This window comes from Butyrivibrio sp. FCS006 (assembly GCF_000424525.1).
GTDB lineage: Bacteria > Bacillota > Clostridia > Lachnospirales > Lachnospiraceae > Butyrivibrio.
This window is the reverse complement of the sequence record NZ_KE384205.1, coordinates 209,235-266,905: the sequence shown is the minus strand read 5'-3', so window position 1 is coordinate 266,905 and position 57,671 is coordinate 209,235. Positions and strand designations below refer to the sequence as shown.

The window sequence follows — 57,671 nt, the reverse complement described above, 5'->3', positions numbered from 1 at the left end:
GAGCCTCTGCTTAGCAGAGACTCCCATTTTAGAGGGTTGTATTATGTGGAGTGGTGTTTGGCTAATTAAAGTGCGTCATCAAGCATCTTTGCAAGATTAGCCTGTGACATTGCTCCTGTGGAGCTGTTAAGTACTTCGCCATTCTTGAATACGATGAAACTGGGGATAGACATTACGCCATATTTAGCCGCTATAGCGTTGTTTTCATCGACGTTGAGTTTGCCGACCTTAACCTTGCCTTCGTATGTTTCTGCCATCTTCTCGACAACAGGCATCATCATCTTGCAAGGTCCGCACCAGTCAGCGTAAAAATCTACAAGAACGGGTGTATCACTACCGAGTACTTCTGCATCAAAATTTTCTTCTGTGAATCTGTATTCCATATGTTTGACCTCCAATTTGTAATTTATTTATCGTTAGTTGTTAGTGGTTTTCGTTTGCTGTGATCTTAATTTAACATATCACAATTAAATTGTCAACAATTAAATTGTAAATATTTTTATAAATGTTATAATGAGCTTGTAACTACTGATAGAATCAGGAGGTAAGCAAAATGATAAGAGTATATCACTCAGGATATGAAGAAATAAGAGAGCCTAATGTTCACAGAGGCCGTAAGAACGCAGATCTGGGCCAGGGCTTTTATACAACAGATAAAAGAGAATTTGCATGCCGTTGGGCCAGAGAAAAGACAGGATCTGATATTTACGTTAATACTTATGAACTTGAACTGGATGGTCTTAATATAAAGAAATTCGAGAGAAATGAAGAGTGGTTTAGATATGTCTTTTCCAATAGAAGATCTCTGCCTGACTATCTCTCTGAATATGATGTGATAATGGGCCCCATTGCCAACGATACAATATTTGATACTCTGGGAATCATGACTAGCGGGTATTTGTCGGATGATGAGGCCATGAAGCTTTTGTGCGTTGGACCCTGCTATCAGCAGATCACTTTAAAGACTTTGAAGGCAGCAGAGCATCTTAGGTTTGTGTCTTCGGAAATCCTTTCCGGAGATGATATTGAAGCAAATAAAAAAATAGCAGAAGCGGATGGAGAGCAGTATCTGAGCGAGTTCGCAAGGGTAATGGAGGAATTAAACTAGTATAATTCGCCAATTTAGTTGTTCTAATGGTACAAAAGTCCTGTATAATCATATTTGTATAAAAAAACTTTATGGTTTGAAAGGGGAAAAATTATGGACGAATATGCAGTACTTGCAGCACTTGGAGGATTTGTTGTAGTTCTTTTTATTATCGGTGTTGCTGTTTATCTTGTTGATGCGATCGGAAGATACAAGTACCTCAAGGTTCGCAATTATCAGAATGCATGGATGGGCTTTATTCCATTCGCAAATATCTATGCATGTGTAGAAGCTACTTACGGACCTTGCAACTTTATCAACCTTTACGGATGGAGAGCTCCTGCTTCAATTATTAAGCTTTGGGCAGTTGCTGTAACAGTTCTGTCATATGTAGTTAGTTATATACCTTATGTCGGAGACATCCTTACCCTTGTATTAACAGTTCTCAACATTGCCTTTTTGGTACAGCTGTTCAAAGATATGCTCGAGAGACTTGATGATCCTCAGACAACAGGATTTGCAATTTTAGCTAATATCATTACTATCATTGCATCAATCAAACTCCTAGCTTCTTCAAGCGCTCATGCACCGGCATCTCAGGACTGGATGACAGACGCAAGAGTTCTTACTTCACAGCAGGCTCTTGACGGACCACTCAGCTTCCTGAACGGTTCAAACAACAATCAGGGCCAGCAGTAAATTGAATTTTTAAAGAGCGTGACACCAATCGGTGCCACGCTCTTTTTGTGTGTGCCAAGCGGTTGTGAAGTGCCGAAGGACAAACATGTGAAGCATGTAATGGGCTGCATCGGCCCGCTGATCGCTCATTGTAGTTCGGAAATATGCCTGAGCCAAGGGCTGCCCGGGCGCCAAAGGGCGGCGCCCAGCGTACTGTCCCTTGACTCAGGCATATTTCCGAACTGCTTGGTCACTAAGCGGGCGCCGAGATTAGGGGAATCCTCGTCTGCCGGCATTTTATGGCAGAAGAGGGGATTTCGGACTCGTTGACATGTAAAAGGCTTGCGCGCAATCTGGAACCTGAGCAGAATTTATGGCAGAAGAGGGTATTTCGGCCTCATTGACATGTAAATGACTTGCGCGCAATCTAGATTCTGAGCAGATATTATGGCAGAGGAGGACATTTCGGCCTCATTGACATGTAAAAGGCTTGTGCGCAATCTGAATTCTGAGCTGAATTTATGGCAGAGGAGAGCATTTGGGGCTCATTGACATGTAAAAGGCTTGCGTGCAATTTAGATTCCGGGCTGAATTTATGGCAGAGAAGGGGATTTCAGCTTCATTGACATGTAAAAGGCTTGCGCGCAATCTGGATTCCAGGCAGACTTTGTGGCAAATAGCTGTATTTCAGCAGCTGGGACATGACAAATGAGCCGTAGAAGAGAAGTCCCTAGCTGAAATCTGTGGCAGAAGCGCAGGATATAGGCCTCGGGACATGAAAAAAGCTTGCACAAGGAGTAGTCTCTAGCCGGAATCTGTGGCAAATAGCTGCATCTCTGCATCTGGGACATGAAATCGCAAGCAAGACACCCGACTTCATGGCCCGCTTAGCTGCTCAATATGCCTTAGCGAATGAATGTCAATGGCACCGTGGAATACCGCAGCGTGCTTTTCGCGAGGATATGCCGCGAAAGGCCATTGATATTCATTAGCCAGGGCATACAATCTTCGGCTGCGGGCAATGAAGTCTCTTCTGAGTATGCTTCATCAATTATTTATGTATTGTCAGCCGTTAAGTTTGCTATAATATATCTGTCAGCACAGTGGGGAGGCGACAGTAATGGATCAAGAAACAAAACAAGATACAAAACAGGATGTAAAGAAGATTACCAACCAATTAGCCTTTGTAGGTATTTTAGGAAATGTTTTCCTGGCAGTATTTAAACTGATAGCAGGTATTGTGGGACATTCCACAGCAATGCTCTCAGACTCGATACATACGTTATCTGATGTAATCGCCACATTTATCGCATATTTAGGAGTAGTCCTATCAAGGAAGAAGGCTGATGACAAGCACCCATACGGACATGAGAGACTGGAGTGCGTTGCATCGCTCATATTGTCTTTTATCCTGTTTACGACAGGTGTAGAAATCGGAAAAAAGTGCATTACAGCAATAGTCGACGGAAGCTACAAGCAGCTGGCAATTCCCGGGATGCTTGCGGTTATCGCAGCTCTGGTTTCCATAATAACCAAAGAAGCCATGTTCTGGTACACCATGCGCTATGCAAAGCTCCTTAAATCAAGCGCCTTTAAGGCTGACGCATGGCACCACAGGTCAGATGCGCTTTCTTCAATAGGAGCTTTAATAGGTATCGTGGGAGCCCGTCACGGATTTCCTGTTCTGGATCAGGTGGCAGGTATCCTTATCTGCCTGATGATCATGTGGGTGGCAATTGAAATCTTCAGAGGCGCAGTTGACAAGATGCTTGATACATCCGCAGACAGAGAGGTAGAGACCAGGATAAAAGACCTAGTGTACAACTTCTCAAGAGATGAGAATCTCGGGGTAGGAGTTGACCTTCTAAGGACCAGGACCTTCGGAGAGAGGGTATATGTGGAGATGGAGATAAATGCCGACGGAAACCTTACGCTTCAGCAGTCTCACGATATAGCCGAGAGAGTTCATGACAAAATAGAAAAAGAATTCCCTGAAGTCAAACACGTTATGATCCATGTAAATCCAACAGGTTACAAGCATCACGAGGAAGAAAAGCTTTAAAGGAGCAGCATATATGCCAAGAAAGTACAACAATGACGATCTGTTCATATCGGATTCCGGAGTTACAACCTCCAAGAAAAAAATCCATATTACGTTCTTTGTCTTTTTGTGCAGAGCGGTGAGCATAATACTGGCAATCTTGGGGTTTTTATGCTTTTGGGAAGGAACTTTTTAACCACGACTTTTAATTCCTGATATCGGAGGCTTATGGATAAATATAAAAGAAGAATATATGAAGTAATTGAAGTATCCAGCATAGGCGATGCATCCAGCAGGGCTTACGATGTGCTGATGACAACCACGGTTATCGTCGGTCTTGTTCCGCTGACTTTAAAGACGGATAACTTCTATACATTCGTTATTGAGATAATCACTGCCTTGATCCTGTTTGTAGACTACTGTGCAAGAGTTTATACAGCTGATTACAAGATGGGATTTATGAATATCAAGGCTTATATCGCTTATATCTTTACACCGCTGGCTATCTTTGACCTTCTGTCCATATTGCCGGTTATATATCTTTTATTCCCGATACCATCCTTGCGACTATTGAAGCTAATCAGAATTTTCCGTGTGCTGAAGCTTGTCAGATATTCAAAGACTATGATCGTCATAGCCAATGTCGTAAGAAAAGTAAAAACACAGCTCATCGCTGTGCTTATACTGATAACCATCTATATTTTTGTTTCTGCAATGCTGATATTCCAGCTGGAACCAAATCTCTTTGACAGCTTTTTTGATGCTCTGTACTGGGCTACCATTTCCATAACCACCATCGGCTATGGAGATATCTACCCCACGACTGATATCGGTCGTTTTATAACTATGATATCAGCACTGATGGGAGTAGCCGTTATAGCCCTCCCATCAGGTATGATCACTGCAGCTTATATGAATGAAATTAGTAAAAAGAAATCTAAGTATGAGCTCTGATCTGTCAAATATCTGATTTATCAAAGAAGCTTGTTAGCTACTCTGTGCTCTGCCTTACCTGTCTGGTAGAAGTGTGTAAAGAGTGCGTCGCTGTTTGTTCCAAATGCATTCTGAAGATCAGGATAGTTCATGTAGTAGTCGTATGCATTGAACTCTGAGTTGTTGTTTGCGTACCACTTAAGAGGAGCTGCCATATCTGCCTTCTGTGCATAGGATGTATCGATGTTCTGTACGTAAACTTCGATGCCGTCGTAAAGTCCCTTGTCTGATACTTTGTCATCATCTACGTAGAAGTAGAACATTACGTTCTTTGTCTGCTCATCGGGACCGATGTGAAGAACTACTTGCTGTGTTCCGGATTTCTCAGAGCATTCTATGTAGGTCTTGTTGCTGGTGTGCTCTCCTACATATGCATCGTAATTGTAGTTTGCTGTAATCCAGAGAACTCTTGTTGATCCTGCGTCCATTGATACACAGCACTGTTCAAAATCGAAGTAATCAGGAATCTCACTGTATGCAAATGACTTGAAGTTAAATGCTGTGATGGTAAGAACGATAATAAATGCTGTTGCGATAATCTTTTCAATCTGTTTTCTCATAATGAACACCTCCATATTTTCTTAATCTGTTGTTTACTAAAGCCTCTGTTTTATTAGTCTTTAGTTATCTCTCTTGTTTGATTCTGATTACACTATACTCTCCCGTTTGTCACAGATTTATCACACCCTTTTTTGTTGCCACACAGGCCAAGATTTGTTATTATGTTCGTGTTTGTGAGCAGTTTTTTCTTATAAGAAAAAAGAGGAGAAAAATGAAAGATCTAAACAGGACTGAAAGCTACAAGCACCTTGGGGAAGAGTGCGGTGTATTTGGCATGTATGACTTTGACGGAGGGGATGTTGCAGACTCCATCTATTACGGATTGGTCTCCCTTCAGCACAGAGGCCAGGAGAGCTGTGGTATCGCTGTCAGTGATACAAAGGGCCCTAAGGGCAAGATACTCAGCTACAAGGATATGGGCCTTGTAAATGAGGCTTTTACTCACGAAGATATTGATAAACTTAAAGGGGATATCGGCGTCGGCCATGTGCGCTATTCCACTGCAGGAAGCAGCACAAGAGAAAATGCCCAGCCCCTTGTTCTTAATTATGTAAAGGGAGCCCTGGCGATGGCGCACAACGGCAACCTTATTAACGCACCGGAGCTTCGGCATGAACTTGCTTATACCGGTGCTATTTTTCAAACTACCATTGATTCAGAGGTCATTGCTTACCACATCGCAAGGGAGAGGCTCCTTTGCCACTCCGTCGAGGAAGCGGTTGGAAGAGCAATGCTCAAGATAAAAGGCGCATACAGCCTGGTCATCATGTCTCCCAGAAAGCTCATCGGAGCAAGAGACCCATACGGCTTTAAGCCTTTGGTAATAGGAAGAAGAGAGAATACTTATGTCCTTGCTTCCGAGACCTGCGCCCTTGATACTATCGGCGCAACCTTCATAAGAGATGTTGAGCCCGGAGAGATAGTTACCATATCTCCTGAGTACGGGATTAAATCAGATAAGAGCCTGTGCATAGATCATGACAAGCAGGCCAGATGCATATTTGAGTTTATTTACTTTGCAAGGCCGGACAGCACCATAGACGGAATCAGCGTTTACGATGCCAGGATCGCAGCAGGAAGATTTCTTGCCAAGGATTCACCGGTAGATGCCGACATGGTCGTAGGTGTTCCGGAGTCAGGAAACGTGGCAGCATTAGGATACGCCCTTGAGTCAGGAATTCCGTACGGACAGGCCTTTGTAAAGAATTCTTATATCGGAAGAACCTTTATTAAACCCAAACAAAAGAACCGTGAATCCAGCGTTCAGGTTAAGCTTAACGCCCTTAAGAGCGCAGTAAGCGGTAAGAGGATCATCATGATAGATGACTCCATCGTCCGCGGAACAACCTCAGACAGGATTGTGAGAATGCTTAGAGATGCCGGGGCAAAAGAGGTGCACATGAGAGTAAGCTCTCCGCCGTTCCTCTGGCCATGCTACTTTGGAACGGACGTACCGGCAAGAGACCAGCTCATTGCCTATAACAGAAATGTTGACGATATCTGCAAGATCATCGGAGCAGATTCCCTGGCTTACCTTGAGCTTGAAAGGCTTGAGGAAATGGTTGGAGGTAAGCTCTCAATCTGCAAGGGATGTTTTACAGGTAAGTATCCGATGGATCCGCCAACAGAAGATATCAGAGGAAGCTACGAAAAATAATCAATAATAGAGGAAATGTCAGGAGGAGAATTATGAGTACAGATCGTTACACCAGTCCATTGTCAGAGCGTTATGCAAGCAGTGATATGCAGTATATCTTTTCACAGGATATGAAGTTTAAGACCTGGAGAAAGCTGTGGATCGCCCTTGCTGAGATTGAAAAAGACCTTGGCCTTAACATTACTCAGGAGCAGATCGACGAGCTCAAAGAGCACGCTGAGGATATCAACTACGACGTTGCAAAAGCCCGTGAGAAGGAAGTCCGTCACGACGTAATGAGCCACGTATATGCCTACGGTCAGCAGTGCCCTAAGGCAAAGGGTATCATCCACCTCGGCGCAACCAGCTGCTACGTTGGCGATAACACTGACATCATCATCATGACTGATGCACTCAGACTTGTTCGCAAGAAGCTCATCAACGTCATCGATAAGCTCTCTGTATTTGCTGACAAGTACAAGGATCAGCCTACCCTTGGCTTTACTCATTTCCAGCCTGCACAGCCTACAACAGTAGGTAAAAGAGCTTGTCTCTGGCTTCAGGATTTCACCATCGATCTTGAGGACCTTGACTATGTACTTGATAACATGAAGCTCCTTGGATCAAAGGGTACAACAGGAACTCAGGCATCATTCCTCGAGCTCTTTGACGGAGACCTTTCTAAGGTTGATCAGCTTGATCCCATGCTTGCCAAGAAGATGGGCTTTAAGGGATGCATGGCAGTTTCAGGACAGACCTACAGCCGTAAGATTGATATGAAGGTTATAAACGTTCTTTCCGGAATCTGCGCATCAGCAACCAAGATGGCTCAGGATATCAGACTTCTTCAGCACCTTAAAGAGGTTGAAGAGCCATTTGAGAAGAGCCAGATCGGTTCATCAGCTATGGCTTACAAGAGAAATCCCATGAGAAGTGAGAGAATCTGCTCACTCTCAAGATATGTTATGATAGATGCTTTAAACCCTGCAATCACCGAGGTTTCACAGTGGTTTGAGAGAACCCTTGATGATTCAGCCAATAAGAGAATTTCGATTCCTGAAGGATTCCTTGCAACAGATGGAGTTCTTGACTTGTGTATTAATGTAGTAGATGGTCTTGTGGTCTATCCGAAGGTTATCGAGAAGCACATGCTCGCTGAGCTTCCATTCATGGCAACAGAGAATATCATGATGGATGCTGTTAAGGCAGGTGGTGACAGACAGGAGCTCCACGAGAAGATCAGAGAGCTCTCAATGGAAGCCGGCAAGACTGTCAAGGTAGAGGGTAAGGACAATAACCTCCTTGAGCTCATCGCAGCAGATCCTGCATTCCACTTAAGCCTTGAAGAGCTTCAGGCTTCAATGGATCCCAAGAAATACGTTGGCTGCAGTGCTCATCAGGTTGAGAAATTCCTTGATGAAGTAGTTAAGCCAATCCTTAAGGCCAACGAGAAAGAGCTTGGAGTAACAGCTGAGATAAATGTTTGATAACGGGGAGAATGTGTATGAAGATAAGTCAGTTATTTAAGGAAAAAGATGTAACCCTCTCCTTTGAGGTTTTCCCGCCCAAGACAGATGCGGGGTTTGAGGCTGTAGAAAAAGCTGCCTCTGAGATAGCAGCTCTTTCACCTGACTTTATGAGCGTTACCTACGGAGCAGGCGGCGGAACCAGCAAGAATACCGCCAAGATCGCAGGTGACCTTCAGGACAGATTTTCAGTCCCTGTACTTGCGCACCTTACCTGCGTCTCATCTACCAAGGATCTGGTTAAGAGCGTTGTAAACGAGTACAAAGAGAGAGGCATTGAAAACATCATGGCCCTCAGGGGCGATATTCCCAAGGAGGGAAGAATCTCTTTTGACTACGACCATGCAACTGAGCTGATCTACGACATCAAATCGATAGACGATTCCTTCTGCATCGGCGGAGCATGCTATCCCGAGGGACATGTTGAGTGTGCAAGGCAGTCAGAGGATATCCAGCATCTCAAGGAAAAGGTTGATGCCGGATGCGACTTCCTGACAACCCAGATGTTTTTTGACAACGGGGCTCTCTATCAGTTCCTCTACAGAATAAGAGAGAAGGGCATAGAAGTACCGGTAGTTCCCGGAATCATGCCTATTACCAATGCTAAGCAGGTGGCCAGAAGCGTTGCGCTTTCAGGTTCAACCATTCCACAGAAGATGAAGATCATGGTGGACAGATTTGCAGACGAGCCCGACAAGATGAAGGAAGCCGGCATCATTTATGCCTGTGACCAGATCATAGATCTTATCAGCAACGGCGTTAGCCACATACATGTATATTCAATGAATAAGCCTGATATAGCAGAAGGGATCATGAACAACTTAAGATCCATTATCAGGTAAAGAAACGGAGAAATAAAATGGAAGTACAAAGCAGCAATATAACAATTACAGAAGAGGAGTTTGGCTATTCACAGGAAGTAATAAGAAAGCTTTCAGATTACTTTGACGCCAAGGTTGTAGGCCAGCAGCAGCTTAAGTTTTCGCTGATCGGATCAATCCTTGCAGACGGACATATCCTTATTGAGTCTGTTCCCGGTCTTGCCAAGACCACAGCTGCCAAGGCAATTTCAGATGCCGTTGACGGTAAGTTTGCAAGAATCCAGTGTACACCTGACCTCCTTCCGGGCGATATCATCGGAACCCAGATCTACAACCAGGCAACCGGTAAGTTTGAGAATATCTTAGGACCTGTATTTGCTAATTTCGTTCTTCTTGATGAGGTAAACCGTTCCAGCGCCAAGACTCAGTCTGCCATGCTTGAAGCCATGCAGGAGAAGCAGGTAACCATCGGTGGAAAGAGCTATCACATGCCTGAGGATATCTTTATTGTTATCGCGACTCAGAACCCCATCGAGCAGGAAGGAACCTATCCTTTGTCTGAGGCCCAGACTGACAGATTCCTGATAAAAGAGGTTATCACATACCCTACAGCTGCTGAAGAAGTTGAGATCTTAAGCCGTATGGAGACAGGTGCTATATCACGTGTTGATCCGCCTGTTCTTACAATCTCAGACGTTGATAAGGTTCAGGAGATTGTAGATAAGGTTTATGTTGATAATGCTATTAAGTGGTACATCTCAAGCATAGTTGTTGCCTCCAGACGCGCAGGACAGATCCAGGGTCTTGAACTTGGAAGATATGTCCGCATCGGAGCAAGCCCACGTGCTTCCATCGCATTCCTTAAGATGGCCAAGGCAACAGCACTTATTCAGGGCAGAACCTATGTTACACCTGAGGATGTAAAGCAGGTGAGCCACCAGGTTCTTCGCCACAGAATCGGACTTAACTATTCAGCAGTAGCAGATAACGTGCCTGTTGAGGCAGTTATCGACGGACTGGTTAATTCAGTAAAGGCACCGTGATGAAGATTGATTATGAGTATTTATCCAAGATAAGGAGAGCAGTAGCTCTTTATACAAAGAGAAAGACCTCCAATATTCTTGACGGTGACTTCCATTCGATTCACAGAGGAAGGAGCCTGGAGTTCGATGATCTCAAGGAATATGCCATCGGAGATGACGTCCATGATATTGACTGGAAGTCTTCATCCCGCATGGGTTCTATTCTTGTGCGCAGATATATGACCGACAGAAGGCACAATGTCATGTTCATCTGTGACAGGGGAAGCAAGCTCCTTGGTGACACCACGGGAGGTGAATCCAAGAAAGAGCTCATGCTCATGACTTTCGGGACCCTTGCCTACATCGTAGGAAGAAACGGTGCGGATTATGCCCTTGCATATCCGGAGGATCAAAACACCAGCATCAGCTACTTTAAGTCAGGTACTGATCACCTGGAGAGCCTTCTCTATGATTATGAGAAAAAGGCCGAGACAGACTCTGTGCGATCCATTCCGGATACTATTACTGAGATTTTAAATACGGTACATAAGAGGATGATCATATTTCTTTTGACCGATATGGAAGGCCTTGCGCAGCTAAGCGATGGACTTGTCAGGAGCATAACCAAAGAGCATGATCTTCTTGTTATTAATATTGATGACGCGTTCCTTACAGGCGATACGGTATTTGACAGTGATCTGAGCCGCTACGAGAGGTTTTTCCTCTCTCACAGCAAGGCTCTTCACGAGGAAGAATTACGGCAGAGAGAAGAAATCTACGGTATGGCGTCAGAAATCTGCAAGCGCAACAAGGCATGCCTTACTACAATTGCAAGACAGGAGCAGATAATAGACAGCACGATTGCGCTTCTTGAAAGGTATAGAAATGGTTACTACGGTTAAATTGCAACATCCATTTGAATATAGCTGGTGGGTGACTTTAATTGCAGTGGTTTTAGGGGCAATTGCCCTTACGGCCATTGTCTTTTTCCTTATTAAGGTTTTTAATGCTCTTCGGAAAAAGAAGGAAGTCCCAAGGCCTGCAGCAAGGAAGATAGCAATGTCTCCCGATATGATCTACAGGGTCAAGAATCAGTATATTGGCAGGGTTCAGGCTCTTTTGAACAACTATACACAGAATAAGGTAGATAAAAGAGAAGGATACCAGCAGCTCAGTGCACTGATAAGGGAGTTTGTGCATGAGGTGACCGGTATCAATGTTGAGAATTTTACCATTAAGGAAGTAAAGGCATTTGGGATCAAGAAGCTGGACGTCCTTATGGAGGAGTATTACGTGCCCGAGTTTGCCGAGGATGAGAAGGCAAAGGACAAGGACTTTGCAGAGTCCTGTAACAAGGCAGTGGGAGTGATCAAAGCATGGAGTTAATGTATCTAAACGTTGTCATCATCGGCATGGTAGTCCTGGTGGCAGCGCTTCTTGTTATTTACTTAATATACAGGCGGCAAAAGACAAGCTACAGCACCGGTATCAAGGCGGCTAACACGGGAAGGATCAGAAATTCCAAGCTCTACAGAAGCCTTAACATAAGGTACAGGGTTTTGACTGTCATTATGCTTGTCGGAATGATCCTTAGTATTGTTGCATCTCTTTTCCTGGCAGCAAGGCCCTACAGGACCGACGATGTTGTGAGCGGTGTTAAGAAAAGAGATATCATCCTGTGTTTGGACGTTTCCTATTCGCTATATGACCTTAACTCAGAGATCACGGATTATCTTAAGAACGTGGTAGCCGGTCTTGAGGGCGACAGGTTTGGAATCAGTATTTTCAATACTTCCTCGGTTACTTATGTTCCGCTGACGGATGATTATGACTATGTAATTGACAGGCTGGATGCCCTTCACGAGTACTTCATGATGCAAAAAGAGTATGAGGAAGAATATCTTCAGCTATACGAGACCTTAGGTGAAATCCCGGATGATAAGCGTCAGAGATTTGATGAGCTTCAGGATAAGCTTGACTACTTTGAGGCGGGAACTTTATACGACAACTACTACAGAGGATCCTCTCTTATCGGAGAAGGCCTTGGCACAGCGTTATACTCTTTTCCCTACCTTGGTAATTCAGAGAGGACCAGAGTTATCATCATGTGCACGGACAATGAGCTGAATGTCTATGGCAGAGAGGTTCTTAATTTAAAAGAGGCGTCGGAGTATTGCAAGAAGAACAAGGTTACCGTGTTTGGAATCTTCCCTTCAGAGGAGAAGTTCTATATGCCTGAGGAGTATGATTATTCCTCATGCTTAAACGGCTTTAAGAGCGCTGTGGAGACCACGGGAGGTAAGTTCTACATAAGAACCAAGTCCCAATCTGTATCCGAGATTGTGCAGGATATTCAGAAACAGGAAGCAATGCTGGTCAAGATCGTAATGACCAGACAGACAGTGGACCTTCCCAGAGTTCCGTTTATCATCATGTTTATTTGCCTTGCGATTGGCTGCATGGCAGGATTGGTATTACAGAAATGAGCATACAACCTATTTTTCCGCTGGGAACAATGCTGGCAGTATTTGCTGTATTGTTCGGAGTAACAGCGTATCTTGTAATTAAAAATAAAGCAAAGACAGGAGACAGGATTGGTACCCTTGCGCGTTTGACGATCATCTATGTTCTTGCGCTTATCATTGGCATGAGACCTGTCATGGTCGAGACCAAGTACGAGTTTGCAACCAAGAACCTGGACGTTTTATTCATCATTGATAACACCATCAGCATGTGGGCTCAGGACTACAACGGCAAGAAAGAGAGAATGACAGGCGTCACCAAGGATGTGAACTATATCATTGATGAGCTTGCAGGTAGTAACTTTGGCCTTGTGACCTTCGATGATACTGCGCATGTTCTTGCGCCTTTTACACAGGACCTTCAGTATATCAGGGATCTGCTGGATACCTTTGAGAGTCCTGACAGTTACTATGCCAAGGGAAGTGACCTTTCAATTGCCTATCAGGACATAGAGAGCCTTCTTTTGTCCTCCAACAGGAAAGAGAACAGGAAGACAATTGTCTTTTTCATAAGCGACGGTGAGATCACTAACGGAAAAGAGCTTAAGGACTACAGCGAACTTGCTCAGTACGTGGACGCAGGTGCTGTTCTTGGCTATGGTTCTGAGAGTGGCGGTAAGATGAAAAACAACTACGGAAATCACTATATCTATGATTACAGCACCCATAAGGATGCTGTATCAAAGATTGACGAGACTAATCTTAAGAAGATCGCAGAGGGTCTCGGCGTTGAATACATGAACATGAATAACGGTAACTCATCACTTATGGGAAGTGTTGAGCTTATCAAGGAGAGCAGCAAGACCATCATTGAAAGCGGAGATGGTGCAGAGGTCAAGAAGGATATCTACTTCATCTTTGCATATCCGCTTATGCTTATGGTGCTTATCGAGATAATACTGGTAGCAAGAAGGGGGAGGTTGTGATCATGAGAAGAATTCCTCTAAAGTATTATTTTATCGCGCTTGTTGGAATAATAATCCTTATCGTTGCAATTATGCTTGGATCAAGGCTTATTACCAATCATTTGTTTGTACAGGCTTATAACAATGAAGAATATGATACCGAAGCCGAGGAGAAGCTCCTTAAGATGAACTTCCCCGAGAGCTATGTTCCTTACTATAATCTGGGCAATGCAGCGTACAAAAAGGGCGATTATAATTCGGCGATTGCTTATTACACCAAGGCTTTGGAGAACTATCCGCCTGAGGATAAAGACTGCCTTATCAGAATCAATATGGCGCTGTCACTGTGCAATACCATCGATTTCTATAACCTTGATTCACAGGAAAAGATTGATACAGCTCTTTTCATCCTGTACAAGGCAAGAGATCTGCTTCTGGAAAAAGGCTGCGCCAGTGACGAGGGCGAGGGACATAATGCCGATGCCCAGCAGCTCAAAGAAGACATCGATGCCATGATCGAGAAGCTCAAAAACCCCGACAGTGGTAACAACTCCGATCAGCCACAAGAGGACCCTCCACAGGAGAATAATGACGGCGACTCTTCAAACAGTGGCAAGAGCGGAAACGACATGGAAAAGAGGATTCAGAAAGAGCTTGAGGAGAACAAGAAGGACGCCTTAGAGGACAGGAAGGACCAGCAGGATGATCTGGAAAAGTGGTCTGACTACATCGGCGGCGACGAGGACGGCTCCGGAGCCGGCGGTGATGAAGACGGCGAGGGCTCAGGCACAGGTGGACAGAATAACCCGTGGTAAGAGCACGAATAATCCAAAGCGATTGAAGAAACAGATGAGTAAAAAGATTATTATGAAGGCGTGATCTCTGACTTCACAACATACCACAATATGATGTATAATTAAGCTGTAAATTGGTAATATATTGTGTGTGAATGTTGTGAAGGGGGATTGTCTATGAAGAAGATAAATGCAATATATCTCAGTGTGATTTTGTTGCTGTCTTGTGTTGTTTTAGGATTGGGACGTTTCCCTGCAAGAGCCGTTGCCTCTGAAACAACCTATTCCGGAACGGTTTCTGACAAGACTACAGCAGATAAGCTTTATCTCTCAACCAGTGGAGGTACGGTTGAGATTAAGCTCGATGGTAACACAGAGATAGTTAATGCGAGATTTCTTTTACCCGGTAATTCAGTTACAGCTAACTGCTATACAGGCAGTGATGGGTACTGGCACGCATCTAAGATAACCGGAAATTCTTCCGTTGGAAAAGTTGCTATAGATAATTCAACCAAGGCGACTGTAAAGGGTACAATTGCCAAGGGAACTACTGAGGAGATGCTTTATCTGGTGGTTGATAACGGAACCATGCAGATCAAGATAGATGAGAGCACAGATGTAAGCGGTGTTAAGTTCCTCATCATCGGCAAGACAATTCAGGTTGTGGTTGCCAGAGGGTCAGATGCATATATGCATGCCCTTTCAATTTCTGATGTGGCAGGAGCTTCTACTTCATCAGGATCGTCGACAGGTGTTGCTGCTTCTGGATCAGGTATAAGCGGAACAGTTGAGAAAGGCACAACTACTTCGCTTCTTTACTTAAATACATCCGGTGGAACAATGCAGATAGTACTTGATCTTGCAACAGATGTAAGTGCTTCAAGAGTTCTTTTACCCGGACAGAAAGTTACCGTTAATTTCTACAGAGGGTCGGATGCCTGGAACCATGCTTCAAGGATTGTGAACAACAGCGCAACAGCAGCGCCTGAGGTTTCACTTGATTCAGGGGCTAGAGTTACCATTTCAGGTAGGGTTACAGGTGATACAACTGAGAACACATTATTCCTGAGTACAAGCGGAGGCGTAATGCAGATTAAGCTCGATGCAGCCACCAACTTCTCGAGATGCCCTGTTCTTCTTCTTGATAAGAATGTTCAGGTGACCTGCGATCGTGGCAGTGATGAGTATTACCACGCTGTATCAATAATTGCAAATTAAAAGGAGAATCAGAATTAAATGGCACAGAATCCAGTAGTTACAATCACAATGGAAAACGGAGATGTGATGAAGGCGGAGCTCTATCCTGAGATCGCGCCTAATACGGTTAACAACTTCATCTCTCTTATCAACAAGAAGTTCTATGACGGACTGATCTTCCACAGAGTTATCAAGGGCTTTATGCTTCAGGGCGGAGATCCTGAAGGAATCGGAATCGGTGGCCCCGGATACGGAATTAAGGGTGAGTTTTCATCAAACGGATTTAAGAATGATCTTAAGCATACCGAGGGCGTGCTTTCTATGGCAAGATCCATGATGCCTGATTCAGCTGGCTCACAGTTCTTTATCATGCACAAGACTTCTCCTCACTTAGATGGCGATTACGCAGCATTCGGTAAGGTGATTGAGGGAATGGATGTTGTAAACAAGATCGCTGAGACCGATACTGACTGGAACGACAAGCCTGTTAACGAGCAGAAGATGAAGAGCGTTACTGTTGAGACATTTGGAGTAGAATACCCGGAGCCTGAGAAAGTATGATGAATCAAGATAATGAAAACCTAATCGACTTTGATTTTGAAATGCACCAGCAGGCTATTGATGAGGAAAACGAAAAGGCTAATCCGTTATGCCTTATAGCTATTGCTCTTGGAATCATGGGGCTATTGGGCGGCGTTTCCGGGAAAATTTCAGTATTTGTCATGTTCATGGTTGCCGGATGTTTGATGGCTGTTATAACGTGGGGGATATATCCTAAGAGTGATTTCGCAAAAAGGGTAGGCATTATATATATTTGCGGAGTGATACTCGGAATAATATGGATTGTTGCGACTATTATGGATGTGCTTAGTATCTTTAGGGATGGAATGCCTTTTTAAAAAGCAAGTGGAACACTTGCTTGAGCCGATTTGTGACTGGTGAGTGGTAAATAGGAGCCACGGCTTTGGGAATCTTTGGGAATTTCCGGTGCCGTGGCTTTTTTGTGGCAGGGGGGGAGGGTTCTGGTGGATTGACAGGTAAAAGAATTGCACAAAAGCTTTCTTCAAGCCTTGATTTATGGCAAGGAGGAGGGTTTTGGCAGATTTGACAGGTAAAAGAATTGCGCAAAAGTCTTTTTCAAGCTCTATTTTATGGCAGGGAGGAAGGCTTTTGGCAGATTGACAGGTAAAAGAATTGCACAAAAGCCTTTTTCAAGCTTTATTTTATGGCTGGGAGGGAGTTATCTGGCGGATTGACAGGTAAAAGAATTGCACAAAAGCCTTTTCCAAGCCTTGATTTATGGCAGGGAAGAAAGATTTTGGCGGATTGACTGGTAAAAGAATTGCACAAAAGTCTTTTCCGAGTTTTAATTTATGGCTGGAAGAGAGACTTTTAGCGGATTGACAGGTAAAGCATCAGAGGAAGAATTTCTTTATGATTTCTTCAACTAAGACGAAGTCCAGTGGATGCTTGCTGTCCTCATAGGTTGTGATGAAATTCACGCCTGGAAGATATCCGTCGCGGATGTAACGATACATTTTGAAATCCACGGTACTCTGATAACCGGGATCATCGCAGCGACCGAAGTGCTCCCAAAGAATTATCTGACCTGTCTTAGGATTCATGACTGTAAAGTCTGTTGCCATTGGATAACCATAGATATCATGTATTTCTTCATAACGATATGGTATGCCGTGAGAATATAAGATCTGTGCAATATTTGATTCTGATTTCGAACGAACGAATTCGCCTTTTGGCGCGGGCACTGTTAGATGCTCGGGATGGTCTGTACTTTTGTTATAGGGAAGATACTCCCAATTGGCCAGTACAGCATCATTGTTTACCAATAGCTTTCGGTATGGTGAACCTAATGAGAGGAGTGCTGATGGGTCAGTGACAACTCGATTCTTAATATAGTAATTTATGCAACTTAGCTCATTTTTCATGTCTGCTATTTGTTGTGAATAATAAAGCTTACGTGCAAGCAGCTTGGCTTCAGCAATATTCTTGTGCGAGAGATATTGACGTTGAGGATGCCCATTTTTCATGACTTGTTTGTAAAACTGTGGATACTTTTTATCTCCAATTTTGTGCTTGTAGCATACAAGCGTTTCTTTTGGCATTGAAGCTAGTTTGCTTTCTAGTTTCTTGATGGATGCTTCCAGTTCAAGCTTTCGCTCGATATAGATTTCTGTGTGATTCAATTTGTTGATTTCCTTTCTGGTGTCTTTTCTGACAAATGATTTATATAATGCATAACCCTTTAACAAAAAAGTTGAAATGTTCCTGCGAATGCAGGCGGACATTTGGCATGTGAGGCTGAGTGCCACACAAAGATTCGCCGAAAGACAATATAGCAAATGCAGATGCGGATGTAAACAACATTAAGGAAATCTTAAGAAATTTACGGAATAGCGGAATTTATAGAAAATTTACTATGTTTTCTGACGAATTTGGGCGATAATATATGTGTGTAATTCCGACTATTATTACTTTCAAATATACTTACTGGCATGAAAGGAGAATCAGCATGGAAGGCATGAGCACTCAGGATATTCTTAATGGACAGGATCTTTCGACTGCGAATGTGGATGATCTTTTGGCAGCTATGGGAGCAAATGAGGCTGCGCAGGCAGCACCTGTTGAGGAGGCACCTAAGCCTAAGCGCGGACGTAAGAAAGCGGCTGAGCCGGCACCAATAGAGGATATTCCTAGCCTTGATGCTATTATGGCCGGCGGTGCTGATGCTCCAAGTCCTGCGGAAACAGCAGAAGCTGATGCAATGGCAGCAGCTATGGCAGCGATGGCAGATGCCGGAATGGCGCCTGCAGAGGAGGCTCCGGCAGAGGAAGCTCCTGCAGCACCTGTTGATGTAGATGCAATGATGGCAGCAATGGCAAACGCTGAGACTGCAACCGATGTAGATGCAATGATGGCAGCAATGGCGGCAGCAGAAGAAGCGCCTGCAGAGGCTCCGGCACCAGAAGCAGCGCCGGTAGAAGAGGTTCCGGCTGATATAGATCCTGTAATGGCAGCCATGATGGCTGATGCAGCTGCAGCTGAAGCAGCCGCAGCGGCGGAGGCAACACCGGTAGAAATACCCGCAGATATACCTGCAGAAGCTCCAGCTGAAGAAGCCCCTGTGGATATGGATGCAATGATGGCAGCAATGGCGGCAGCGGAGGCAGCACCGGTAGAAATGCCCGCAGATATACCTGCAGAAGCACCGGCAGAAGAAGCCTCTGTGGATATGGATGCAATGATGGCAGCAATGGCAGCGGCGGAGGCAGCACCGGTAGAAATGCCCGCAGATATACCTGCAGAAGCACCGGCAGAAGAAGCCTCTGTGGATATGGATGCAATGATGGCAGCGATGGCCGCAGCAGAGGCTGCACCGGCAGAAGAAGCGCCTGCAGATATGGAAGCAATGATGGCTGCAGCGGAAGCAGCTCCGGCAGAACTTCCTGCAGATGCGCCTACAGTTGATACATCTTCAGATATGGAAGCAATGATGGCTGCAATGGCAGCAGCAACACCTGCAGCAGAAATGCCTGCAGAAGCGATGGCAGCAGATACGCCACCTATAGAAGCGGCACCTGCAGCAGAGGCGCCTGTAGATATGGATGCAATGATGGCAGCGATGGCAGCAGCAGAAGCTGAAGCACCTGTAGAGATGCCAGCTGATATACCTGCAGCAGAAGCACCTGCAGAGATGCCAGCAGACATCCCAGCAGACATCCCGGTAGAAGCACCAGCAGACATCCCGGCAGAAGCACCGGCAGACATTCCTACAGATGAAGCACCATCTGACATGGATGCAGTTATGGCAGCGATGATGGCAGCAGAAGCAGCACCTACAGAAATTCCTGCAGAGGCACTTGCAGAAGAAGTACCTTCAGAAGCAGATGCAATAATGGCAGCGATGGCCGCAGCAGAGACAGCTCCTGCAGAACTTCCGGCAGATGCTCCTACAGAGGACACATCTTCCGACATGGACGCAGTTATGGCAGCAATGGCAGCAGCAACACCTGCTACAGAAATGCCTGCAGAAGCAATGGCAGCAGATACACCGCCTATAGAGGAAGCACCTGCTGAGATGGATGCAGTTATGGCAGCGATGATGGCAGCAGAGGCAGCTCCTGCAGTTGAGATTCCGGCAGAAATGCCAACCGAGGAAATTCCTGCAGATATCCCCGCAGAAACTCCTGCAGAGAACCTCGACGCAATTCTTAACGCAGAAGTAGATGCCCTCATCGAAACACCTGCAGCAGAATCTCCGGCAGAGGAAGCTCCTGCACCTGAAACAGCAGACCTTGATCCCGTAGCAGCAGCTATGCTCGCAGCAGAACAGGCAGCAGCCGAGTCAGCACCAGACGAAGGAACCATTGCACCAGAAGAAGCCCCTGTGCCTGATGCAATTCCTGTACCCGAAGAAGCACCGGCAGCAGAAGAAGCAGCTGCCATCGACATAGATACCGAGGAAATCCCTCAGACTCCTGTTCCCATGGATATGGATGCAGCATCTGATGCTATGGAAGGCGCAGTAGAAGATATTGAGAGCTTCCTGGATTACGAGGACTACGAATACTTAACAGTAAAGAGTGATGGCAATACACTCTTCCTGATGAAGACAGCAGATAACAATGCAATGGCTATAGCATACGAAGGCAATGACTTTGACAGCCTTGAAACCGCTTATAACAAAGATGGCAAGACTACTTACAAAGATATCATGAATGCATTTGTAAAAGAGACCATAAGGAACGGCGGAAACAGTACAATCGTAAGGCATAAAGGATCAAAAGTTGTAGCCAGATAATGACGCTGAAAAATGAGAAAAACGACACAGATAATAAGGTATTTAATAACCTCATTTTTAATTCTGATTCTTGCTTTATCCTGCGCGCAGACATCCTGTGCGCAGGATAATTTCGAGCGTCAATTTCGAATTCTCTTTATTTCCTCTTACAGCTATTCTAACGCCACAGTTCCCGACCAGCTCGATGGTTTCGAAAAGGGGCTTGAAGGCATCAATGCAGAGATCACCTACGAATTCATGGACTCCGATGTGTATTACGGAGCCGTAGATATTATGAATTTCGACAAATACCTTAAGTACAAGGTCTTTTCGGCACGTAATTTCGACCTTGTGGTTGTGGCAGATGATCTTGCTCTCAGATATGCCATCAATAACAGAAACGTCATGTTCCCTGATCTTCCGATCGTATTCATGGGAATCAACAACAAAACCGAGGCTGTCACAGCCGCTGCAATGAAGAATTCCACCGGAATCGCCGAGAGTCCGGATTTTGAGGGAAACTATGCCCTTATGAAAGCTCTTTTCCCGGAGAGAGATCATCTTGTAGTTGTAGTGGATTCCTCCGTTGCCGGACAGGGCGATTATGTGGAGTTCATGAAGTTTAGCGAGAATCACCCCGAGCTTGAGTACAATATCGTGAACACTTCTTACTACACGGCAAACGGTCTTGAAGATGTCTTTCATGATCTTGGGGCAAAAGACATTATCCTGTTTTTGGACTTTTCTACGGACGGTGAGAGAAAGAGCTATTCCCTTAAAAACGCTGCTGATTTCATCAGTGAAACAGCACCCAGTGTTCCTATCTTCAGGCTTGCGTCTGCGGACATCGGACATGGGGTTCTTGGCGGAATTTCCTATTCCTTCTATGAGGCGGGCAGAACAGCAGGAGAGGCGGCTGCCAGCATACTTAGAGGTGAATCTGCAGATAACATACCTCTGCAGTCAAATACCATAACTGCCACATTCTTTGAACAGAAGGCCATGGATAGGTTTGGCCTGAAAAACTCTCAGTTGCCGGCAGGGTCTGTGATAATAAACGAGAGATGGAACTTTGCCAAGTTCTACCGCGACAACAAGATAATCAGTAATCTTGCAATTGTCATAGCACTGCTGCTCATAGTCATTATCACAATTCTCTATTCAACCAACAATCGCAGAAAGAATATGCTAAGGACAGACTTCCTGACGAAGATGCCTAATAGGATGAAGATCATTGAAGATATGAACCAGGCAATAAGCCAGTCGGAATCCTATGGTCTTATCATGCTGGACGTTGACCACTTTAAGAACATCAACGACACCTACGGGCATAATGTAGGCGATGAGGTAATTGTGGGAGTTGGTCAGAGACTAAAGAAACTTGCAGACAGGAATCTGACTTTTGCAAGGCTCGGCGGAGACGAATTCTGCGGACTATTCAAAGATCCCAGCCACGACAGAGCAGGGAAGATCTGCGAGGACATATTAAAGGCAACAAAAACGCCCTTCAAAACTTCGAAGGGCGATCTTGAGCTGACCGTAAGTATCGGATGTGCAATGTATCCGCTGGATACCAAGGATTCCGGAACGCTTATGGAATGCGCTGATAAAGCTCTTTATGTGACAAAAGAGAAAGGTCGAAACGGCTATACTTTATTCAACAGCGTAAATTAGACCTGAGGCATTTCGTGCATAGTACCCGGTATCAAAAAGTTCATCTTCAAGGTTATCTTTTGTGATGGTAATGGGGCTGAGCAGGAATGAAGTAACGACCTTACTTCCGTTGTCATAATCCGTGGTGTTATAGGAACAGTCAAAATCCCAGCCTGAGGACATTATCAGTTTTCCGTCGGGCTCTTCATCTTCGAGTATGGAAAGACCCAGGGCAACGGCCACAACCGATTCATCCCTGAGGGCTTTGAATACTGTCATGCTCTGCTTTCCCTCGATAATACTATAAATGTTTGCGACATCGGCATCCTGACCGGTGACTACAACGCTGTTTGTGCCGACATAATCGGATTCAATAGCTCTTGTGGCACCAAGGGCAGTTGAGTCGTTGGCACAAAGAACAGCATCCAGCTTAACACCCTCCGGATAGTAGGAGTTTAAGATGATCTGGAGTCTTTGCTGGGCAATATCAGTGGACCACTGAGCTGTAGAGGTTTCATAGAACCCCTGCTGGTTGGAAGGCACTGTAAGCTTACCGCTTTCAATGTAAGGCATCAGAGTATCAACAGCACCTCTGTAAAAGAACCTTGCGTTATTATCTACAGGATCTCCCGTTACAAACTCTATATTTTTGCTATCTTTTGAATTCTTAAGTCCAAGGGCTGCAATGATATATTCGGCCTGCAAAACCCCGACTTTGTAGTTATCATAGGAAACATAATAATCAACCGCATCCGAGTTCATCAAAAGCCTGTCATAGGCTATTATTTTGATGCCCTGAGACTTGGCCTTATCAAGGATTGATGAAAGGGCAGCGCCGTCAACAGCGGTTATTACCAAAAGATCGGCTCCGCCGTCTATCATGGAGCGGATGTCGCTGATCTGGGTATCTATCAGGTTGTTTGCATATTTTAATATTACTTCGCAGCCTTTATCTTCAAAATGCTCTTTTAAAAAGGTTCCGTCGTGATTCCAGCGCTCAAGGAGTCTGTCGGGCATGGAAATACCGACAACTGTTCTGCCGTCGTCTTGGCGAACATTTGCCGCACTGCCATCGTAGTCCGCACTCCCTGTAGGAGCTTCCCCGGCAGCAGGTTTCTGGACTGCCGGCTCGGTACCTATTTCCCCTGCAACAGGTGTGGAGCTGCAGGCTGAGAGTATCAGAGCAGATACAATTGTAATTATGATAAGTTTTGTCTTTTTCATAGTAATAATTATACCATCATAAATATTCAGTTTCCTTAATTTATAGATATTTTATGGACAAAAGCTCCCCAAAGCCATATAGTAGAACTATGCTTGGAAAACGCTTTCCAAGCCTACATAAAAACAATCCGTCAGGTGGGGGATACTATGGTATCAATTAAAGACGTGGCTAAGGAGGCAGGTGTTGCCATATCAACAGTCTCCAAGGTCTTAAATAATTATCCGAATGTCAGTGAGAACACCAGAAGCAAAGTAATGGAAGTGGTGGACAGACTCGGCTTTGTGCCAAATGCTGTGGCTGCCAGCCTCTCTTCCAAGAAAATGGGACGTGTGGCGCTGCTTATCAAATTAAATCTTGAAACGGAGGCCAGCGACGAGATCAGCATGCAGTATATCTCAGGTGCCGTGCACAGGGCAAAAGAGTTGCAGCTGGATATCATCACTGTCTTTGCCTCCATGATCGAGGATATGACGGTGGAAGAAGTCACCAACTACTTTGAGTCCCAGGGCATTAAGGGCATCATAGTATATGGTCTTACCACCAAGGACAAAGTGGTCCACAAGCTGATTAAGAGTGAACATTTTAAAATGGTTGTCATCGACGCACCCATGACAGGGGACAGCACCTCCTGCGTCAGCGTTGATAACGTACAAGCCCAGTACGACGTGGCCAAGAAGACCATTACCGAGAACAAGTGTAAGAAGGTCCTTTACATCTCCGGAGATGAGAACGGCTACGTTACAGCCCAGAGACTTGAGGGCATCAAGAAACTCTGTGCGGAAAAGAAACTTAAGCTCACGGTACGCAGCGGCAAATTCTCAGAGCTCAAAGCCCGCGAGATCACAATGAAGTATGCAAAGAACCACCACTGCGTGGTCTGCGCATCGGACCTGATGGCCATCGGCGCCATGAAGGCACTTATCGATATGGATATATTCCGCCCTGTTTGCGGATTTGACGGCATAATACTTATGGGGTATGTGGGGAAACAGATGAATACGGTCAAACAGGACTTTGTAAAAATTTCCGAAGAAGCCCTGGATGAACTAAACCGCCTGATGCAGGGCGAGCCGGGAAGAGAAGTTATTCTTCCACATACTCTGGTAAGAATGAAATATGAGGACATAATTAAATGAAGCTGATAAAGAAATTCATCCCTTACTATAAGCCATACATCGGCGTGTTTTTAATGGATCTTTTGTGTGCATCCATTTTATCTGTCATAGACCTGACTTTTCCGCAGTTCCTCAGGATCCTGCGGAGCACTCTTTTCCTTGAAGAGAGCAGCGTGATACTAAGCAGGCTCGGACTCATAGCATTTCTCCTTATTGCCATGTACGTTGTCAGGCTCCTGTGCAGGTACTATGTAACTTATCAGGGACACATGATGGGTGCCAGGATTGAGTCTGGCATGAGAGGCGAGCTTTTTGAGAGGTTTGAGGCTTTCTCTTTTTCCTACTATGACACGCACAACACCGGCGAGATGATGAGTAAACTGGTTTCCGACCTCTTCGATATCTCGGAGCTTGCGCACCATGGTCCGGAGAACATCTTCATCTCCATAATCAAGATAATCGGTTCATTTATCCTGCTGATGCGCATAAATGTGCCCATGACTCTGTGCCTTGTTTTTGTTGTGGTCTGCATGGCCGTATTTGCCGTAAGTCAGAACAAGCGCATGAGAGCGACATTTTCCGACAACCGCAAGAAGATAGCGGGAATAAACTCATCCCTTCAGGACACCCTCGGAGGCATAAGAGTCGTTAAGTCCTTTACGGGTGAGGATATTGAGAAAAAGAAATTTGACAAATCCAACTTGGCATTCCTTGATTCAAAGAAGGCCAACTACAGGCAGATGGCGCTGTTTTTCTCCGGCAACAATTTCTTTGAGGGACTGATGTTTGTAACGGTACTGGTGGCCGGCGGATTCTTTATCGCCAAGGGCAGCATGACCGGCGAGGACCTTGCAATCTACGCCCTCTACATCAACATTTTTATAAATCCGGTAAATGTTCTTGTAGAATTTACTGAGCAGCTTCAGAAGGGGATGGCCGGTTTTGAGAGATTCTGCGAGGTAATGGATACCATGCCCACTATAGTTGATAAACCTGATGCAAAAGAGCTTTCGGACGTCACGGGAGTTATCGACTACTGCGATGTGTCTTTTTCCTATGAGAAAGAAGAAACCGTGCTTAACCACATAGACCTGCACGTGGATGCCGGCAAAAACGTGGCTATTGTTGGTCCTTCCGGCGGAGGAAAGACAACGCTGTGTTCGCTTCTTCCCAGATTTTATGAGGTTACAGGCGGAAGTGTTAAGATCGACGGCACCGACATAAGAGATGTCACCCAGAAGTCACTTAGGTCCTACATCGGTATCGTTCAGCAGGATGTATATCTTTTCAATGGTACGGTAAAAGAGAATATTGCCTACGGAAAAGAAAACGCGACCATGGAAGAAATAGTTGAGGCGGCAAAGAATGCCGATCTTCTGGACTTTATCGAAACTCTTCCTAATGGCTTTGACACCGAGGTGGGCGAGAGGGGAGCAAGGCTTTCAGGAGGTCAGAAACAAAGGATCGCCATAGCCAGAGTTTTCCTTAAGAACCCGCCGATACTGATCCTTGATGAGGCAACCAGTGCTCTTGATAATGAGAGCGAGAGATATATTCAGGAAAGTCTTGAGAAACTATCTGTGGGAAGAACCACAATTACCATCGCCCACAGGCTTTCTACCATCCTTGGAGCCGATGAGATCATTGTTCTCGATGGCGATGGAATAAAGGAAAGAGGTAAGCACAAAGAGCTCATCAAGCAGGGAGGGCTCTACGAGAAGTACTATCGTATGCAGCTGGGCGCTGTATAAGATTGGTTTAAATAATACTTGCGGAAAACGTTTTCCTGTGGTAATCTAAGAACATGAATTCAAGAAAACGTTTTCCAGAGTAATATTTAAAATAGTATCACAATGGATTAGCAATGAGAGGAGATACGCAATGGCTAAGCACACAAATATGCAAAGGGATGTACTTGTTACTAACCTGGAGGGACAGCTTGAGGAGATCGCCGATGAGAAGTTCGGCAAGAAACTTAAAGAGCTTTCCGATCAGGAGACCTACTATGTACTTCTCGAGATGACAACACGCCTTATGGATGTGGCAGAGGTTTCTAACGGAGAGAAGAAGGTTTACTACATTTCAATGGAGTTCCTTATCGGTAAGCTTCTTTCCAACAACCTTATCAATTTAAGAGTTTATGACAGGGTTAAGGAGATCCTTGAGAAGAACGGCAAGAACCTTGCTGCTATTGAGGAGTGCGAGCCTGAGCCATCTCTTGGTAACGGCGGACTTGGAAGACTTGCAGCTTGCTTCCTTGATTCAATTGCGACTCTCGGCCTAGCAGGCGAGGGAATAGGCCTTAATTATCACTTCGGACTCTTTAAGCAGGTGTTCAAGGATCACCTTCAGTGCGCAGAGAAGAACGACTGGATCGAGGATCAGTCCTGGCTTGAGAAGACCGACACTACCTTCGAAGTGTCTTTTGGCAAAGAGAAGGTAACATCACGCCTCTACAACATGAACGTTGTTGGCTATGACACAGGAGTAAACAAGCTCCGTCTCTTCGATATTGAGACAATCGATGAGAGCCTTGTCAAGAAGGGTATCGACTTCGACAAGACCAAGACTGACAAGAACCTTACTCTGTTCCTGTATCCCGATGATTCAGACGAGAGCGGAAATCTTCTTCGTATCTACCAGGAGTATTTCCTTGTATCAAACGCAGCTCAGCTCATCTTAAGAGAGCAGAAGGAGCGCCAGTATGACCTTCACGAGCTTCATAACCACGCAGTGATCCAGATCAACGACACTCACCCTACAATGATCATTCCTGAGCTCATCAGGATCCTTGTAGAGGAGAAGGCATTCTCAATGGATGAAGCCATCAATGTCGTAAGCAAGACCTGCGCTTATACAAACCACACAATCCTTGCTGAGGCTCTTGAGACATGGCCTCTTGAGTACCTTGAGAAGGTTGTTCCTCAGCTTGTACCTTATATCAAGGAGCTTGATAAGAGAATCCGCGAGAAATATAAGAGAAGACCTAAGATCCAGATCATCGACAAGGACAAGAGAGTACACATGGCCTTCATCGATATCCACTACGGCTTCTCAATCAACGGTGTAGCAGCTATCCACACGGATATTCTTAAGAACTCTGAGCTTCATGAGTTCTACAAGATCTATCCTGAGAAGTTCAACAATAAGACCAATGGTATCACCTTCAGAAGATGGCTCCTTTCCTGCAACCATCCTCTGGCTGACTTCCTTTCACAGACCATAGGCGATGGCTTTAAGAAGGACGCAAACAAGCTTGAGAAGCTCCTTGATCATATCGATGATGCAGAAGTTCTTGATAAGCTTGAAGAGATCAAGATGGGCAAGAAGAAAGAGCTTGCAGCTTACCTTAAGGAGCACGAGGGAGTAGAGGTTGATCCTGATTCTATCTTTGATATTCAGGTAAAGAGACTTCACGAGTACAAGAGACAGCAGATGAATGCCCTTTACATCATTCATAAGTACCTTGAGATCAAGGGTGGCAAGAAGCCTGCAAGACCTATCACCTTTATCTTCGGTGCTAAGGCAGCTCCTGCGTATGTTATTGCAAGAGACATTATTCACCTGATCCTTGTTCTTCAGGAGATCATCAACAACGATCCTGATGTTAATAAGTACATGAAGGTTGTTATGGTAGAGAACTACAACGTAAGCTACGCAGAGAAACTTATTCCTGCCTGCGATGTATCAGAGCAGATTTCCCTTGCTTCCAAGGAGGCATCAGGAACAGGTAACATGAAGTTCATGCTTAACGGTGCTGTAACTCTCGGAACAGATGACGGCGCTAACGTAGAGATTCACGAGCTTGTAGGTGATGATAACATCTATATCTTCGGCGCAAGTGCAGACGAAGTAATCGAGCACTACAAGAAGGCTGACTATGTTTCCAAGGATTACTACAAGAAGAGCAAGGTAGTAAAACAGGCTGTAGACTTCATCACAAGCAAAGAGGCCCTTAAGGTAGGTCACAAGGAGAACTTAAAGAGACTCCACGATGAGCTCCTCAACAAGGACTGGTTCATGACACTTCTCGACCTTGAGAGCTACATCGCCAAGAAGGATGAGATCTTTGCAGATTATGAGAACCGCGATAAGTGGAAGAAGATGATGCTCACCAATATCGCCAAGGCCGGATACTTCTCATCTGACAGAACAATTAACGAATATAACAGAGATATCTGGCACCTTAACTGAATAGCAGGCAATTTGTGAGTTTAGACAAACCGGAACGCAGTGACAAGCTGCGTTCCGGTTTTAATATTTTCTTGCATCTACGCTTATTTAATCATAAAATTTTAGTGTACCGTTTTTATTGATTTCTTGTTTCTTTTTGTCCTTTTTGAGTGAGGTGTTAGTATGGGAAAAAAGTTTCACGATGCAGGTATTAGTGGTATTGTTCCGACAGGTCTTCCGGGAGGGGTCTTTATCTATGAGAACAACGACATCGAGAATGTCCTGTATGCCGGACCCAATGTCCTTGAGATGTATGGGTGTGAGAACATGGGCGAATTCATTGAGCTGACCGGCGGAACTTTTAAGGGTATGGTTCATCCCGATGACTACAAGCGGATTGAGAATCAGATCCAGGCTCAGACTATTTTTGGTGAAAAGAAACATGACTATGTCCGCTATCGTATCGTGACCAAGGACGGAATTGAGCGCTATGTGGAGGATTTTGGACATCTTCTTCACAGGGACGATGGCAAGAGCTATTACTATGTCTATATCGTAGATGTAGATCAGAACGAGTACTTTAATAAAAATCGTAATTCCTTCGCCGAGGCAGAGATCCTCTCCGCCAATCAGGAGACTGATGATCTGACGGGACTTCTTAATATGTCCTTCTTCTACCAGAGGGCACAGATGTTCCTTGGATCTTATGAGAGCTGGCGAGAGGATATTTCTTTTATTCATTTCGATATCCCGAATTTCAAACTTTTTAATGAGAGAAACGGCTTTAAGCTTGGCGATGAGCTTTTGTGCGACCTTGCCAAGGCTATAAGAGAGACCTTCCATATCGGCGGAATCTGTGCAAGATTTTCCGACGATCACTTTGTGGTATGCACAACAGGTTCAAGAGAGAGCGTTGTTGAGAAGGTTGAGAAGGTCTACAAGACCATGCTTTTAACCGATGATGTCAACAAGAAGGTCAGGATCAAAGCAGGTATCTACTACCTCGATGACAGACGCGCCGAGATAGGCCTTGCCTGCGATCACGCCCGCCTTGCCTGCAACTCCATCAAGCACAGACATGACGTCAATTACTGTATCTATGATGAGATGCTAAGAGAGAATCTTCGCAAGCAGCAGTACGTCATTGACCATATTGATGAGGCAATCGAACAGGAATACATAAAGGTCTTTTACCAGCCCGTGATCCGTGTTAAGACCGGAGAAATCTGTGGCTACGAGGCACTTGTACGCTGGATAGATCCAAGAATGGGAATGCTGTCTCCAGGCGATTTTATCAACACCCTTGAGCAGTTCCATCTGATCCATCTGGTGGATACCTTTGTGGTCAAGCGCGTCTGCAAGGACTACGTGCAGATGAGAGATGAGGGAAAAGAGCTTGTTCCTATTTCTATAAACATCTCAAGACTGGACTTTGAGCTGTGCGACATCTTTGGAGTAGTGGAAGAGACAAGGGCTGAATATGATGTTCCAAGGGATATGCTCGATCTCGAGATCACAGAGAGTTCCCTCAATGAAAACGAGGGATACATAAGGTCTTCCTGCGACAAGATGAGAGAACTTGGCTATCACGTTTGGATCGACGATTTCGGAAGCGGATATTCATCTCTGAACACAATAGCTAACTATAATTTTGATGTCCTTAAGCTGGACATGGTATTTCTTAGAAGCTACGACAACAATCCCAAGACCGGCAAGATCATGGGATATATCATAAAGGGAGCCAAGGCTATGGGAGTTAGCCCGCTCTGCGAGGGTGTTGAGACGGAAGTGCACTTTAACTTCCTTAAGGAGATAGGTTGTGAAAGGGCACAGGGCTACTATTTTGGAAAGCCAATGCCTATGGAAGAGAGCAGAAAGTTCACTTCCGAAAAAGGACTTGTATGGGAAAAGGTGGAGTAAATGCTTGGAGGAATTGAAGCCGGCGGAACCAAAATGGTTGTTGCGATAGGCGATGACGACTGCAATATCATTAAGAAAAAAGAGATACCGACGAAGGCGCCCGAAGAGACCATTCCTGCAATTCTGGAATTCTTTGATGAAAATGATGTCACTGCCATAGGAATCGGAGCCTTTGGTCCTGTCTGCCTTGACAGAGATTCAGAGGACTACGGCAGGATCGGCAAGACGCCAAAGCTTTCATGGGTCAACTTCTCCTGGAGTGAAGCCTTTAGAAGCAGTGGGATTCCTGTTGCTGTTGATACTGATGTAAACGCAGCAGTCCTTGGCGAAGTTATCTTTGGCAACGGAAAAGGTCTTTCGGACGTGATCTATATCACCATAGGCACGGGCATCGGAGCCGGAGTATATTGCCGTGGTCAGCTCCTTCACGGAATGCTTCATCCGGAAGCAGGGCATATTCTTCTTATGCTTAATGAGAATGATAAGTTTGAGGGAGCATGCCCCTATCACAAAAATTGCTTTGAGGGACTGGCATCCGGACCTGCCATAAAAAAGCGCTACGGTACGGAAGCCTTCAATCTTATTGACAGAGAGGACGTCTGGGAGCTGGAAGCTGAGTATGTTGCAAAGGCGCTGATGCAGTATATCTGCTGCTACAGCCCAAAGAAGATCATTCTCGGCGGAGGCGTAATGCATGTGGAAAAGCTCTTTCCACTTATCAGGAAGAAGACTCTTGAGTACATGAACGGCTACATAGATACTGCGGAACTTAGGGATATAGACAATTACATTGTTCCGGCAGGACTTGGAGGCGAGCAGGGAATAAAAGGCGCTTTATACCTTGCAAAGGAAAGCTCTGTATTGACAAAACGCTGAAAGAGGCTAATACTTTGGGGAGTATGAAACGCGTAGATTTTGAGAACGGAAAAACTTTTAATAATATTCTGGCCACAGCGATCCCTATGCTTGTGGCTCAGATCATAAATCTTTTGTACAACATTGTTGACAGGATATACATTGCACGTATACCTGAAATAGGAACAGTGGCCCTTGGAGCAGTTGGACTTTGCTTTCCTCTGGTCATACTTATCACCGCTTTTACCAATATGTATGGAAGCGGTGGAGCGCCCCTGTTTTCTATTGCAAGAGGACAAAAGAATGAACAGAGGGCGAGGGAGATTCAAAATACCTCGTTCTTTTTACTGCTTGTAACTGCGATAGTTTTGATGATCGTGGGCGAGGCCTTTGGAAGACCCATTCTGTCAACCTTTGGAACATCTGAAGCCGCCATGGTATATGCGCTTCCATATCTTCGCATCTACCTTCTTGGCACGATCTTTTCAATGATCGCAACGGGACTTAATCCCTTTATCACAGCCCAGGGTTATTCAATAGTTGGAATGACCACCATCCTGGTGGGTGCTCTTGCTAATATTATCCTTGACCCGATATTTATCTTTGTATTTGGCCTGGGTCCTGAGGGAGCTGCCATAGCAACCGTGATATCGCAGGCTCTTTCAGCCTTTTATGTTCTCAGATTTTTCTTTGGAAAAAAGTGTGCTTACAACCTTAAGATAATGTCTTTTGACGAGATAAAGAAATGCGGAAGGACAGCCGGATCCATTGCGGGTCTTGGAAGTGCAGCGTTTATCATGCAGTTTACAAATGCCATGGTTTCCGTATCCTGCAACAGTGTCCTTGCCGATGTAGGAGGAGATCTCTACGTCTCCATAATGACCATGGTAAACTCTGCAAGACAGATGATGGAAACTCCTATCCTTGCTATATCAGAGGGCACATCGCCGATCATCAGCTATAACTACGGTGCAAAGAGGTATGACAGGATAAAGCGCTCGATAGCCATAATGGTTGCCATGGACTTTGGCTACACCCTGATAGTATGGCTATTTATAAGACTTTTCCCGGCAGCAGTCATAGGGGTATTCAGCAACGACAAGACCATTCTTGCAGATGCGATACCTGCGTTTAACCTCTATTTTTCAACCTTTATATTTATGACGTTCCAGCATTCGGGACAGGTCGTGTTTAAATCTCTTGGAAAAAAGAACCACGCCATCTTCTTTTCTTTATTCAGAAAAGCATTTATTGTGGTGCCTTTAACATATTTGCTTCCTTATATGTTTAACATGGGAACAAACGGCGTCTTTGCAGCTGAGCCAATCAGTAACGTGATCGGAGGCAGCGCCTGCTTTATAACCATGTTGTTTACCGTAAGGGGCATAATCAGAGCCGGTAAGGCTGACGACTAAAATAAAAAAGTGGCGAGGATGATCTTTTATTCATCCCGCCACTTTTATATTAAGCTTACTGTTATATTCGCGTTTCTTCTCGGCTACAAAGAGTGTGAGGTCGCTGCTTATGCCACTTAAGACGCATCCGGCAGCATTGTACTCGCCGACTTTAAAGAGCCTTACAACCTTGCACTTGACGTTGATCCTCTTCATGACTCCGGTCTTGAAAAAGCTAAGCTCCAGATCATCGCCTGTGTTTATGGTCTGATCCTTACCAATAAGAAGAGATATTCCTCTCATGGAAATGTCATTGACGATGACGTTGATAGTCTTTCTGTTGTTGATAACTGCCTGCCCCATGACCTGAACCATATATCTTTCGGCTTTCCTCATTCTGGAGGAAAGTAAAAGCTCTTTTCCCCTGATAACATGGAAATCGGTACCGTTAAAATCGGTTCTTGCAATAGAGTCTGACTCGAAGATGTGTACATGGCCTGTTGAAGGATTCTTGTACTCTATCTTTGCATGGGAGCAATAATCCAGGATCTGATCTCCGAAGGTTATCGGTGTAACCAGGATTCCGTCACCATAGACAGTCAGCACTCTTGTTTTTACCGAGCACTCAGCATCATTATGAACCATTTTTATGGTTATTTCTGCCATTTGTGGTATGTTTGCGATTCTCATGTGGCATATATTAATACATCGCAAAATAAAAGTCATTAAATTTTTATAAAAAATTTGCCAAAATTCGCTAAAATTGAAACCGAATTTCAACACTTGTTAGGAAACTGGAACTTTGTTATAAGTATCGCCTTGATTTTGCGGACAAAAGACTCATAATTAGAGTGTTGGAAAGGCGGTAATATATGAAAACAGATTATTCCATAAGAACAGCTACGCCCGAGGATGCAGAAGAACTCGTAGCTATATATGATTATTATGTAAAAGAGACTGCGATCACCTTTGAGTATGAGACTCCCTCAGTGGAGGAGTTCAGAGGCAGAATTGAGAAGGTGCTCACGAAGTATCCTTATATTGTAGTAGAAAGAACTCTTCCTGAAACCGGGGCAAAAGAGATTGTCGGATACGCCTATGCAAGTACCTTTAAGGACAGGGATGCATACCAGTGGAGCGTGGAACTCAGCATTTATATTCAGAAGGATGCAAGAAGAGAAGGCCTTGGAAGAATGCTCTACGAAGAGCTTGAGAAGAGACTGAAGGATGAGGGAATTTTGAACCTCTACGCCTGCATCGGATATCCTGACACGGAAGATGAGCATCTAAATCGTGACAGTGTAAGATTCCACGAGAAACTGGGCTTTTCACTGATTGGAAAATTCAATAAATGCGGCTATAAATTCGGTACCTGGTACAGCATGGTCTGGATGGAGAAGATGATCGGAGAACACAAATGATTGTGTGCGATTTATTGCATTAAAGTGTTTGAATTGATATTATACAACTAACGTTTTTTATTGGAGGGAAATAATGAGCACAATACCTTATAAGATTTACCTTGAAGAATCAGAGATGCCAAAGGCTTGGTACAACGTAAGGGGCGATATGAAAAAGAAGCCTGCTCCGATTCTCAATCCGGCTACACTAAAGCCCGTAACAATCGACGAACTTTCGGGTATTTTCTGCCGCGAGCTTGCAGAGCAGGAACTCGATGATACATCTACATATATTGAAATACCTGAGGAGATCAGAAACTTCTACAGAATGTATCGTCCATCACCTCTTGTACGTGCTTACTGTCTTGAGGAGAAGCTTCAGACACCTGCACATATCTACTACAAATTTGAGGGAAACAATACATCAGGAAGCCACAAGCTCAATTCAGCCATTGCTCAGGCTTACTACGCTAAAAAGCAGGGCCTTAAGGGCGTTACAACAGAGACAGGCGCAGGTCAGTGGGGAACAGCTCTTTCAATGGCATGTTCATACTTTGATCTTGACTGTCAGGTATATATGGTTAAGGTTTCTTACGAGCAGAAGCCTTTCAGGCGTGAAGTAATGCGTACCTATGGCGCTAAGGTAACACCTTCTCCGTCAATGGAGACAGAGGTTGGAAGAAGAATCAACGCAGAGTTCCCCGGAACAACAGGTTCACTTGGATGTGCTATTTCAGAGGCCGTTGAGGCAGCTACAAGCCAGGAAGGCTATCGCTATGTTCTTGGATCTGTACTTTCTCAGGTACTGCTTCATCAGTCAGTAATCGGTCTTGAGACCAAGGCAGCTCTTGATAAATACGGAATCAAGGCAGATATGATCATCGGCTGCGCAGGCGGCGGATCAAACCTTGGAGGACTTATTTCTCCATTTGCAGGAGAGATGCTAAGAGGAGAAGCTGACTACGAGATCATCGCAGTTGAGCCTGCTTCATGTCCTTCACTTACAAGAGGAAAATATGCTTACGACTTCTGCGATACAGGTAAGGTTTGTCCTCTTTCCAAGATGTACACTTTGGGAAGCGGATTTATTCCATCAGCAAACCACGCAGGCGGACTTAGATATCACGGCATGAGCAGCGTTGTTTCAGAACTCTATGATCAGGGGCTGTTAAAGGCAAGAAGCGTTGAGCAGACCAGCGTATTTGAGGCAGCTGAGATGTTTGCAAGAGTTGAGGGTATATTACCTGCTCCTGAGAGCAGCCATGCAATCCGTGTTGCCATCGACGAGGCACTTAAGTGCAAGGAGACAGGCGAAGAGAAGAACATCGTATTCGGACTTACAGGAACCGGATACTTTGATATGGTTGCTTATCAGAAATATAATGACGGTGAAATGTCAGATTACGTTCCTACAGATGAGGAGCTTGCAAAGTCTTTAGCAAAGCTTCCAAAGGTAGACTAAATCAAATTCGGGAAGGAGAATGTTATGTCAAAGATAGCAAATCCTGAGCAGTATGCACAGTCAACAGAGTCCAAGGGAGAGCTCAAATACAGGGAGCGCAGCAGATGGCTTTTATTCGGCCTTCCATGGACCTTTACCAAATACGAGATCAGAGATAATGACTTTACCATCATCAAAGGCTTTTTTACCGTGAGGGAAAATGACTGCTACATGTACAAGATCAGTGATGTAGAGATAACAGCAAGTCTCCTTCAGAGGATGGCAGGTCTTTCTACCATCGTGCTCTATACTTCGGATGTTACGGACAGAACCATCGTCATGAAGAATATCAAGCACGGCCGTGAGATCAAGGACTTTATTCTTCAGGCTTCTGAGGCTGCTCGCATCAAACGCCGCACCATGAACATGCAGAATATTGGTTTCGGAGCCAGTGATATTCATGATGTGGACGAAATGGATGATATGGTTTAAAAGACAAAGAGCTTAGCGTGCTTGCATGCTGAGCTCTTTTAAGTTTTGAAAATATTTTAAAAATCCCTCTTGCATTTTTGAATTGATTGTGTATAATTTAATTTCGTCAGCGTTCTGCTGATACAAGTCACAGGTATTCGCCTGATGATTTTCCACTATTTTTACTATTAACATGTAGCGGGGAAGTCATGTCTTTCTTTGAGTCCCTTGCTGCCAAAAACAAAGAGGGAGAAGTTATGAGTTTTAAAGAAAGAATGTCAAAACAGAACAATTCAATCAAGGTGCTTTTGCGCAAACTGAAAAGGCACGACACCATTGTTGTTGCTATTGCGGTTGTGATAGCGCTTGCGCTTAGCGGAGGACTTATTTATCTTACAACTCCGGCTGTTACTGCATCTGCCAAACAGGAGCTTGAGCAGACGGAAAAAGAGAACAATGAAAAGACCATTGAAAAGCTGGATGAACTTAGCAGCTACTTGGATGGACTTGATAAATCACTGGAAGAGAGCCAGAAGAGCATCAACTCTTTTAGCGAGCTTAGCAGTGCAGAAAAAGACGCCGTAAAAGAGTATAGCGAGAAGAATACTGAAAAAATTACAAATACAGTTACTGATAAGGTTACAGGGCTTGGCCATGACCTTACAACACTTCACAATACCATTACAAATACACAGACTAACATTGAAAAGCTAAAGGAAACAATCGAGAAGGAATCCGGAGAGATGACCAGTGAGCAGAGTGAGAGCTTTGCTAAGATAAATTCCGACCTTGATAATATAAAAGCAGAATACGGAAAAGCCCAGGAGAATACAAAGAGTCTTATTGAAGAACTTGAAAAGCAGATAAAGGCAGGAGATGAGAGTCTTTCAAAGGATATGGCAGACAAGTATCAGGACCTGCTTGATAATCTCAATGGTATGAATTCTCAGTTTGAGAAAGATAATGCTGCAGCCATTGACAGTTTCAAGAGTGAGCTTGGAAGCCTTGAAACAAAGATAAATGGACTCTTTGAGAAGATTGATGCACAGGTGAGCCAGTCAAACGAGGAGCTTACAAATAAGTTTGACACCAGTTTTAATCAGGTAAACACCAATATTGACAATAAGTTCGAGTCCATAAACGGCTCTGTTCAGGGCAATTTTGAGGAGCTTAAAAATCATATAAATACTAAGATGCAGGACATTGACAATAAGTTTAACCAGGTTTTTACATCTGTGGGTAATGGTAAAAGGCTTTTGGCATCCGCGTTACTCACTAAGAATGTCGTTATAAATGAGGATGCCAGATTTGAAGATATTGCCAGAGCTATTGAAGGGATTCCTGTAGAGATTGTTCTCGACAACGGCGATGTTGCGGGAGAAATTGAATATGACTACCACTTTCACTCAGATGGAACGGGAAATCAGACGAACGAGGATCTTGTCTCTGAGGACAGACAGGGCGGTTGTTATACGGAAGCTAAATATCATGAGCATAACTATGAATGCTATAAAATAAGCTTTAGGTATTATTACTGGACGCCTAATGGGGTAGTGGATCAGGGTGAAGCCTTTACCGGAGGACCGGGTGAGAATTTCCATAAATTCTATTGTCCTTATTGCGGAGCGACATTTTATCGTACAGACCCCGGACACACAGAGGTGACGAGCGATTACAACTATATGATGTCCAGAGGGGGAAGACCTGAGAAGATTGAAGAGATAAGAGATGTGATCTGCGGCAAAGATGAAGGATCCCTGGAAGGCTATAAGACAGCCTGTGGTCTGGTACATGGACAGGTTGTGGCAGCAAGAATCACTTTTGCTGAAGAGTATTCTTCCTATAACACTACACAGCCAAATGCATCAGGTGATGTCAATGATGGTGAAGAGGATGAAGAAACTACAGAGATTCCGGAGAATGTAGAGAATGCAGAATCAGCAGGTGAGGAGCTTCCTTGACATTCCCACCCCATCTGCATAGAATAAATGTGTTGTAGTGGTTATAGCACAAAAAATGTGCAGATTGGAGAAAAAATGACAAAGATTGATATTATTTCAGGCTTTTTGGGAGCCGGAAAAACTACACTTATAAAGAAGCTTCTTAAGGAAGCTCTTGCAGGAACTAAGGTAGTTCTTATAGAGAATGAATTTGGTGAGATCGGAATCGACGGAGGCTTCCTTAAGGAGTCAGGAATCGAGATAACAGAGATGAATTCAGGCTGTATCTGCTGTTCACTGGTAGGAGACTTCGAGACATCACTTAAGCAGGTAATGGAGCAGTACGCACCTGAGAGGATCCTTATCGAGCCATCAGGTGTAGGTAAGCTTTCAGACGTTATGAGAGCTATCCAGAACATAGCAGATGCTGATGATAACATGGAGCTTAACAGCGCCGTTACAGTAGTTGATGCAACTAAGGCCAAGGTTTACATCAAGAATTTCGGTGAGTTCTTTATCAACCAGATTGAGAATGCCGGAACCATCATTCTTACAAGAACAGACAAGGCTGATCAGGCCAAGATTGAGACAGCAGTAGAGCTTATTCGTGAGCACAACAAGAAGGCAACTATCATCACAACACCTCTTGCTGATATTACAGGAAAAGAGATCCTGGACACTTTCGAGGGTAACAACGACCTCGAGGCAGAGCTCTTAAAGCTCGTTATGGAGCAGGAACATCATCATCACCACCATCATCACGATCACGGCAGCCACAAGACTGTAGCTGAGGATGGCTCTGTAATCTACAGTGCACATCCCGACGGAGAGTGCGATGATGAAGAGTGCGAGTGCCATCATCACCACCATGATCATGACCACGATGAGCATGATCACGATCACGAGCATGAGCACCACCATGACCACGACCATGATGAGCATGATCACGAACATGAGCATCATCATCATGACCACGATGATCACGACCACGAGCATGAGCACCATCACCACCACGATGCTGATGACATTTTCATGAGCTGGGGTATGGAGACTCCTCTTAAATACACTAAGGAAGAGATCGAGGCAATGCTCTCAAAGCTTGAGGACGAGGAGACTTACGGTATCGTTCTTCGTACAAAGGGTGTTGTTCCAAGTACTGACGGATCATGGATCGAGTTTGACTATGTTCCCGGTGAGTCTGATGTAAGAACAGGAGCTGCTGATGTTACAGGTAAGTTCTGCGTAATCGGCTCAGAGCTCAACGAAGATAATCTTCAGAAACTCTTTAGAAGACTTGCATAAGGTCTTTTGCCAATGATTAGGAGAACCGAATTTATGAAACCTGTATATATTATTAATGGATTTTTGGATGCGGGAAAAACTGACTTTTTCCGCTATACAATAGCTCAGCCATACTTCAGGACAAAGGGCAAGACTCTTCTTATTGTCTGCGAAGAGGGCGAGAATGATTATGATGAGAAGCTCCTTAAGAGCACCAACACTGTAATCGAGTACATTGAAGAGGAAGAGGATTTTAATCCCAATCAGCTCATTGCACTTGATGCCAAGCATAACCCTGAGCGTATTCTTATTGAGTACAACGGAATGTGGAACTTCAAGGAAATGAAGCTCCCTGTAATGTGGAATCTTGAGCAGCAGATCACAGTAATTGATTGTTCAAGCTTTGAACTGTATTTTAGCAATATGAAGTCACTTCTTGCTGAACAGATAAGAAATTCAGATCTGATCCTGTTTAACAGATGTGATGGACTTACGGATAAACTTCCCGCATACAAGAGAAATGTAAAGGCCATCAATCAGAAGGCAGATATTATCTTTGAGGACCAGGATGGTGAAGTGGATGTAACTCTTGATGAGGACCTTCCATTCGACCTTAATCAGGATCCTATCGAGCTTAACAACTACGGATACGGAATGTTCTACCTTGATGCTCTTGATCACGTTGAAAGATATGAGGGCAAGAACGTAAGGTTCAAAGGTCTTGTACTTAAGCCTGAAGAGTTCCCGGATAACAGATTCGTGCCGGGTAGAATGGCTATGACATGCTGCGCTCAGGATATGCAGTTCCTTGGATTTGCATGCGAGTATGACAAGACAGCTGAGCTCAATGAGAAAGACTGGGTCACAGTAACTGCCAAGGTAGTTAAGCAGTTCGTTCCCGAATATAAGGGAGAAGGCCCTGTACTTCAGGCTATTTCTGTTGAGAAGACAACAGAGCCTGAGAATCCTGTAATAGATTTTTCAAATCCACAGCAGTGACTCTAGGAGATAGTAATGTTTAATTATCAGCCAATGCAGTGGCTTTTCCTGTTTTTTTTCTACAGCCTTTTCGGCTGGATATTTGAGACAATTTATGTGTCGGTACATGAAGGGCATTTTGTAAACAGAGGGTTCGTTCGCGGACCCTTTTTGCCGTTGTATGGATGTGGCGGAATAATGATGCTGCTTGCCTCCAAGCCCTTTTATGAAAATGTGGTTCTGGTATTTATATCAGGATGTATAGGGGCAACGGCTCTTGAGTATGTAACTGCGGTTGTGATGGAGGCTCTTTTTAAGGTCAGGTACTGGGACTATTCACACAAGAAATTCCATTTTCAGGGACGGGTTTCTTTGGAATCAACGATTGCCTGGGGCGTGTGCACGGTAGTCTTTACGCACTATCTGCAGATACCTATTGAGAGGCTTCTTTTATCCATTCCGTACAACTTTGTCACTGTGGTGACGACAGTTGTTGTGGTGGTGTTTACCTGCGACTTCATGCTGGCATTTAAGACGGCACTTGACCTTAAGGATGTTCTTATCTATATGGAGAAGGCTAAGGACGAAATGGCAAGGATGCAGAAGAGACTTGACGTCATCATCGCCTTTAAGGGTGAGGATATGCGTGAGAGCATCGGTGATATCGGAAACACCGTGGGCAGTACGGTAGGAGCCATTGGATCAGGTATCACAGATAGGCTCGACAGTATCAGCGATTCTCTTGAGAACTCCTTTAAGCTTGTAAAAGACAAGATAAATCTTGATCCTGCATCGTATGTAGGTAATGTAAGAGAAGAGGTTTTGGAACTCTATGCCAAGTACAAAGTCATCATGGCGAGATTTACACCCGGACCTGTTAAGAACTTCTTTGTCTGGTACAGAGAGAGGACCATCGAAGGAAACCCCACTATGTCATCTGATTCCTATAAGGGAAATCTTGAAGAAGTAAAAGAGAAGATAAGAAATATCAGAAAGAAATAAAAAAACAAGACCTTAAGCAGCAGCCGTGCTTAAGGTCTTTTCTTTATCGTTATGATTATGAAAGCTTGTTAACAGCAAGAGCGAGTCTTGAAACTTTTCTTGAAGCTGTGTTCTTCTTGATAACACCCTTTGACTCAGCCTTGTCGATTGCTGATGTAGCAGCAAGAAGTGCCTTAGCAGCCTCTTCCTTGTTACCAGCCTCAACAGCAGCTCTAACCTTCTTGATCTCTGTCTTAACTGCAGACTTGATCATCTGGTTCTGTGCAGCCTTCTTCTCGTTTACTAAAACTCTCTTCTTGGCAGATTTGATATTAGCCATAATTACCTCCGATAATAATCAATGTAATAGTTTTTATAATAATGTTCGTGTGTGCATTAAGCCGGACACGGACAGTTAATGCCACATACGTAGAAATATTTTAGATGAAAATGATGGCGATGTCAATAGAATTAATGTTATAATTCAGCGTACAACATTTATAAAAGAACATACAGAGGAATTAATTGTGGATCAGAGTAAGATAAGAAATTTTTGTATAGTTGCCCATATTGACCATGGTAAGTCTACACTTGCAGACCGTATGATCGAGAAGACAGGTGTTCTTACGCTCAGAGAGATGCAGGCGCAGGTTCTGGACAACATGGATATAGAGAGGGAGAGAGGTATCACCATCAAGTCCCAGGCTGTAAGAATGATCTATAAGGCGAAGGACGGACAGGAGTATACCTTTAACATGATAGATACTCCCGGACATGTAGACTTTGGATATGAGGTTTCAAGGTCTCTTGCAGCATGTGACGGAGCTATCCTTGTAGTTGATGCAACTCAGGGCGTCGAGGCTCAGACTCTTGCCAACGTATATATGGCACTGGATCATGACCTGGATGTCTTTCCTGTTATCAACAAGATTGACCTTCCCAGCGCAATGCCTCAGGAAGCCAAGGATGAGATTGAGGATGTCATCGGAATTGAGGCCCAGGATGCACCACTCATTTCTGCCAAGAACGGCATCGGAATTGAGGAAGTATTAGAGGCAGTAGTTCACAAGATCCCTGCACCACAGGGTGATGAATCGGCTCCTCTTAAGGCTCTTATCTTTGATAGTATCTATGACTCCTACAGAGGAGTTATCGTATTTGTAAGAATTAAGGACGGCGTTGTCAGAAAGGGAATGAAGGTCCGCTTTATGGCAACCGGAGCAGAAGCTGAGGTTGTTGAGGTTGGATATTTTGCGCCCGGAAGCTTTGTCCCAAGTGATGAGCTGACAGCCGGAGAAGTTGGATACTTCACTGCATCTATCAAAAACATTCAGGATACCCGTGTGGGTGATACCGTTACAGATTCTGCAAAGCCATGCTCAGAGGCACTTCCCGGATACAAGAAGGTTATGCCTATGGTTTACTGCGGACTTTACCCTGCAGACTCCGCTCACTATTCAGATCTTCGTGACGCCCTGGAGAAACTGCAGCTTAATGATGCATCTCTTTTCTATGAACCGGAGACATCACAGGCTCTGGGATTCGGATTCAGAGCAGGCTTCCTTGGACTTCTTCACCTTGAGGTTGTTCAGGAGAGACTTGAGAGAGAGTATGACCTCAACCTGGTAACAACAGCTCCTTCCGTTGTTTACAAGGTTCACAAGACAGACGGAGAGGTGTTTGATCTGACCAACCCCACAAACCTTCCCGATCCGTCAGAGATCGATTACATGGAAGAGCCTATCGTTAACGGCGAGATCATGGTCACAACAGATTATGTCGGTGCCATCATGCAGCTTTGTCAGGAGAGAAGAGGCAAGTACCTGAGCACCGATTACATAGAGCAGACGAGAGCAATCCTTAAGTATGAGCTTCCTCTTAACGAGATCATCTACGATTTCTTCGATGCGCTTAAGTCAAGGTCCAGAGGCTATGCGTCCTTTGACTATGAGCTCAAGGGCTATGAGAAGTCAGACCTTGTTAAGCTTGATATCCTTATCAACAGAGAAGAGGTAGATGCACTGTCCTTTATCGTTCACAAGGATGGAGCGTATGAGCGTGGTCGTAAGATGTGCGAGAAGTTAAAAGAGGAGATCCCAAGGCATTTGTTTGAGATTCCTATCCAGGCTTCAGTCGGTGGCAAGGTCATTGCCCGTGAGACAGTAAAGGCCTATCGTAAGGACGTTCTTGCCAAGTGCTACGGCGGTGATATAACCCGTAAGAAGAAACTTCTTGAGAAGCAGAAGGAAGGTAAGAAAAAGATGCGTCAGATCGGTAACGTAGAAGTTCCGCAGTCCGCATTCCTTAGCGTCCTTAAGCTGGATAATGTAGACTGATACGGGTGATCTGAATTATGAGAAGTGTGTATGAAAGAATAGTTTTGGGGATGCTGATCTTTCTGATGCTCTTTAACATGGCATCGGTTGAGTCATCGGCAGATATGTCGGCTAAGCCTTCGATTTCAATAAAAGTAGACAATGCTCCTGAGAGTTATTACATTGCGCTGTTAGATGATTATGGTTTCGGGAAGGAAGATGATGCTCCTGCTGTAACCGACATAGAAGAGTTTGATGTAGACGGTGGCGATGTCGAAGAATACCTTTTGAATTTTAGCTATGAGGGATGGTGTTATTTTCAGTCACCTGTGGGAAGTGATTATAAATCCTGCAATGAAAATGATATGTATGAGTTTTCATATATGGTCCCGGATCCATTCAGGATAATAATAATCGATGCAAACACGGGTGAAGTTACTCTGAGCGATGAGTGTGATCAGAAAGAGTACAACTGCGTTGTTACTTATGATTTTAAGACGGGTGAGGTCACAGAACATCGCGCCGGCCGAAGCTTTATGAGAGTGTTCACAGTAGCATTCCACTATCTGATGACGCTTCTGCTTGAGTTTATTGTTTTCCTGATTTTTAGATATCCAAGAAGCAGACACAATATACTGATGCTGATGATCATCAATGCGATAACCAACATTCCGCTTAATTTATGGCTGGTTTCCGTGGTCAATGGATTGGGAACTTTTGTGATCACTTTTTTTGCAGAGATTTTGATCCTGATATTTGAGGCAATAGCCTATGGCGCGGCTCTTGAGAATGATGCCGAAGGCTACAGGGCATTTGGTAAGGGAGTCGGCTTTTCAATCGTGGCCAATGTGGTAAGCTATGTGGTCGGCGGAATGATCTCGTTGTATGTCTTGGGAGCTATAGAGTCCATTTTGTTCTGGGGTTATAGATGAATAGTATGCTGCAAAAGACTTTGTCTTTATATGTACACATACCGTTTTGTGCGAGGAAGTGCAATTATTGCGACTTCCTCTCTTTTAATGCAGAAAAAGAGCTGATGGATGAATACTTTGATGCTCTGGAAAAAGAGATATCGAAATCGGGTAGGGACTGCAAGGACAGAACGGTTGCCACGATATTCTTCGGGGGCGGAACACCTTCTTTTGCAGATGAAAAAAGAGTCTGCGGATTACTGCAAAAAATCAGAGATGAGTTTAACGTTAGCGATGATGCTGAGATCAGCATTGAGGTCAATCCTGCATCTGCCATGAGGGACAAGCTCTTTTCCTATCGCGAAGCAGGCTTTAACAGACTCAGTATCGGATGTCAGTCTCTAAATGATGATGAGCTTAAAGTTCTGGGCAGACTCCATAATAGCAGTTTGTTTTATGAGACTTACCAAAATGCAAGGGCAGCAGGTTTTGCAAACATAAATGTGGATGTTATGAGCGCACTACCCGGTCAGAGTCTTGATTCTTATGTGAACACGCTGAATAGAGTGCTGGAACTTAAACCTGAGCACATCTCTGCCTACAGTCTTATCATCGAGGAAGGCACTCCTTTTTATGACATGAATCTGGATATTCCCGATGAGGATACTGACAGAGTCATGTACCACGAGACCAAGAGAATACTGAAAGAACATGGCTTCCACAGGTACGAAATTTCCAATTATGCCCTTGGTGCTGAGGATGATGATACTTTCGAGTGCCATCACAACAAGGTTTACTGGACACGAGGCAATTACCTTGGCCTTGGCATTGGTGCAGCGTCTATGGTGGACAATGTCAGGTGGAGCAATATCCGGGACATTGGCACTTATGTAAAAGAACTTGCGGACGCCGAAAGCTCTTTTGACAAAATAAGAGAGAACGTGGAGGAGCTAAATGTCGAGGCTCAGATGGAAGAGTTTATGTTTCTGGGACTTCGCCTTGTACAGGGAGTAAACATAAAGCGCTTTAAGGATGCCTTTGGAAAAGACATCTTGGAAATATACGGAGAAGTTATAGATAAGTACCAAAAGATGGGGCTTTTGGAGTATGCGGGAGAAGGCGGAAAATATCTTCGTCTCACAGATAAAGGACTTGATGTCAGCAATACTGTCATGGCGGAATTTTTGCTATAATGGAAACTAGCATTTGATTATAAATGGGGTTAAGGGGGATTACAATGAACTACAACTTTTTTGCACTTATATCAAGAATGAAATACATCGAGCGCTGGGCTCTTATGCGCAATACCAGGCAGGAGAATCTGTGCGAGCATTCCATGGAGGTTGCCATGATCGCGCACGCTCTGTGCACTATCGGAAATGTCAGATACGGCAAGAATCTGGATGCTAACAAGGCTGCTCTTATCGGGCTTTATCATGATGCATCCGAGATCATAACCGGCGATATGCCAACTCCTGTCAAGTACTTCAACGCTGATCTCAAGCATGCTTACAAAGAGGTTGAGGCTATTGCTGATGAGAAGCTCCTTGAGAAGCTCCCTGATGATCTTCGCCCTTCCTTTGAGGAAATCTTCAGGCCTGCTGATACAGACGAAGAGCGCTATATGAGAAAACTTGTCAAAGCAGCTGACAAGCTCTCTGCACTTATTAAGTGTATCGGCGAGACCAATGCCGGTAACTCTGAGTTCAGGACTGCCAAGGAAAGCACCGGAAAGGCCATTAGAAGCCTCTATCAGGAGCTTCCGGAGGTCCTTGATTTTGTAAACGAATTTCTTGCTTCCTACGGCAGTACTCTGGACGAGCTTACCTGACTTTATATTTTTTCTGTTTAATCGTAATATGATTGATTTTTTGCCGATTTAGCATGATAATTAATATGAACTAGTTTATGCGGCTAAAAATCCTACTTCAATAACCGGAGCAAACAGGATGAAATTCATAAAGTGTGACGAGCTTAAGCCGGGTATGCGCCTTGCGAAACCCATATACAGTAAGAAGGGGGTTCTTTTGTATGATCGTGCTTCTGTCCTTAGGGACATGCAGAGCATTGAGAATATTAAGAGCTTCGGACTTATTGGTCTTTTTATCTTAGAGCCTGCAGAGCCGGTTCCGCCAATGACTCAGGAGGATCTGGAGTTTGAACGATTCCAGACTGTCATGTACAACGAGATCATGGAGGAGCTAGAGCGTATCATTAAAAAGCACAAGCAGGAAAAGTTCCCAAATATTGTTGCACAGATAATTAAAAACTATGGAAATCTCCGAAAGAAGATTTCCTTCCAGCAGTCCCTTAGAAGTGCGGATGACTATATTTATAAGCACTCTCTTAATGTGGCTATACTGTCAGCGATGATAACCCACAGCATGAATGTCCCGCTTTCGGAACAGAATGAGGCAGTCATGGCTTCGGTAATACATGACATCGGAAAGCTCACGCTTCCGGTGGAGCTTCAGTCCAAACAGCAGACCACGGAAGATGAGAGAAATATCATCGACGGACATGAGATTCAGGGGTATCCGATAATCGATGAGGCTTTCTCTTCCCAGCCCAATATAAAGAGAGCATGTAATCAGGCAAGAAAGATACTCTTTGATTACTGGAACGGAAATCCGATCCAGAATCAGAAGACGCTAATGGCGGCAAAAGTACTGGTAGTTGCCGGAATCTTTGACAAAGAAACCGCTGTGCGAATTGATGATTCACCGGTTTCAGAGGTCAACGTCATCAGAAAGATGATGAGCAGACCTGATGTCTTTGATCCGAGGGTTGTTAAGGGTCTTACCGATTCCCTCAACATCCTGGTACCCGGCGTAAGTGTTGAGCTTAATACCGGAGAAAAGGCGCTGGTCATCAGAACTAACGATGACGATTTCCTGAGGCCGACAATACTCAGCTTTAGGGATAATTCCATTATCGATCTGTCAAACAGAGGAGCCTACGGCAATCTTGAGATCGTGGATATCATGAAGACTCTTGATAACAGATGTGTAATGGATACATCCAAGATGAAGGCTCTTGGCATCAGTGTAGAAGAACCTGAGTACGTTTAAGGAGAGGGTTATGTCACAGATTACTGAAATACTTGAGAAAGCAAAACAGGAGGGAGCATCTGATTTACATATCACCGTTGGTATTCCCCCCAAAATGAGAGTAAACGGAAAGCTTATTACCCTTGATGAGTATGGTAAGATGCTTCCTAAGGATACATCAGCGATAGCAGAAGAGATCATGTCAGAGAAGCAGCTTGCGGCTCTTGAAGATAAGGGCCAGCTTGATATGTCTTTTTCCATACCTCATGTCGGCAGATACAGGCTTAATGTGTTCAAACAGAGAGGTTCAACCGCCATGGCCTTCAGAGTTGTGGCGACTCAGATACCTTCTGCCGAGAGCCTTGGAATCCCTGATTCCGTAATAGATCTTTATCAGAAAAAGAGAGGACTGGTCCTTGTTACGGGACCGACCGGAAGCGGAAAGTCTACAACTCTTGCGTCAATCATTGATACCATAAACACCAACAGGGAAGCACATGTTATCACGCTTGAAGATCCTATTGAGTTTACCTATCAGCACAATAAGTCCATTGTTAACCAGCGTGAGATCGGCACCGACTCCAACAATTATGCCAGTGCCTTAAGAGCAGCTCTTCGTGAGGACCCTGACGTTATCCTCGTTGGTGAGATGCGAGACCTTGAGACCATCAGTACAGCAATAACTGCAGCTGAGACAGGACACCTGGTACTCTCCACTGTTCATACCATCGGAGCTTCCAATACCGTAGACAGACTTATCGACGTATTCCCGTCGCATCAGCAGCAACAGGTAAGAATACAGCTGGCGGGTGTACTTGAAGCCATTGTTTCTCAGCAGCTTCTTCCTATGACTGACGGCGTTTCAAGAATTGCGGCATTTGAGGTTCTTCACATCAACTCAGCTGTAAGAAACCTTATTCGTGAGGGAAAGAGTCATCAGCTCATCACCTACATGCAGACCTACAGAAAACAGGGCATGATCACCATGGATGATGCGATCCTTGAACTCTACAGAGCTCAGAAGATTGGAAGAGAAGCAGCTCTTACCTTCGCTCAGGATCCTGAGACCATGCAGAATAAGATGCTCAGATAATTAAAAAATTTTTCAATCTTAAGAAAATCTTAAAGATTTTTAATATCGACCTGTTGTATAATCAGCAGGTCGATTTTGTTTTGTCTAAGAAAATTCTTGTAATTTCTATTGTTTGTCTACAAGGGAATCCCATCATTTTGTAGAAAAGAGGAAATTATATGTTTAGTTCGGTTACTTCGGGAGCCGTGGGAGGCATTGCTTCTTACCTGATGCAGGTGGAAGTTGATGTTTCTGACGGACTGCCCAGTTTTAACATGGTTGGATTTATGAGCGGAGAAGTAAGGGAAGCGGGAGAGCGCGTAAAAGTGGCACTTAAGAACGCCGGGACCAAGATTCCGCCCTCAAAGATAACCATCAATCTTTCACCGGCAGATATAAGAAAGAGCGGCGTTGTAGTTGATCTTCCCATCGCTGTTGGCATCATGGCTGCCATGGGTGAGATAGACATGGAGTCATTGGAAGATACTGTTGTGCTCGGTGAGCTGGGGCTTGACGGAGAGGTCAAAGCTGTCAAAGGCATACTGCCCATTGTCACCAGGGCAAAAGAAATGGGATATAAACTGGTTATCCTTCCTGAGGAAAACGCCAGAGAAGGTGCTGTTGTAGATGGCATAAAGATAATAGGTGTGAGCTCCCTTCAGGAGGTGGTGCAGTATCTGAATGCTCCGGGAGAGGAGAGAGACCACCTGATTCCGCCCACACATGTGGATGTAAAAAAGCTTTTCGAGGATGCTGAGTATCTGGATGAAACCCTGGATTTTGCAGATATAAACGGTCAGGCAGCAGTTAAAAGAGCTACTGAAATAGCTGCGGCGGGATTTCATCACATTATGCTCATCGGCCCTCCCGGTGCAGGAAAGAGCATGGTGGCAAAGAGGATTCCAACGATACTTCCGCCTCTGTCTCTGGAGGAGAGCCTTGAGGTTTCAACCATTTATTCTGTTGCCGGTATGCTTTCCGACAAAGAGGCTCTCATAACAAGAAGACCCTTTATGAGCACTCACCATCTGGTTACGGAGACTGCCCTTGTGGGAGGCGGAACAACGCCACGTCCGGGAATAATATCCCTGGCTCACAGAGGAGTTCTTTTTCTGGATGAGATGCCTGAGTTTCCCAGAGCCAAGCTTGATCTTCTGCGCCAGCCCCTTGAGGACAGAAAGATCCACATTGTAAGAAACAGAGGAACCTATACCTATCCTGCGGATTTTCAGCTGGTGGGAGCGCTAAATCCCTGTCCATGCGGATATTATCCCGACAGAAACAAGTGCAAGTGCACACCTGCAGATATCAAGAGGTACCTCGGACACATATCGGGGCCTATCCTTGACAGGGTAGACATTTGCGTAGAAGCACCGAGGGTAGATATAGCAGATCTTGCAGTCAAGAATAAGAATGCCAACGAGAGCAGCAGGGCTATAAGACAAAGAGTGCTTGAGGCAAGGAAGATCCAGGAAAAGAGATTTGAAGGTGCCGGAATACAGTTTAATTCAGAGATGACACCCGGTGACATCGAAAAGTACTGCAGGCTTGGAGCAAAGGAACAGGCTTATCTGGAAAACGCCTTTTGCACCATGGAGCTCAGTGCCAGAGCGTATCACAAGATACTGCGCGTCGCGAGAACCATTGCTGACATAGACGGTTCTGAGGAGATCAGACAGATCCACCTTATGGAGGCGGTCGGCTACAGAATTACAGACGGAAAATATTGGCATCAGATGGAGGAATGAGAATGGTATTAAGTGAAAAAGACTATGCCTACTGGCTTTTTAACGTAGAAGGTGTTGGAAATGCCAGTGCAGATAAGCTTCTTTGCAGCGGCCTTAGCTGCAGGGATGTCTATCGGATGAACTCAAAGGAACTAACAAAGCTCCTTTCAAGAAAGAAGGCGGAGAACATTGAAAAATCGAGATATAGCTGGGACTTTGAGGCTGAGAAGAAAAAGCTTGAAGCAAAAGGAGTTCGCTTTGTATCAAGAATAGATCCGGAGTTTCCGGAGAAACTAAAGAATATCCCGGGAGCACCCTTCGCAATATACGTAAAGGGCGCACTTCCCGACCCGGCAATCCCTTCCGTATCAATTGTCGGGGCAAGGATGTGCTCTGAGTACGGCAGGTATATGGCAAGGCAGTTTGGAAGAGGACTTGCACTGGCGGGAGTACAGGTGATAAGTGGAATGGCCAGAGGCATCGACGGAATAGCTCAGGGAGCTGCCATTGAAGCCGGAGGAAAGTCCTTTGGCATCATGGGATGCGGCGTTGATATCTGTTATCCGCCGGAAAACAAGGTGATTTATGATGCACTTCTTAAAACAGGAGGCGCAATCTCTGAATATCCGCCGGGAATGGAGCCACAGGCAAGGTTCTTTCCCATGAGAAACAGGATCATCAGTGCTCTTTCCGACGTGCTTCTTGTGGTGGAGGCAAGGCAGAAATCCGGGACCTCCATCACCGTGGATACTGCCCTGGAACAGGGGAGAGAAGTCCTTGCTGTTCCGGGAAGAGTTACTGATAGACTAAGTGATGGCTGCAACTATCTCATAAGCCAGGGAGCAGGAGTGGCCATCAGCGTGGAAGATGTGCTGGACCGTCTTTGGAGCATAAAGGGGGAAGCAAAGCCGGCACTGCCCACAGAGCCTGTTTTGAAAAATCAGGAAAAAGACACTGATGATGAGATGGAAGTTAATAAAGAGTTAACGCTGGAAGAGAAAATTTTGGAAATTGTTGACATCATTCCGGTATCGACTTCTTACATTGCAGAAGAGCTCTTTAAAAAGGGCGAAAACCTGTCTATGCCTGCGCTAATTACCACTTTGATGGACATGACATGTTGCGGAAAAATTGCGCAAAATGGTGCATATTATCGCAAAATTGCGTAGCGTAACCGAGTGCGCAAAACGTTACCGACAACGTTTCCGGAAACGTTCCCACTAAAATAGTCAATGTGCAATTTGTATAATTTTTTGGCAAAAATATGTGACATAATTCTTAATTGACAAAATATTGCACAAAGCATAGACTCATTAATAGAGCAACCGATTGCGCAAAGTTGCGCAGTCATTTTTAAACAAACGGAGGGATTAAAATGAAAAAGAAATTGGTATCTGTTTTAATGACAGCTGCTATGGGTGCAACACTCCTTGCTGGATGTGGAAGCGCACAGGAAGCAGCACAGACAGCTCAGGACACAGCAGAGACTGTTGCAGAGACTGCTACAGAGGCAGCTGAGGTTGTTGAAGAGGCAGCTGAGGCAGCTGAGGAGATCACAGATTACGGCACAGGTGACATCAAGATCTGGGTCGCTGATAACGTAGTTGATTTCACAAACGAGCAGATCAAGGCATTCCAGGATGCACACCCTGAGTTCTCAGGATACACATTCACAGTTGAGGCTGTTGGTGAAGGTGATGCAGCCGGCAACATGATCACAGACGTTGAGGCTGGTGCAGACATCTATGCATTCGCTCAGGACCAGATCGCAAGACTTGTTACAGCAGGTGCTCTTGAGGTCGTTGAGGATTCAAACGCTGAGGCAGTTAAGGCAGAGAACGATGCCGGTGCAGTTGGCGCAGCTACAGTTGGTGGCACACTTTACGCTTATCCTATTACATCAGATAACGGATATTTCCTTTACTACGATAAGAGCGTAGTAACAGATCCTTCAACTCTTGAAGGCATCATCGCTGATTGCGAAGCAGCAGGCAAGAACTTCTACTTCGAGATCAACTCAGGTTGGTATCAGACAGCATTCTTCTTCGGAACAGGTGCTGAGCTTACATACGATACAGACGATTCAGGTAACTTCACAAAGTGCAATTCTACATACGCATCTGATGCAGGTGTAGTTGCTCTTAAGAAGATCGCAGAAGTTGCTTCTTCAAAGGCTTTCCAGAACGGTTCAGCTATTTCTAACGCAACAAATGTTGGTGCTATCGTTGATGGTACATGGGATGCACAGGCAGCTAAGGACCTCTTCGGTGACAACTACGCATGTGCTAAGCTTCCTACATTCGAAGGCGCTGATGGCAAGACATATCAGATGAGCGGCTTTGGTGGATTCAAGCTCCTTGGTGTTAAGCCTCAGGAAGATGATCTTAAGCTTGCAGTATGTGATGCTCTTGCAGCATTCCTTTCAAGCGAAGAAGTTCAGCTTGCAAGATACAATGCAGTAGGTTGGGGCCCTTCAAACCTCAATGCTCAGAAGTCAGATGCAGTTCAGGCTGACGAGGCTCTTTCAGCTCTTGCAGATCAGCTTCAGTACACAATCCCTCAGGGACAGTATCCTGGAGACTACTGGTCACTTGCAACATCACTTGGTGATTCAATCATCTCAGGCGAGATCAAGGCTGATGCATCAGATGATGACTTCATGAAGGCTCTTACAGACTTCCAGACAACTTGCGAAAGCTACGCAAAGTAATCGCGTTTTCTGAATGACCGTCGGATTTCGAGAACAAAGTGAAGAAATCCGAGTATCGCGATAATAATATCAACTTTTAATCAGGCCCGGATTCAGTAGGTTTCCGGGCCTGTATTAAACTAAAAACCTATGCGCATTGTTAAAAGGAGGCTTGTGGTATGGCGAAGGGCGCGAACAATAAGAAAAAGAATGCTGCGTCTTTGTTCTTTGAAGCTATAGGAAACGGCTTTAAGGAAATAGGGGTGACATTTGCAGAGGGTGATATTAAGACAAAGCTCTCATTTTTGATCTTCGGACTTGGTCCGATACTTAGAGGACAGATACTCATAGGAGTAGCACTGCTTCTTTGCGAAGTGCTGTTCTTCTATTTTATGGCCGGCTTTGGATGGCAGTATTTATCCAAGTTTTCAACACTAGGAACTGTAGCTACCAAGAAAGTCGGACGTAAGACTGTTTACGGTGATAACAGCTTTTTGATTCTGCTCTTTGGTGTTTTATGCATCTTTGCCATTATTGCATTTATTGCGATCTGGTACATCAATGTGAAAGAGAATCGCAAAGAAGAGCTTCTTTTAAAAGCAGGTAAAAAGCTTCCTTCCAACAAAGATGTTTTCATGTCTCTCTTTGACAAGAACTTCCATAAGACACTTTTAGCACTTCCCGTAACCGGAATTTTCGTGTTCACGGTTCTGCCAATTGTGTTCATGATCCTGGTGGCCTTCACCAACTATGACAAGAACCATCAGTCCCCTTCAAACCTCTTTACCTGGGTGGGACTTGATAATTTCAAAAATCTTGTTTCTTTCTCGGGAGCAGGCATTGGACCAACCTTTTTACAGGTTCTTCTCTGGACTTTGGTCTGGGCTTTGTTTGCTACATTTACTAACTATTTCCTTGGTCTTGCTGTTGCTATGCTGATCAACAAAAAAGGAATAAAGTTCAAAAAACTCTGGAGAACAATCCTGGTTCTTACCATCGCTGTTCCTCAGTTCGTTTCACTTCTTTATGTTATGAAAATGTTCGCCAATGACGGACTTATCAACGGATACCTGATCAAGTGGGGAATAATCAAGTCATACATTCCTTTCTGGACAGATCCGATGCTGGCAAGGATTACCATTATCGTTGTCAATATCTGGATCGGTATTCCGTACATGATGCTGATTGCAACGGGACTTCTCATGAACATCCCCGAGGATCTTTACGAGAGCGCAAGGATCGACGGTGCAAACCCCTGGCAGATGTTCAGAAGCATTACCCTTCCATATATGCTGTTTGTAACAGGACCTTTCCTGCTCACACAGTTTACAGGAAACCTCAACAACTTCAACGTTATTTACCTTCTTACACAGGGTAAGCCACAGTCTGTAAATCTTGCAGAAAAAGCCGGCAATACAGACCTTCTTATCACCTGGCTCTACAAGATGACTGTAAATGACACCAACTACAGGATGGCAGCAGTAATAGGAATCATGGTATTCGTAGTTACAGCGGTTATTTCACTGGTTGTTTACAACATGCTTCCGTCAGTAAAAGATGAGGAGGGCTTCCAATAATGAAATCTTACAAGACAAAAAGAGCCATTGGAAACATCATTGGCTATATCATATTGATACTTATCAGCATTATCTGGCTGTTCCCTTTTGTGGGACTTGTACTTCAGAGCTTTAGATCATACGCCACAGAGTATGGCGGAATGGTTGACTATCTTGTGCCCAAGCAGTTTTCGCTGGACAATTACAAGTTTCTGTTTGACACAAGCCAGAACAACTACCTGTTATGGTACAAGAACACTATTGTTATTGCTGTATTTGTCTCAATTTTCCAGACTATCATACAGCTCTGTGTCAGCTACGCACTTTCAAGAATGAGATTTGCAGGAAGAACCTTCCTTATGAGATTCTGGCTGATCCTTGGTATGTTCCCCGGATTCCTTACAATGATCTGTCTGTACTTCCTTTTGAAGCAGTTTGGACTTACTCAGGCAGGCGCTATCCCGGGTCTTATCCTTGTGACCGTTGCCAGCTGCGGAATGGGTTACTACGTATGTAAGGGCTACTTTGATACCATTCCCAAGGCTCTTGATGAAGCTGCCATGATCGATGGTGCAACAAGAGCAAGGATATTCTTTACAATGATCATTCCTATGTCAAAGCCTATCATTATCTACACAGCTCTGGTTGCTTTCATGGCACCATGGTGTGATTACGTATTTGCTTCATATGTAGCTTTCGGACATGATACCAGCTACAACGTGGCAGTAGGTATGACAAGATGGGTATGGACCAATGACTATCAGGGATACTTCACCAGATTCTGTGCAGGTGGCGTTCTTGTAGCAATCCCTGTAACACTTCTGTTCATGTTCCTTCAGAAATACTATGTTGAAGGTGTAACGGGCGGTGCAGTAAAAGGTTAAGAAGGTTATCAATATGGCGGATGGCAAAATTACTATCGATGACGTCGCTAGGGCCCTGGGCATCTCCAAGACCACTGTTTCCCGTGCTATTTCGGGAAAGGGAAGGGTTGGAGATGACACCAGACTAAAGGTCCTTGAGTACATCGAAGAACATAATTACAGACCCAATCTTATGGCCAGAGCGCTGGCGCAGCAAAAGACCTATAACATCGGCGTAATATGGCCGGATGATTATAACGCTGTGGACCTGCCCTTTTTCCAGCGCTGCATGATCGGAATGAGCGAGGTTACATCGGGATATGGGTACGACATCATGGTGTCGCTGGTTAGCGGCGATGATTTTACGGGGCTCAGAAGAATAATAGACAACCACAAGGTTGATGGTATCATCCTCACAAGAACTCTTGTGCATGACAGGCCGGCAAGGTTTCTTAAGGAGAGCGGAATTCCTTTTGTTGCTGTAGGAAGCACAGATGACAAGGACATAATTTATGTTGACAATGACAATTATTCCGCCTGCAAGGAGCTTACTTCAATCCTCATTGCCAAGGGGCTTAAGAGACTTGCGCTTATCGGAGGTTCAACCGAGCATATCATAACAAGTACCAGATACAAGGGCTTTGCTGATGCCTTTGAGGAGGCAAGAGTAAACATCGACAGCGGACTCATATATCTTGACGTTGAGTCTATGTCCAAGATAGGCAATATCCTTAAGGACCTTCGCAAGAAGAACATAGACGGTGTGGTCTGCATGGATGACAATATCGCCGGCGAAGTTATTTCAAGATGCAGGGATGATCATGTTAAGATCCCTGATGATTTAAGAGTTGCTTCTTTCTACAACAGCTCAATACTTGAGAGTGCAATACCATCAGTGACATCACTTAATTTTAACGACAGAAATCTTGGAGCTGTGGCTGCCAAGACACTTTTGGATATTATCGACAATGTACCTGTTACCAGTAAAATGCTGAGAGGATATGAGGTAATACTGAAAGAGAGTACGAAATAAGAGGAGTTTTTATGAATATCACATCTAAATCGAATATTACCTTCGATCCAATCAGCCTGATCGTCGACGGTAAGCGCGTTTTCCCCATGATGGGAGAGATGCATTTTTCCAGATACCCCCGTAAATACTGGGAGGAAGAACTGCTCAAGATGAAGGCGGGAGGAATCGATATCGTATCCCTCTATGTCATTTGGATCCATCACGAGGAGATTTGTGGAGAGTACGATTTTACCGGAGACAGAGATCTTAGAGCTTTCCTTGAAACAGTGAAAAAATGCGGACTATACAGCATCTTGAGGATTGGTCCCTGGGCCCACGGAGAAGCAAGAAACGGAGGTTTCCCTGACTGGCTCTTAAAGGATGCTAAAGACAAGGGGTATGAGCCAAGAACCGATGCTCCTTTGTATCTTGAGCACGTAAGACGATTTTATGAAAAGACCTATGAACAGTCCAAAGGTTTCATGCTTAAGGACGGCGGACCTGTAATAGGCATTCAGATTGAGAATGAATACGGCCACTGCGGTGGAAAGACCGGAGAAGAAGGCGAGCAGCACATGAGAACCCTTCTTGCCATGGCAAAAGAGATCGGGTTTGAAGCTCCTATTTATACCGCAACAGGCTGGGGCGGTGCTGTCACAGGTGGAATGATCCCTGTAATGGGCGGATACTGCGAGGCTCCGTGGGATCAGAGAACCACAGAGATTGAGCCCAGTGGAAACTATGTATTTACAAGAGAGAGGAACGATCACAATATAGGCTCAGACCACGGTCTTGGCGTAGGAATCACCTTTGATATGGATAAGTTCCCGTATCTTACAGCTGAGCTGGGCGGAGGTCTTCAGGTTACAAAGCACAGAAGACCTATCGCCACAGGCACCGATACTGCAGCAATGACTATGGTCAAGCTTGGAAGCGGAGCTAACCTTCTTGGCTACTATATGTATCACGGCGGAACCAATCCTAAGGGCAAACTCACAACTCTTCAGGAGACCAGAGAGACAGGATATCCCAACGATCTTCCACAGTGTTCTTATGATTTTAACGCGC

The 57,671-nt window shown here is 44.7% G+C and carries 51 protein-coding genes (1 of these 51 only partly in view); 45 read left to right on the top strand and 6 right to left on the bottom strand.

Annotated features, from left to right (window positions below; translation table 11 throughout):
- Positions 1–65 precede the first annotated feature (65 nt).
- Positions 66–383, bottom strand: a complete 318-nt coding sequence (gene trxA, locus G633_RS0115745; protein WP_022768528.1) for a thioredoxin — start codon at positions 381–383, stop codon at positions 66–68.
- 170 nt (positions 384–553) lie between these two features.
- On the opposite strand from trxA, the gene G633_RS0115740 reads away from it, so the two are divergent.
- The 5 genes from G633_RS0115740 (at position 554) to G633_RS0115720 (ending at position 4,760) form a co-directional block, all read left to right on the top strand.
- The gene (locus tag G633_RS0115740) at positions 554–1,108 is read left to right on the top strand and encodes a DUF3990 domain-containing protein (protein WP_026520507.1); all 555 of its coding nucleotides are present in this window, start codon (positions 554–556) and stop codon (positions 1,106–1,108) included.
- A 93-nt stretch (positions 1,109–1,201) separates the two neighbouring features.
- Positions 1,202–1,786, top strand: coding sequence for a hypothetical protein (locus tag G633_RS0115735; protein WP_026520506.1), 585 nt, complete (start codon positions 1,202–1,204; stop codon positions 1,784–1,786).
- Positions 1,787–2,885: 1,099 nt separating this feature from the next.
- Positions 2,886–3,827 (top strand): cation diffusion facilitator family transporter, encoded by a 942-nt coding sequence (locus G633_RS0115730; protein WP_022768525.1) that lies wholly within the window; start codon positions 2,886–2,888, stop codon positions 3,825–3,827.
- A gap of 13 nt (positions 3,828–3,840) precedes the next feature.
- The gene (locus tag G633_RS20010) at positions 3,841–4,002 is read left to right on the top strand and encodes a hypothetical protein (RefSeq protein WP_155834981.1); all 162 of its coding nucleotides are present in this window, start codon (positions 3,841–3,843) and stop codon (positions 4,000–4,002) included.
- A gap of 32 nt (positions 4,003–4,034) precedes the next feature.
- The gene (locus tag G633_RS0115720) at positions 4,035–4,760 is read left to right on the top strand and encodes an ion transporter (RefSeq protein ID WP_026520505.1); all 726 of its coding nucleotides are present in this window, start codon (positions 4,035–4,037) and stop codon (positions 4,758–4,760) included.
- Between the two features lie 20 nt (positions 4,761–4,780).
- Here G633_RS0115720 and G633_RS0115715 read toward each other — a convergent pair whose 3' ends face one another.
- Complete coding sequence (locus G633_RS0115715) at positions 4,781–5,359, bottom strand: hypothetical protein (protein ID WP_026520504.1); 579 nt, start codon at positions 5,357–5,359, stop codon at positions 4,781–4,783.
- Between the two features lie 212 nt (positions 5,360–5,571).
- Between G633_RS0115715 and purF the strand changes: the two genes are divergently transcribed.
- The 12 genes from purF (at position 5,572) to G633_RS0115655 (ending at position 16,682) form a co-directional block, all read left to right on the top strand.
- The gene (purF, locus tag G633_RS0115710) at positions 5,572–7,017 is read left to right on the top strand and encodes an amidophosphoribosyltransferase (RefSeq protein WP_026520503.1); all 1,446 of its coding nucleotides are present in this window, start codon (positions 5,572–5,574) and stop codon (positions 7,015–7,017) included.
- A gap of 32 nt (positions 7,018–7,049) precedes the next feature.
- Positions 7,050–8,483 carry an adenylosuccinate lyase gene (gene purB / locus G633_RS0115705; RefSeq protein WP_026520502.1) on the top strand — a complete coding sequence of 478 codons (1,434 nt, stop codon included), beginning with the start codon at positions 7,050–7,052 and terminating at the stop codon, positions 8,481–8,483.
- A 17-nt stretch (positions 8,484–8,500) separates the two neighbouring features.
- A complete protein-coding gene (gene metF / locus G633_RS0115700) occupies positions 8,501–9,364 on the top strand; it encodes a methylenetetrahydrofolate reductase [NAD(P)H] (protein WP_022768519.1) in 864 nt (287 codons plus the stop codon).
- Between the two features lie 17 nt (positions 9,365–9,381).
- Entirely contained in the window at positions 9,382–10,386 is a 1,005-nt protein-coding gene (locus G633_RS0115695) for an AAA family ATPase (protein WP_022768518.1), read from the top strand.
- A complete protein-coding gene (locus G633_RS19570; protein ID WP_022768517.1) occupies positions 10,386–11,267 on the top strand; it encodes a DUF58 domain-containing protein in 882 nt (293 codons plus the stop codon). The genes G633_RS0115695 and G633_RS19570 overlap by 1 nt, the downstream gene beginning before the upstream one ends.
- Complete coding sequence (locus G633_RS0115685; protein WP_207638117.1) at positions 11,251–11,751, top strand: hypothetical protein; 501 nt, start codon at positions 11,251–11,253, stop codon at positions 11,749–11,751. Before G633_RS19570 ends, G633_RS0115685 begins: the two co-directional genes overlap by 17 nt.
- Positions 11,742–12,851, top strand: coding sequence for a vWA domain-containing protein (locus G633_RS0115680; RefSeq protein WP_022768515.1), 1,110 nt, complete (start codon positions 11,742–11,744; stop codon positions 12,849–12,851). The genes G633_RS0115685 and G633_RS0115680 overlap by 10 nt, the downstream gene beginning before the upstream one ends.
- Complete coding sequence (locus G633_RS0115675; protein ID WP_026520500.1) at positions 12,848–13,813, top strand: vWA domain-containing protein; 966 nt, start codon at positions 12,848–12,850, stop codon at positions 13,811–13,813. Before G633_RS0115680 ends, G633_RS0115675 begins: the two co-directional genes overlap by 4 nt.
- A gap of 2 nt (positions 13,814–13,815) precedes the next feature.
- Positions 13,816–14,607 (top strand): tetratricopeptide repeat protein, encoded by a 792-nt coding sequence (locus G633_RS0115670; RefSeq protein ID WP_022768513.1) that lies wholly within the window; start codon positions 13,816–13,818, stop codon positions 14,605–14,607.
- A gap of 156 nt (positions 14,608–14,763) precedes the next feature.
- A complete protein-coding gene (locus tag G633_RS0115665) occupies positions 14,764–15,804 on the top strand; it encodes a hypothetical protein (protein ID WP_022768512.1) in 1,041 nt (346 codons plus the stop codon).
- Positions 15,805–15,822: 18 nt separating this feature from the next.
- A complete protein-coding gene (locus G633_RS0115660) occupies positions 15,823–16,344 on the top strand; it encodes a peptidylprolyl isomerase (protein WP_022768511.1) in 522 nt (173 codons plus the stop codon).
- On the top strand, positions 16,341–16,682 hold the full coding sequence (locus G633_RS0115655) for a hypothetical protein (RefSeq protein ID WP_026520499.1): 342 nt from the start codon (positions 16,341–16,343) through the stop codon (positions 16,680–16,682). Before G633_RS0115660 ends, G633_RS0115655 begins: the two co-directional genes overlap by 4 nt.
- Before the next feature lie 516 nt (positions 16,683–17,198).
- On the opposite strand, the gene G633_RS19565 is transcribed toward G633_RS0115655, so the two are convergent.
- On the bottom strand, positions 17,199–17,987 hold the full coding sequence (locus G633_RS19565) for a hypothetical protein (RefSeq protein ID WP_026520498.1): 789 nt from the start codon (positions 17,985–17,987) through the stop codon (positions 17,199–17,201).
- 326 nt (positions 17,988–18,313) lie between these two features.
- Between G633_RS19565 and G633_RS0115645 the strand changes: the two genes are divergently transcribed.
- Together G633_RS0115645 and G633_RS0115640 are read left to right on the top strand one after the other, a co-directional pair.
- On the top strand, positions 18,314–20,602 hold the full coding sequence (locus G633_RS0115645) for a hypothetical protein (protein ID WP_026520497.1): 2,289 nt from the start codon (positions 18,314–18,316) through the stop codon (positions 20,600–20,602).
- A 12-nt stretch (positions 20,603–20,614) separates the two neighbouring features.
- Positions 20,615–22,255, top strand: a complete 1,641-nt coding sequence (locus G633_RS0115640; RefSeq protein ID WP_026520496.1) for an ABC transporter substrate binding protein — start codon at positions 20,615–20,617, stop codon at positions 22,253–22,255.
- On the opposite strand, the gene G633_RS0115635 is transcribed toward G633_RS0115640, so the two are convergent.
- The gene (locus G633_RS0115635) at positions 22,235–23,458 is read right to left on the bottom strand and encodes a substrate-binding domain-containing protein (protein WP_026520495.1); all 1,224 of its coding nucleotides are present in this window, start codon (positions 23,456–23,458) and stop codon (positions 22,235–22,237) included. The two genes, G633_RS0115640 and G633_RS0115635, sit on opposite strands and share 21 nt — an antisense overlap.
- A 147-nt stretch (positions 23,459–23,605) precedes the next feature.
- On the opposite strand from G633_RS0115635, the gene G633_RS0115630 reads away from it, so the two are divergent.
- The 6 genes from G633_RS0115630 to G633_RS0115605 all read left to right on the top strand — a co-directional run bounded on the left by G633_RS0115630 (position 23,606) and on the right by G633_RS0115605 (position 32,937).
- Complete coding sequence (locus tag G633_RS0115630) at positions 23,606–24,595, top strand: LacI family DNA-binding transcriptional regulator (protein ID WP_026520494.1); 990 nt, start codon at positions 23,606–23,608, stop codon at positions 24,593–24,595.
- A complete protein-coding gene (locus tag G633_RS0115625; RefSeq protein ID WP_022768504.1) occupies positions 24,592–26,325 on the top strand; it encodes an ABC transporter ATP-binding protein in 1,734 nt (577 codons plus the stop codon). The genes G633_RS0115630 and G633_RS0115625 overlap by 4 nt, the downstream gene beginning before the upstream one ends.
- A 130-nt stretch (positions 26,326–26,455) precedes the next feature.
- Positions 26,456–28,768, top strand: a complete 2,313-nt coding sequence (locus tag G633_RS0115620) for a glycogen/starch/alpha-glucan phosphorylase (protein WP_196804283.1) — start codon at positions 26,456–26,458, stop codon at positions 28,766–28,768.
- A 162-nt stretch (positions 28,769–28,930) separates the two neighbouring features.
- Entirely contained in the window at positions 28,931–30,667 is a 1,737-nt protein-coding gene (locus G633_RS18770) for a GGDEF and EAL domain-containing protein (protein ID WP_051200309.1), read from the top strand.
- Positions 30,668–31,543: an ROK family protein gene (locus G633_RS0115610; RefSeq protein ID WP_026520492.1), complete on the top strand. Its 876-nt coding sequence runs from the start codon at positions 30,668–30,670 to the stop codon at positions 31,541–31,543. It begins immediately after the preceding gene.
- A 23-nt stretch (positions 31,544–31,566) separates the two neighbouring features.
- Positions 31,567–32,937: an MATE family efflux transporter gene (locus tag G633_RS0115605; protein WP_026520491.1), complete on the top strand. Its 1,371-nt coding sequence runs from the start codon at positions 31,567–31,569 to the stop codon at positions 32,935–32,937.
- A gap of 30 nt (positions 32,938–32,967) precedes the next feature.
- Here the strand turns inward: G633_RS0115605 and G633_RS0115600 are convergent, their stop codons facing one another.
- A complete protein-coding gene (locus G633_RS0115600; protein WP_026520490.1) occupies positions 32,968–33,582 on the bottom strand; it encodes a PilZ domain-containing protein in 615 nt (204 codons plus the stop codon).
- A gap of 206 nt (positions 33,583–33,788) precedes the next feature.
- Here G633_RS0115600 and G633_RS0115595 point away from each other — a divergent pair, with 206 nt between their 5' ends.
- From G633_RS0115595 to G633_RS0115560, 7 genes are all read left to right on the top strand, one after another.
- A complete protein-coding gene (locus G633_RS0115595) occupies positions 33,789–34,337 on the top strand; it encodes a GNAT family N-acetyltransferase (protein ID WP_026520489.1) in 549 nt (182 codons plus the stop codon).
- Positions 34,338–34,410: 73 nt separating this feature from the next.
- On the top strand, positions 34,411–35,778 hold the full coding sequence (locus G633_RS0115590) for a TrpB-like pyridoxal phosphate-dependent enzyme (protein WP_022768497.1): 1,368 nt from the start codon (positions 34,411–34,413) through the stop codon (positions 35,776–35,778).
- 24 nt (positions 35,779–35,802) lie between these two features.
- Complete coding sequence (locus G633_RS18765; RefSeq protein ID WP_035771678.1) at positions 35,803–36,249, top strand: PH domain-containing protein; 447 nt, start codon at positions 35,803–35,805, stop codon at positions 36,247–36,249.
- Positions 36,250–36,485: 236 nt separating this feature from the next.
- A complete protein-coding gene (locus G633_RS0115575; protein ID WP_155834979.1) occupies positions 36,486–38,189 on the top strand; it encodes a mitofilin family membrane protein in 1,704 nt (567 codons plus the stop codon).
- Positions 38,190–38,264: 75 nt separating this feature from the next.
- A complete protein-coding gene (locus G633_RS0115570) occupies positions 38,265–39,470 on the top strand; it encodes a GTP-binding protein (RefSeq protein WP_026520487.1) in 1,206 nt (401 codons plus the stop codon).
- A 33-nt stretch (positions 39,471–39,503) separates the two neighbouring features.
- The gene (locus G633_RS0115565) at positions 39,504–40,448 is read left to right on the top strand and encodes a TIGR03943 family putative permease subunit (RefSeq protein ID WP_026520486.1); all 945 of its coding nucleotides are present in this window, start codon (positions 39,504–39,506) and stop codon (positions 40,446–40,448) included.
- Positions 40,449–40,463: 15 nt separating this feature from the next.
- Entirely contained in the window at positions 40,464–41,429 is a 966-nt protein-coding gene (locus G633_RS0115560; protein ID WP_026520485.1) for a putative ABC transporter permease, read from the top strand.
- A 55-nt stretch (positions 41,430–41,484) separates the two neighbouring features.
- Here G633_RS0115560 and rpsT read toward each other — a convergent pair whose 3' ends face one another.
- Positions 41,485–41,748 carry a 30S ribosomal protein S20 gene (gene rpsT / locus G633_RS0115555; RefSeq protein WP_022764139.1) on the bottom strand — a complete coding sequence of 88 codons (264 nt, stop codon included), beginning with the start codon at positions 41,746–41,748 and terminating at the stop codon, positions 41,485–41,487.
- Positions 41,749–41,932: 184 nt separating this feature from the next.
- On the opposite strand from rpsT, the gene lepA reads away from it, so the two are divergent.
- The 13 genes from lepA to G633_RS0115490 form a co-directional block, all read left to right on the top strand.
- A complete protein-coding gene (gene lepA, locus G633_RS0115550; RefSeq protein WP_026520484.1) occupies positions 41,933–43,744 on the top strand; it encodes a translation elongation factor 4 in 1,812 nt (603 codons plus the stop codon).
- Positions 43,745–43,761: 17 nt separating this feature from the next.
- Complete coding sequence (locus tag G633_RS0115545) at positions 43,762–44,655, top strand: hypothetical protein (protein ID WP_026520483.1); 894 nt, start codon at positions 43,762–43,764, stop codon at positions 44,653–44,655.
- Entirely contained in the window at positions 44,652–45,827 is a 1,176-nt protein-coding gene (gene hemW, locus G633_RS0115540; RefSeq protein ID WP_026520482.1) for a radical SAM family heme chaperone HemW, read from the top strand. The genes G633_RS0115545 and hemW overlap by 4 nt, the downstream gene beginning before the upstream one ends.
- A gap of 44 nt (positions 45,828–45,871) precedes the next feature.
- The gene (gene yfbR, locus G633_RS0115535) at positions 45,872–46,465 is read left to right on the top strand and encodes a 5'-deoxynucleotidase (RefSeq protein ID WP_022768489.1); all 594 of its coding nucleotides are present in this window, start codon (positions 45,872–45,874) and stop codon (positions 46,463–46,465) included.
- Positions 46,466–46,583: 118 nt separating this feature from the next.
- Entirely contained in the window at positions 46,584–47,705 is a 1,122-nt protein-coding gene (locus tag G633_RS0115530) for an HD-GYP domain-containing protein (protein ID WP_026520481.1), read from the top strand.
- A 10-nt stretch (positions 47,706–47,715) separates the two neighbouring features.
- Positions 47,716–48,777 carry a type IV pilus twitching motility protein PilT gene (locus tag G633_RS0115525; RefSeq protein WP_022768487.1) on the top strand — a complete coding sequence of 354 codons (1,062 nt, stop codon included), beginning with the start codon at positions 47,716–47,718 and terminating at the stop codon, positions 48,775–48,777.
- A gap of 158 nt (positions 48,778–48,935) precedes the next feature.
- Entirely contained in the window at positions 48,936–50,504 is a 1,569-nt protein-coding gene (locus tag G633_RS0115520) for a YifB family Mg chelatase-like AAA ATPase (RefSeq protein ID WP_022768486.1), read from the top strand.
- Positions 50,505–50,506: 2 nt separating this feature from the next.
- A complete protein-coding gene (dprA, locus tag G633_RS18760; RefSeq protein ID WP_051200307.1) occupies positions 50,507–51,652 on the top strand; it encodes a DNA-processing protein DprA in 1,146 nt (381 codons plus the stop codon).
- Positions 51,653–51,858: 206 nt separating this feature from the next.
- Positions 51,859–53,193, top strand: coding sequence for an extracellular solute-binding protein (locus G633_RS0115510; protein WP_026520480.1), 1,335 nt, complete (start codon positions 51,859–51,861; stop codon positions 53,191–53,193).
- Between the two features lie 158 nt (positions 53,194–53,351).
- On the top strand, positions 53,352–54,749 hold the full coding sequence (locus G633_RS0115505; RefSeq protein ID WP_022768483.1) for a carbohydrate ABC transporter permease: 1,398 nt from the start codon (positions 53,352–53,354) through the stop codon (positions 54,747–54,749).
- Positions 54,749–55,612, top strand: a complete 864-nt coding sequence (locus tag G633_RS0115500; protein WP_022768482.1) for a sugar ABC transporter permease — start codon at positions 54,749–54,751, stop codon at positions 55,610–55,612. The genes G633_RS0115505 and G633_RS0115500 overlap by 1 nt, the downstream gene beginning before the upstream one ends.
- Positions 55,613–55,625: 13 nt before the next feature.
- Positions 55,626–56,624, top strand: a complete 999-nt coding sequence (locus tag G633_RS0115495; protein WP_022768481.1) for a LacI family DNA-binding transcriptional regulator — start codon at positions 55,626–55,628, stop codon at positions 56,622–56,624.
- Between the two features lie 11 nt (positions 56,625–56,635).
- Positions 56,636–57,671, top strand: partial view of a beta-galactosidase gene (locus tag G633_RS0115490; RefSeq protein ID WP_026520479.1) — the beginning only. It continues 1,172 nt past the right edge of the window; the window shows 1,036 of its 2,208 coding nt (coding positions 1–1,036); its start codon is at positions 56,636–56,638; the stop codon falls past the right edge of the window.

What these genes read in the sequence shown, in the direction of transcription:
- trxA (WP_022768528.1), bottom strand. Translation starts at nt 383, where the DNA reads ATGGAATACAGATTCACAGAAGAAAATTTTGATGCAGAAGTACTCGGT.
- G633_RS0115740 (WP_026520507.1), top strand. Translation starts at nt 554, where the DNA reads ATGATAAGAGTATATCACTCAGGATATGAAGAAATAAGAGAGCCTAAT.
- G633_RS0115635 (WP_026520495.1), bottom strand. Translation starts at nt 23,458, where the DNA reads ATGAAAAAGACAAAACTTATCATAATTACAATTGTATCTGCTCTGATA.
- G633_RS0115675 (WP_026520500.1), top strand. Translation starts at nt 12,848, where the DNA reads ATGAGCATACAACCTATTTTTCCGCTGGGAACAATGCTGGCAGTATTT.
- metF (WP_022768519.1), top strand. Translation starts at nt 8,501, where the DNA reads ATGAAGATAAGTCAGTTATTTAAGGAAAAAGATGTAACCCTCTCCTTT.
- G633_RS18765 (WP_035771678.1), top strand. Translation starts at nt 35,803, where the DNA reads ATGTCAAAGATAGCAAATCCTGAGCAGTATGCACAGTCAACAGAGTCC.
- G633_RS20010 (WP_155834981.1), top strand. Translation starts at nt 3,841, where the DNA reads ATGCCAAGAAAGTACAACAATGACGATCTGTTCATATCGGATTCCGGA.
- G633_RS0115600 (WP_026520490.1), bottom strand. Translation starts at nt 33,582, where the DNA reads ATGGCAGAAATAACCATAAAAATGGTTCATAATGATGCTGAGTGCTCG.
- G633_RS0115730 (WP_022768525.1), top strand. Translation starts at nt 2,886, where the DNA reads ATGGATCAAGAAACAAAACAAGATACAAAACAGGATGTAAAGAAGATT.
- G633_RS0115605 (WP_026520491.1), top strand. Translation starts at nt 31,567, where the DNA reads ATGAAACGCGTAGATTTTGAGAACGGAAAAACTTTTAATAATATTCTG.
- G633_RS0115715 (WP_026520504.1), bottom strand. Translation starts at nt 5,359, where the DNA reads ATGAGAAAACAGATTGAAAAGATTATCGCAACAGCATTTATTATCGTT.
- purF (WP_026520503.1), top strand. Translation starts at nt 5,572, where the DNA reads ATGAAAGATCTAAACAGGACTGAAAGCTACAAGCACCTTGGGGAAGAG.
- G633_RS0115560 (WP_026520485.1), top strand. Translation starts at nt 40,464, where the DNA reads ATGTTTAATTATCAGCCAATGCAGTGGCTTTTCCTGTTTTTTTTCTAC.
- G633_RS0115530 (WP_026520481.1), top strand. Translation starts at nt 46,584, where the DNA reads ATGAAATTCATAAAGTGTGACGAGCTTAAGCCGGGTATGCGCCTTGCG.
- G633_RS0115655 (WP_026520499.1), top strand. Translation starts at nt 16,341, where the DNA reads ATGATGAATCAAGATAATGAAAACCTAATCGACTTTGATTTTGAAATG.
- G633_RS0115565 (WP_026520486.1), top strand. Translation starts at nt 39,504, where the DNA reads ATGAAACCTGTATATATTATTAATGGATTTTTGGATGCGGGAAAAACT.
- G633_RS0115680 (WP_022768515.1), top strand. Translation starts at nt 11,742, where the DNA reads ATGGAGTTAATGTATCTAAACGTTGTCATCATCGGCATGGTAGTCCTG.
- G633_RS0115510 (WP_026520480.1), top strand. Translation starts at nt 51,859, where the DNA reads ATGAAAAAGAAATTGGTATCTGTTTTAATGACAGCTGCTATGGGTGCA.
- G633_RS0115645 (WP_026520497.1), top strand. Translation starts at nt 18,314, where the DNA reads ATGGAAGGCATGAGCACTCAGGATATTCTTAATGGACAGGATCTTTCG.
- G633_RS0115720 (WP_026520505.1), top strand. Translation starts at nt 4,035, where the DNA reads ATGGATAAATATAAAAGAAGAATATATGAAGTAATTGAAGTATCCAGC.
- G633_RS0115670 (WP_022768513.1), top strand. Translation starts at nt 13,816, where the DNA reads ATGAGAAGAATTCCTCTAAAGTATTATTTTATCGCGCTTGTTGGAATA.
- purB (WP_026520502.1), top strand. Translation starts at nt 7,050, where the DNA reads ATGAGTACAGATCGTTACACCAGTCCATTGTCAGAGCGTTATGCAAGC.
- yfbR (WP_022768489.1), top strand. Translation starts at nt 45,872, where the DNA reads ATGAACTACAACTTTTTTGCACTTATATCAAGAATGAAATACATCGAG.
- G633_RS0115520 (WP_022768486.1), top strand. Translation starts at nt 48,936, where the DNA reads ATGTTTAGTTCGGTTACTTCGGGAGCCGTGGGAGGCATTGCTTCTTAC.
- G633_RS0115630 (WP_026520494.1), top strand. Translation starts at nt 23,606, where the DNA reads ATGGTATCAATTAAAGACGTGGCTAAGGAGGCAGGTGTTGCCATATCA.
- G633_RS0115525 (WP_022768487.1), top strand. Translation starts at nt 47,716, where the DNA reads ATGTCACAGATTACTGAAATACTTGAGAAAGCAAAACAGGAGGGAGCA.
- G633_RS0115685 (WP_207638117.1), top strand. Translation starts at nt 11,251, where the DNA reads ATGGTTACTACGGTTAAATTGCAACATCCATTTGAATATAGCTGGTGG.
- G633_RS0115640 (WP_026520496.1), top strand. Translation starts at nt 20,615, where the DNA reads ATGAGAAAAACGACACAGATAATAAGGTATTTAATAACCTCATTTTTA.
- G633_RS0115505 (WP_022768483.1), top strand. Translation starts at nt 53,352, where the DNA reads ATGGCGAAGGGCGCGAACAATAAGAAAAAGAATGCTGCGTCTTTGTTC.
- hemW (WP_026520482.1), top strand. Translation starts at nt 44,652, where the DNA reads ATGAATAGTATGCTGCAAAAGACTTTGTCTTTATATGTACACATACCG.
- rpsT (WP_022764139.1), bottom strand. Translation starts at nt 41,748, where the DNA reads ATGGCTAATATCAAATCTGCCAAGAAGAGAGTTTTAGTAAACGAGAAG.
- G633_RS0115625 (WP_022768504.1), top strand. Translation starts at nt 24,592, where the DNA reads ATGAAGCTGATAAAGAAATTCATCCCTTACTATAAGCCATACATCGGC.
- G633_RS0115545 (WP_026520483.1), top strand. Translation starts at nt 43,762, where the DNA reads ATGAGAAGTGTGTATGAAAGAATAGTTTTGGGGATGCTGATCTTTCTG.
- G633_RS0115575 (WP_155834979.1), top strand. Translation starts at nt 36,486, where the DNA reads ATGAGTTTTAAAGAAAGAATGTCAAAACAGAACAATTCAATCAAGGTG.
- G633_RS0115660 (WP_022768511.1), top strand. Translation starts at nt 15,823, where the DNA reads ATGGCACAGAATCCAGTAGTTACAATCACAATGGAAAACGGAGATGTG.
- G633_RS0115500 (WP_022768482.1), top strand. Translation starts at nt 54,749, where the DNA reads ATGAAATCTTACAAGACAAAAAGAGCCATTGGAAACATCATTGGCTAT.
- G633_RS0115495 (WP_022768481.1), top strand. Translation starts at nt 55,626, where the DNA reads ATGGCGGATGGCAAAATTACTATCGATGACGTCGCTAGGGCCCTGGGC.
- G633_RS0115665 (WP_022768512.1), top strand. Translation starts at nt 14,764, where the DNA reads ATGAAGAAGATAAATGCAATATATCTCAGTGTGATTTTGTTGCTGTCT.
- dprA (WP_051200307.1), top strand. Translation starts at nt 50,507, where the DNA reads ATGGTATTAAGTGAAAAAGACTATGCCTACTGGCTTTTTAACGTAGAA.
- G633_RS0115595 (WP_026520489.1), top strand. Translation starts at nt 33,789, where the DNA reads ATGAAAACAGATTATTCCATAAGAACAGCTACGCCCGAGGATGCAGAA.
- G633_RS0115570 (WP_026520487.1), top strand. Translation starts at nt 38,265, where the DNA reads ATGACAAAGATTGATATTATTTCAGGCTTTTTGGGAGCCGGAAAAACT.
- G633_RS0115695 (WP_022768518.1), top strand. Translation starts at nt 9,382, where the DNA reads ATGGAAGTACAAAGCAGCAATATAACAATTACAGAAGAGGAGTTTGGC.
- G633_RS0115610 (WP_026520492.1), top strand. Translation starts at nt 30,668, where the DNA reads ATGCTTGGAGGAATTGAAGCCGGCGGAACCAAAATGGTTGTTGCGATA.
- G633_RS0115735 (WP_026520506.1), top strand. Translation starts at nt 1,202, where the DNA reads ATGGACGAATATGCAGTACTTGCAGCACTTGGAGGATTTGTTGTAGTT.
- G633_RS18770 (WP_051200309.1), top strand. Translation starts at nt 28,931, where the DNA reads ATGGGAAAAAAGTTTCACGATGCAGGTATTAGTGGTATTGTTCCGACA.
- G633_RS19570 (WP_022768517.1), top strand. Translation starts at nt 10,386, where the DNA reads ATGAAGATTGATTATGAGTATTTATCCAAGATAAGGAGAGCAGTAGCT.
- G633_RS0115590 (WP_022768497.1), top strand. Translation starts at nt 34,411, where the DNA reads ATGAGCACAATACCTTATAAGATTTACCTTGAAGAATCAGAGATGCCA.
- G633_RS0115620 (WP_196804283.1), top strand. Translation starts at nt 26,456, where the DNA reads ATGGCTAAGCACACAAATATGCAAAGGGATGTACTTGTTACTAACCTG.